At 68.4% G+C, this 54,897-nt stretch carries 53 protein-coding genes and 1 pseudogene; 27 read left to right on the top strand and 27 right to left on the bottom strand.

Features of this window, described 5'->3' with window-relative positions; translation table 11 throughout:
- Positions 1 to 165: 165 nt before the first annotated feature.
- The 3 genes from JUB11_RS25660 to JUB11_RS25670 all read right to left on the bottom strand — a co-directional run bounded on the left by JUB11_RS25660 (position 166) and on the right by JUB11_RS25670 (position 1,390).
- Entirely contained in the window at positions 166 to 555 is a 390-nt protein-coding gene (locus JUB11_RS25660; RefSeq protein WP_207461639.1) for a PIN domain nuclease, read from the bottom strand.
- Positions 552 to 758: a type II toxin-antitoxin system VapB family antitoxin gene (locus JUB11_RS25665; RefSeq protein WP_207461640.1), complete on the bottom strand. Its 207-nt coding sequence runs from the start codon at positions 756 to 758 to the stop codon at positions 552 to 554. Before JUB11_RS25665 ends, JUB11_RS25660 begins: the two co-directional genes overlap by 4 nt.
- A gap of 119 nt (positions 759 to 877) precedes the next feature.
- The gene (locus JUB11_RS25670) at positions 878 to 1,390 is read right to left on the bottom strand and encodes a pyridoxamine 5'-phosphate oxidase family protein (RefSeq protein ID WP_207461641.1); all 513 of its coding nucleotides are present in this window, start codon (positions 1,388 to 1,390) and stop codon (positions 878 to 880) included.
- A 212-nt stretch (positions 1,391 to 1,602) separates the two neighbouring features.
- Here JUB11_RS25670 and JUB11_RS25675 point away from each other — a divergent pair, with 212 nt between their 5' ends.
- Positions 1,603 to 2,811: an ABC transporter substrate-binding protein gene (locus tag JUB11_RS25675; protein ID WP_211112619.1), complete on the top strand. Its 1,209-nt coding sequence runs from the start codon at positions 1,603 to 1,605 to the stop codon at positions 2,809 to 2,811.
- A 189-nt stretch (positions 2,812 to 3,000) separates the two neighbouring features.
- Here JUB11_RS25675 and msrB read toward each other — a convergent pair whose 3' ends face one another.
- The 4 genes from msrB to JUB11_RS25695 form a co-directional block, all read right to left on the bottom strand.
- Entirely contained in the window at positions 3,001 to 3,510 is a 510-nt protein-coding gene (msrB, locus tag JUB11_RS25680) for a peptide-methionine (R)-S-oxide reductase MsrB (RefSeq protein WP_348771506.1), read from the bottom strand.
- A gap of 152 nt (positions 3,511 to 3,662) precedes the next feature.
- Entirely contained in the window at positions 3,663 to 4,268 is a 606-nt protein-coding gene (locus JUB11_RS25685; RefSeq protein WP_207461643.1) for a fasciclin domain-containing protein, read from the bottom strand.
- 120 nt (positions 4,269 to 4,388) lie between these two features.
- Positions 4,389 to 5,081, bottom strand: coding sequence for an anti-sigma factor (locus JUB11_RS25690; RefSeq protein WP_207461644.1), 693 nt, complete (start codon positions 5,079 to 5,081; stop codon positions 4,389 to 4,391).
- Complete coding sequence (locus JUB11_RS25695; RefSeq protein ID WP_207461645.1) at positions 5,078 to 5,605, bottom strand: sigma-70 family RNA polymerase sigma factor; 528 nt, start codon at positions 5,603 to 5,605, stop codon at positions 5,078 to 5,080. Before JUB11_RS25695 ends, JUB11_RS25690 begins: the two co-directional genes overlap by 4 nt.
- 343 nt (positions 5,606 to 5,948) lie before the next feature.
- Here JUB11_RS25695 and JUB11_RS25700 point away from each other — a divergent pair, with 343 nt between their 5' ends.
- Positions 5,949 to 6,557 carry a fasciclin domain-containing protein gene (locus JUB11_RS25700; RefSeq protein ID WP_247887323.1) on the top strand — a complete coding sequence of 203 codons (609 nt, stop codon included), beginning with the start codon at positions 5,949 to 5,951 and terminating at the stop codon, positions 6,555 to 6,557.
- A gap of 98 nt (positions 6,558 to 6,655) precedes the next feature.
- On the top strand, positions 6,656 to 7,342 hold the full coding sequence (locus tag JUB11_RS25705) for a response regulator transcription factor (protein ID WP_207461646.1): 687 nt from the start codon (positions 6,656 to 6,658) through the stop codon (positions 7,340 to 7,342).
- 191 nt (positions 7,343 to 7,533) lie between these two features.
- On the opposite strand, the gene JUB11_RS25710 is transcribed toward JUB11_RS25705, so the two are convergent.
- From JUB11_RS25710 to JUB11_RS25720, 3 genes are all read right to left on the bottom strand, one after another.
- On the bottom strand, positions 7,534 to 8,877 hold the full coding sequence (locus tag JUB11_RS25710; protein ID WP_207461647.1) for an HlyD family type I secretion periplasmic adaptor subunit: 1,344 nt from the start codon (positions 8,875 to 8,877) through the stop codon (positions 7,534 to 7,536).
- 9 nt (positions 8,878 to 8,886) lie between these two features.
- Positions 8,887 to 10,629, bottom strand: a complete 1,743-nt coding sequence (locus JUB11_RS25715; RefSeq protein ID WP_207461648.1) for a type I secretion system permease/ATPase — start codon at positions 10,627 to 10,629, stop codon at positions 8,887 to 8,889.
- Positions 10,630 to 10,798: 169 nt separating this feature from the next.
- Positions 10,799 to 12,235, bottom strand: a complete 1,437-nt coding sequence (locus tag JUB11_RS25720) for a hypothetical protein (RefSeq protein ID WP_207461649.1) — start codon at positions 12,233 to 12,235, stop codon at positions 10,799 to 10,801.
- A gap of 762 nt (positions 12,236 to 12,997) precedes the next feature.
- Here JUB11_RS25720 and JUB11_RS33300 point away from each other — a divergent pair.
- The gene (locus JUB11_RS33300) at positions 12,998 to 14,392 is read left to right on the top strand and encodes a calcium-binding protein (protein WP_207461650.1); all 1,395 of its coding nucleotides are present in this window, start codon (positions 12,998 to 13,000) and stop codon (positions 14,390 to 14,392) included.
- Positions 14,393 to 14,492: 100 nt separating this feature from the next.
- On the opposite strand, the gene JUB11_RS25730 is transcribed toward JUB11_RS33300, so the two are convergent.
- Positions 14,493 to 14,867 carry a hypothetical protein gene (locus tag JUB11_RS25730; protein WP_207461651.1) on the bottom strand — a complete coding sequence of 125 codons (375 nt, stop codon included), beginning with the start codon at positions 14,865 to 14,867 and terminating at the stop codon, positions 14,493 to 14,495.
- Between the two features lie 297 nt (positions 14,868 to 15,164).
- Between JUB11_RS25730 and JUB11_RS25735 the strand changes: the two genes are divergently transcribed.
- Positions 15,165 to 16,544 (top strand): DUF2254 domain-containing protein, encoded by a 1,380-nt coding sequence (locus tag JUB11_RS25735; RefSeq protein WP_207461652.1) that lies wholly within the window; start codon positions 15,165 to 15,167, stop codon positions 16,542 to 16,544.
- 14 nt (positions 16,545 to 16,558) lie between these two features.
- Here the strand turns inward: JUB11_RS25735 and JUB11_RS25740 are convergent, their stop codons facing one another.
- Positions 16,559 to 17,323 (bottom strand): SDR family oxidoreductase, encoded by a 765-nt coding sequence (locus tag JUB11_RS25740; protein ID WP_207461653.1) that lies wholly within the window; start codon positions 17,321 to 17,323, stop codon positions 16,559 to 16,561.
- A gap of 119 nt (positions 17,324 to 17,442) precedes the next feature.
- Here JUB11_RS25740 and JUB11_RS25745 point away from each other — a divergent pair, with 119 nt between their 5' ends.
- Together JUB11_RS25745 and JUB11_RS25750 are read left to right on the top strand one after the other, a co-directional pair.
- Positions 17,443 to 18,387 (top strand): LysR family transcriptional regulator, encoded by a 945-nt coding sequence (locus JUB11_RS25745; RefSeq protein WP_207461654.1) that lies wholly within the window; start codon positions 17,443 to 17,445, stop codon positions 18,385 to 18,387.
- Positions 18,384 to 18,734, top strand: a complete 351-nt coding sequence (locus tag JUB11_RS25750) for a hypothetical protein (protein ID WP_207461655.1) — start codon at positions 18,384 to 18,386, stop codon at positions 18,732 to 18,734. The genes JUB11_RS25745 and JUB11_RS25750 overlap by 4 nt, the downstream gene beginning before the upstream one ends.
- A gap of 29 nt (positions 18,735 to 18,763) precedes the next feature.
- Here the strand turns inward: JUB11_RS25750 and JUB11_RS25755 are convergent, their stop codons facing one another.
- Both JUB11_RS25755 and JUB11_RS25760 read right to left on the bottom strand, forming a co-directional pair.
- On the bottom strand, positions 18,764 to 19,561 hold the full coding sequence (locus JUB11_RS25755) for a galactosyltransferase-related protein (protein WP_207461656.1): 798 nt from the start codon (positions 19,559 to 19,561) through the stop codon (positions 18,764 to 18,766).
- 75 nt (positions 19,562 to 19,636) lie between these two features.
- A complete protein-coding gene (locus JUB11_RS25760; protein ID WP_247887324.1) occupies positions 19,637 to 19,900 on the bottom strand; it encodes a hypothetical protein in 264 nt (87 codons plus the stop codon).
- A gap of 282 nt (positions 19,901 to 20,182) precedes the next feature.
- On the opposite strand from JUB11_RS25760, the gene JUB11_RS25765 reads away from it, so the two are divergent.
- Positions 20,183 to 25,636: an ATP-binding sensor histidine kinase gene (locus JUB11_RS25765; RefSeq protein ID WP_207461657.1), complete on the top strand. Its 5,454-nt coding sequence runs from the start codon at positions 20,183 to 20,185 to the stop codon at positions 25,634 to 25,636.
- A 99-nt stretch (positions 25,637 to 25,735) separates the two neighbouring features.
- Here JUB11_RS25765 and JUB11_RS25770 read toward each other — a convergent pair whose 3' ends face one another.
- Positions 25,736 to 25,975, bottom strand: coding sequence for a hypothetical protein (locus JUB11_RS25770; RefSeq protein WP_207461658.1), 240 nt, complete (start codon positions 25,973 to 25,975; stop codon positions 25,736 to 25,738).
- A gap of 296 nt (positions 25,976 to 26,271) precedes the next feature.
- Here JUB11_RS25770 and JUB11_RS25775 point away from each other — a divergent pair, with 296 nt between their 5' ends.
- The 4 genes from JUB11_RS25775 to JUB11_RS25790 all read left to right on the top strand — a co-directional run bounded on the left by JUB11_RS25775 (position 26,272) and on the right by JUB11_RS25790 (position 30,655).
- On the top strand, positions 26,272 to 27,993 hold the full coding sequence (locus JUB11_RS25775) for a fatty acyl-AMP ligase (RefSeq protein WP_207461659.1): 1,722 nt from the start codon (positions 26,272 to 26,274) through the stop codon (positions 27,991 to 27,993).
- A gap of 11 nt (positions 27,994 to 28,004) precedes the next feature.
- Entirely contained in the window at positions 28,005 to 28,949 is a 945-nt protein-coding gene (locus JUB11_RS25780) for an NAD-dependent epimerase/dehydratase family protein (RefSeq protein WP_207461660.1), read from the top strand.
- A gap of 237 nt (positions 28,950 to 29,186) precedes the next feature.
- Entirely contained in the window at positions 29,187 to 29,444 is a 258-nt protein-coding gene (locus JUB11_RS25785) for an acyl carrier protein (protein ID WP_207461661.1), read from the top strand.
- Positions 29,441 to 30,655: a pyridoxal phosphate-dependent aminotransferase family protein gene (locus JUB11_RS25790; RefSeq protein ID WP_207461662.1), complete on the top strand. Its 1,215-nt coding sequence runs from the start codon at positions 29,441 to 29,443 to the stop codon at positions 30,653 to 30,655. Before JUB11_RS25785 ends, JUB11_RS25790 begins: the two co-directional genes overlap by 4 nt.
- Positions 30,656 to 30,731: 76 nt before the next feature.
- Here JUB11_RS25790 and JUB11_RS25795 read toward each other — a convergent pair whose 3' ends face one another.
- From JUB11_RS25795 to JUB11_RS25805, 3 genes are read right to left on the bottom strand one after another with little or no spacing between them, the layout of a single operon-like run.
- Positions 30,732 to 31,640 carry a hypothetical protein gene (locus JUB11_RS25795; RefSeq protein ID WP_207461663.1) on the bottom strand — a complete coding sequence of 303 codons (909 nt, stop codon included), beginning with the start codon at positions 31,638 to 31,640 and terminating at the stop codon, positions 30,732 to 30,734.
- 8 nt (positions 31,641 to 31,648) lie between these two features.
- Positions 31,649 to 32,608 (bottom strand): diacylglycerol kinase family protein, encoded by a 960-nt coding sequence (locus JUB11_RS25800; protein ID WP_207461664.1) that lies wholly within the window; start codon positions 32,606 to 32,608, stop codon positions 31,649 to 31,651.
- Positions 32,605 to 33,753 carry a CDP-alcohol phosphatidyltransferase family protein gene (locus JUB11_RS25805; RefSeq protein WP_207461665.1) on the bottom strand — a complete coding sequence of 383 codons (1,149 nt, stop codon included), beginning with the start codon at positions 33,751 to 33,753 and terminating at the stop codon, positions 32,605 to 32,607. Before JUB11_RS25805 ends, JUB11_RS25800 begins: the two co-directional genes overlap by 4 nt.
- Positions 33,754 to 33,794: 41 nt before the next feature.
- Between JUB11_RS25805 and JUB11_RS25810 the strand changes: the two genes are divergently transcribed.
- Positions 33,795 to 34,742, top strand: a complete 948-nt coding sequence (locus tag JUB11_RS25810) for a metallophosphoesterase (RefSeq protein WP_207461666.1) — start codon at positions 33,795 to 33,797, stop codon at positions 34,740 to 34,742.
- Positions 34,743 to 34,843: 101 nt separating this feature from the next.
- Positions 34,844 to 35,059 (top strand): hypothetical protein, encoded by a 216-nt coding sequence (locus JUB11_RS25815; RefSeq protein ID WP_207461667.1) that lies wholly within the window; start codon positions 34,844 to 34,846, stop codon positions 35,057 to 35,059.
- A 42-nt stretch (positions 35,060 to 35,101) separates the two neighbouring features.
- Here JUB11_RS25815 and JUB11_RS25820 read toward each other — a convergent pair whose 3' ends face one another.
- Positions 35,102 to 35,599, bottom strand: coding sequence for a DUF2141 domain-containing protein (locus JUB11_RS25820; protein WP_207461668.1), 498 nt, complete (start codon positions 35,597 to 35,599; stop codon positions 35,102 to 35,104).
- 174 nt (positions 35,600 to 35,773) lie between these two features.
- On the opposite strand from JUB11_RS25820, the gene JUB11_RS25825 reads away from it, so the two are divergent.
- From JUB11_RS25825 to JUB11_RS25860, 8 genes are all read left to right on the top strand, one after another.
- Positions 35,774 to 36,217 (top strand): HIT family protein, encoded by a 444-nt coding sequence (locus tag JUB11_RS25825; RefSeq protein WP_207461669.1) that lies wholly within the window; start codon positions 35,774 to 35,776, stop codon positions 36,215 to 36,217.
- 82 nt (positions 36,218 to 36,299) lie between these two features.
- Entirely contained in the window at positions 36,300 to 37,493 is a 1,194-nt protein-coding gene (locus tag JUB11_RS25830; protein WP_207461670.1) for an LptF/LptG family permease, read from the top strand.
- The gene (gene lptG, locus JUB11_RS25835) at positions 37,490 to 38,554 is read left to right on the top strand and encodes an LPS export ABC transporter permease LptG (protein WP_207461671.1); all 1,065 of its coding nucleotides are present in this window, start codon (positions 37,490 to 37,492) and stop codon (positions 38,552 to 38,554) included. The genes JUB11_RS25830 and lptG overlap by 4 nt, the downstream gene beginning before the upstream one ends.
- A 37-nt stretch (positions 38,555 to 38,591) precedes the next feature.
- Complete coding sequence (locus JUB11_RS25840) at positions 38,592 to 39,380, top strand: sterol desaturase family protein (RefSeq protein ID WP_247887325.1); 789 nt, start codon at positions 38,592 to 38,594, stop codon at positions 39,378 to 39,380.
- The gene (locus tag JUB11_RS25845) at positions 39,377 to 40,570 is read left to right on the top strand and encodes a dATP pyrophosphohydrolase (RefSeq protein WP_247887326.1); all 1,194 of its coding nucleotides are present in this window, start codon (positions 39,377 to 39,379) and stop codon (positions 40,568 to 40,570) included. Before JUB11_RS25840 ends, JUB11_RS25845 begins: the two co-directional genes overlap by 4 nt.
- Positions 40,567 to 41,355 (top strand): NTP transferase domain-containing protein, encoded by a 789-nt coding sequence (locus tag JUB11_RS25850; RefSeq protein ID WP_207461672.1) that lies wholly within the window; start codon positions 40,567 to 40,569, stop codon positions 41,353 to 41,355. The genes JUB11_RS25845 and JUB11_RS25850 overlap by 4 nt, the downstream gene beginning before the upstream one ends.
- A gap of 45 nt (positions 41,356 to 41,400) precedes the next feature.
- Entirely contained in the window at positions 41,401 to 41,904 is a 504-nt protein-coding gene (locus JUB11_RS25855) for a hypothetical protein (protein ID WP_207461673.1), read from the top strand.
- Positions 41,905 to 41,951: 47 nt separating this feature from the next.
- A complete protein-coding gene (locus JUB11_RS25860) occupies positions 41,952 to 42,116 on the top strand; it encodes a hypothetical protein (protein ID WP_207461674.1) in 165 nt (54 codons plus the stop codon).
- A 100-nt stretch (positions 42,117 to 42,216) separates the two neighbouring features.
- Here the strand turns inward: JUB11_RS25860 and JUB11_RS25865 are convergent, their stop codons facing one another.
- Positions 42,217 to 42,972, bottom strand: a complete 756-nt coding sequence (locus JUB11_RS25865) for an NTP transferase domain-containing protein (RefSeq protein WP_207461675.1) — start codon at positions 42,970 to 42,972, stop codon at positions 42,217 to 42,219.
- Between the two features lie 205 nt (positions 42,973 to 43,177).
- Here JUB11_RS25865 and JUB11_RS25870 point away from each other — a divergent pair, with 205 nt between their 5' ends.
- From JUB11_RS25870 to JUB11_RS25880, 3 genes are all read left to right on the top strand, one after another.
- Positions 43,178 to 44,200, top strand: coding sequence for a hypothetical protein (locus JUB11_RS25870; RefSeq protein ID WP_207461676.1), 1,023 nt, complete (start codon positions 43,178 to 43,180; stop codon positions 44,198 to 44,200).
- Positions 44,201 to 44,379: 179 nt separating this feature from the next.
- Positions 44,380 to 44,769, top strand: a complete 390-nt coding sequence (locus JUB11_RS25875; protein ID WP_207461677.1) for a response regulator — start codon at positions 44,380 to 44,382, stop codon at positions 44,767 to 44,769.
- A 113-nt stretch (positions 44,770 to 44,882) separates the two neighbouring features.
- A complete protein-coding gene (locus JUB11_RS25880) occupies positions 44,883 to 47,711 on the top strand; it encodes a PAS domain S-box protein (RefSeq protein ID WP_247887327.1) in 2,829 nt (942 codons plus the stop codon).
- On the opposite strand, the gene pncA is transcribed toward JUB11_RS25880, so the two are convergent.
- The 3 genes from pncA to JUB11_RS25895 form a co-directional block, all read right to left on the bottom strand.
- Complete coding sequence (pncA, locus tag JUB11_RS25885) at positions 47,704 to 48,339, bottom strand: bifunctional nicotinamidase/pyrazinamidase (protein WP_207461678.1); 636 nt, start codon at positions 48,337 to 48,339, stop codon at positions 47,704 to 47,706. The two genes, JUB11_RS25880 and pncA, sit on opposite strands and share 8 nt — an antisense overlap.
- Positions 48,340 to 48,387: 48 nt before the next feature.
- Positions 48,388 to 49,014, bottom strand: coding sequence for a MarC family protein (locus JUB11_RS25890; RefSeq protein WP_211112617.1), 627 nt, complete (start codon positions 49,012 to 49,014; stop codon positions 48,388 to 48,390).
- An 89-nt stretch (positions 49,015 to 49,103) separates the two neighbouring features.
- Positions 49,104 to 49,820, bottom strand: a complete 717-nt coding sequence (locus JUB11_RS25895) for a gamma-glutamylcyclotransferase (RefSeq protein ID WP_207461679.1) — start codon at positions 49,818 to 49,820, stop codon at positions 49,104 to 49,106.
- A 169-nt stretch (positions 49,821 to 49,989) separates the two neighbouring features.
- Here JUB11_RS25895 and JUB11_RS25900 point away from each other — a divergent pair, with 169 nt between their 5' ends.
- Positions 49,990 to 50,871, top strand: coding sequence for an alpha/beta hydrolase (locus tag JUB11_RS25900; protein ID WP_207461680.1), 882 nt, complete (start codon positions 49,990 to 49,992; stop codon positions 50,869 to 50,871).
- 3 nt (positions 50,872 to 50,874) lie between these two features.
- Here JUB11_RS25900 and arsB read toward each other — a convergent pair whose 3' ends face one another.
- The 4 genes from arsB to JUB11_RS25920 form a co-directional block, all read right to left on the bottom strand.
- Positions 50,875 to 51,951 (bottom strand): ACR3 family arsenite efflux transporter, encoded by a 1,077-nt coding sequence (gene arsB / locus JUB11_RS25905; RefSeq protein WP_207461681.1) that lies wholly within the window; start codon positions 51,949 to 51,951, stop codon positions 50,875 to 50,877.
- Between the two features lie 15 nt (positions 51,952 to 51,966).
- Positions 51,967 to 52,401, bottom strand: a complete 435-nt coding sequence (arsC, locus tag JUB11_RS25910; RefSeq protein ID WP_207461682.1) for an arsenate reductase (glutaredoxin) — start codon at positions 52,399 to 52,401, stop codon at positions 51,967 to 51,969.
- On the bottom strand, positions 52,398 to 52,781 hold the full coding sequence (locus tag JUB11_RS25915) for a metalloregulator ArsR/SmtB family transcription factor (protein ID WP_207461683.1): 384 nt from the start codon (positions 52,779 to 52,781) through the stop codon (positions 52,398 to 52,400). Before JUB11_RS25915 ends, arsC begins: the two co-directional genes overlap by 4 nt.
- Positions 52,782 to 53,145: 364 nt before the next feature.
- Entirely contained in the window at positions 53,146 to 53,775 is a 630-nt protein-coding gene (locus JUB11_RS25920) for a hypothetical protein (protein ID WP_207461684.1), read from the bottom strand.
- Positions 53,776 to 54,019: 244 nt separating this feature from the next.
- Here JUB11_RS25920 and JUB11_RS25925 point away from each other — a divergent pair.
- Positions 54,020 to 54,797: pseudogene (locus JUB11_RS25925) on the top strand (IS5 family transposase); the annotation flags it as partial.
- Positions 54,798 to 54,897 lie beyond the last annotated feature (100 nt).

Raw genomic sequence — 54,897 nt, forward strand, 5'->3', positions numbered from 1 at the left:
CCTCAATCCTTCGAACCGCCCGGTGCGGACCCGCATGCCGGGTGGTGTGGGAGGGGTGCGGTCCACCAGGATCGCCCCCTATCCCGATCAACGAGGTATGGGAGGATTTCCGAAGCCTTTCCGTGCCTCGGCTTTCCGGCAAGCGCCTGCCGAAAGAACATTTAGCTAAAGCACGCGCAGACCGAGATGCTGGCGCATAGGCTCGAAATCCCGGTCGTTGTGCAACAGCGCATATCCGCCTTCGACACAGAAGGTGCCGATGATCATGTCGATGGTTTTGCGGACCGTTATGCCCTTCGCGCGCAGGGCGCGATAGTTGGCGGCGACCTTCGGCGTGACCTCCGGCGACAGCATTGCTTCCACTGCATGAGCCCGCAATGCCTGCTCGACGCGCCCCGCTTCCGCGTCGTTGCGCACGCCTTGCAGGACCTCCAGCAGCACGATGTCGCCCACTAGGATCAAGCCGCGCCCTAGGAGCGCCTTTAATTTCCTGACCTGCGCCGTGTCCGCACCACGGAAGAAATCCACCCAGACGGTGGTGTCTACCACGATCACGCGGCGTCCCCACGGCCTTGACGACTTTCTTCTAGATCGCCCTCCCAATCGACGGTGCCATAGAGCGTCAAAGTGCGCTCCTCCTGTTTCAGGCGGATCAGGCGGCGAAGCGCTTCCTCGACGACGGCCTTCTTGGTGTTCAGTCCAGTTGTCGCCATCGCTTCAGCAATCAGAGCATCGTCGATCTCGATGTTGGTGCGCACGCCGCCCTCCGTGTGTATAGATAAACCAGTTTATACACATGGGGCGCTGGAGGGAAGGAGCGTCTTCATGCAAGGGGCTGGTGCTTCGGCACCGCCCCTTGCCTTGTTTAATCCCGGCGTCAGCTCAGCCGGACGGTGCCGACGTCGCCGGCCTTGGGCGGCTCGCCGGTCACCGCCGCCTTCACATAGCCGTAGGCGTGCACCAGCACGCTGCTCGGGCTGTCCCAATACTGGGCGATTTTGACCTCGACCTTCAGCAGCGCCAGCTCGGGGTCGTCCAGCCCGTCGGGGAACCAGGTGCGGAGCGGTTCGCTCCACAGCGCCTGCGCCTTCTGCTTGTCGCGCAGGATCTCCCCGGTGCCGGACAGCGAGACGTAGTTCTGCTTGGACGGGTGCGCGTAGGACAGGTTCACCTCGTGCCGCTTGTTCACCTCGGCCACCTTGGCCGAGTGCAGCTTGGTGAAGAACCAGAGCGTGCCTTCGAAATCCTGGCTGCGCAGCGTCGCCATCGGGCGCGAATGCAGCGTGCCGTCCTCATGGACGGTCGTCAGCATCGCGAACTCGCAGCTCTTCATCAGCTCCCAGACCTTGCGAAGCTCCTCGGACTGGTCATGCCCCTTGCTGGACGTCATGGCTCTCTTCCCGTTCGTTGACTCGAAACCCCGACAACAAGGCCGGGGTTGAGGCGTTCCGGCCGCGGCTCCGGCGGTGGCGCATGCCTGCCCGCACCGGCCTTTCGGGGAAGTCCACCCGGCCATTCCTCCAAGTTGCGGAACCCTCGGGCGCGGCCTTACGCTTGGGCGTGGCGAAAGCCGAACAAAAAAGAATTTGGGGAGGAAACATGATGAAGCGGGCAATGCTCGCGGGGGTGGCCTCGCTTGCCCTGATCTCCGGGACCGCCGGCGCGCAGGAGGTCTCCGACGGCGTCGTGAAGATCGGCATCCTGAACGACCAGTCCGGCGTCTACGCGGAGTTCGGCGGGCGCTCCTCCTACGAGGCCGCACGGATGGCCGTGGAGGATTTCGGCGGAACGGTTCTGGGCAAGCCGGTCGAGGTCATCACCGCCGACCACCAGAACAAGGCGGACATCGCCTCGGTCGTCGCGCGGCAATGGTACGACGTGGACAGGGTCGACACGATCATGGAGCTGACCACCTCTTCGGTGGCGCTCGCCGTGCAGGCCGTGTCGAAGGAAAAGAAGAAGATCGACATCGTCACGGGTGCGGCGACCGCCGAGCTGACCGGCGCGCAATGCTCCCCCTATGGCTTCCACTGGGCCTACGACACGCGGGCGCTGGCGGTCGGCACGGGCGGCGCCATGGTGAAGCAGGGCGGCGGCACCTGGTACTTCCTGACCGCCGACTACGCCTTCGGCCATTCGCTGGAGGCGGAAACCTCGCGCTACGTGAAGTCGCAGGGCGGCCAGGTGGTCGGCTCCGTCCGCCACCCGCTCAGCAACTCCGACTATTCCTCCTTCCTGCTGCAGGCGCAGGGATCGAAGGCGAAGGTCATCGGGCTCGCCAACGCCGGCCTCGACACCTCGAACGCCATCAAGCAGGCGTCGGAGTTCGGCATCGTCCAGGGCGGGCAGAAGCTGGCGGCCCTCCTCTTCACGCTGGCCGAGGTGCATGGGCTGGGGCTGGAGGCGGCGCAGGGGCTGGTGCTGACGGAAGGCTGGTACTGGGACCAGAACGACAAGACCCGCGCCTTCGCCGACCGCTTCATGAAGCGGACGAACAAGATGCCGAACATGATCCATGTCGGCACCTATTCGGCGGTCCTGCAATATCTGAAGGCGGTCAAGCAGGCCGGCACCGACGCCACCGAACCCGTCGCCAAGGCCCTGCACGAAATGCCGGTCCAGGACGTCTTCGCGGAGAACGGCAAGGTCCTGCCGAACGGCCGCATGGTCCACGACATGTACCTGTTCGAGGTGAAGGCGCCCTCGGAAAGCAAGCAGCCCTGGGACTACTACAAGCAGCTCGCGACCATCCCCGGCGACCAGGCCTACGCCAAGGCGGAGGAATCCGGCTGCCCGCTGGTCAAGAAATAGCGGTGAAGGCGTAGCGGCCGCGGGAAAGCCTGGCCGGAAAGGCGGGGAGGGGCGGCGGTGCCCCTCCTCCAGTATTCAGCTCAGCCATCAATCAGCTCGATGCCCTTGGACATTCATGACATGGCGCCGGATGGCATGGCCTGCCGGAGCGCTGCCCGCATCGAAATCCTGTGCCGGCATCTGTGTGTCTCAGGTCTCGGTAAAGAGCAGTGACAGCCCATTCATGCAATAGCGCTTTCCCGTCGGCGGCGGCCCGTCGCCGAATAGGTGACCGAAGTGACCTCCGCACCGCGCGCAATGGATCTCTGTCCGGGTCAGGAGCAGGAAAGCTCGGTCTTCCGACATTCCAACAGCATTGGGAAGAGCCTCCGTAAAACTTGGCCATCCCGTTCCGCTGTCGTACTTGGATTCGGACGAGAACGCCGCCTTTCGGCATCCGGCGCACCGATACAGGCCTTTGCGTTTCTCTCCGTTGAGGGGGCTTGACCCAGCGGCTTCGGTGCCGTGTCGACGCAGGATCGCATAGCGCTCTGGCGGGAGCAGGCGCCGCCATTCTTCCTCGGTCAAGGAAACTTCAAAAGCGGCGCTGTGTGCCGCTCGAAAGGGAGCGGACATCACCGCGACGGCAACGCCACCAAGCAACAGTGATCGCCGACTCACCATGATAAATCCCCCGGCCAAGAGTGAACCAGGGGACATGCTGTCCCCTGGCGCCCAACCCCTTATACGATTTTCATGAAGTCCTGACCTGTGGTCAGGACTTCCGCGCCACGACTTCCGCACCAGGGGGCGCGGGGCCGCAGTCGCGACCCTATACCGGGTTCGGAGGTCGGAATTTTCCGAACCCGGTATCACTTAGGCATGAGCACGCTGTCGAGGACATGAATGACGCCATTCGACTGGTGGACATCATAGGTGGTGATGTCGGCCGTGCCACCCTTGCCATCGCGAATGATGATGTTGTTGGGTCCGTTCATCAGCGCCGTGAGCGTGTCGCCGCTGGCCGTCTTCAGCGTGGCCTGTCCGTTTCCGGCCTTGACCTGCTGCTTCAGAGCAGCCGCATCAAGACGCCCTGGGACGACATGGTAGGTTAGGATCTTCGTCAGAACCGTCTTGTTCTCGGGCTTGACCAGGTCGTCGACGGTGCCGGCAGGCAGGGCGTTGAAGGCGGAATTGGTTGGGGCGAAGACGGTGAAGGGTCCTGTGCCTTGCAGCGTGTCCACCAGCCCGGCCGCCTTGACCGCCGCGACAAGCGTGGTGTGGTCGGCCGAGTTCACCGCATTGTTCACGATCGTCTTGCTCGGCAGCATCGGCTGGCCGCCGACCATGACGGAGTCCATCATCGTCGCCGATTGACTTTCCCTGTCCTTGGTCGCGGCCGAGGCGGTCGCCGCCAGCCCCAAGCCGAGACTCACGATGGCGACTGACGCGAAGGCGGAGCGAAAAGCGTTGCGCATGGTGTGTTCCTCCCGGAAAAGACTGCGCTCTGGTGCACAGCTGTCCGGGTTACGGAGACGCTCTCGGGAACAGATGCAGGAGGAAAAAATATTCCGGACGGTCCCGGTCGGACCTGTGCGTCAGAGCGCCTCGACCAGGGTCCCGGTGTAGACCACCGGCCCGGTCGGCAGTCCGGTTGGCGACCCCGTCTCCGGTTCGACGCTGATTGCCAAGGTGACGCCCGGGCGAAGCAGCTCCGCTGGGACACGGGCGAGCGGCACTTGCGTCAGCCCGCTGGCCGCGATCAGTCCCAGAGACGTCGGGTTTCCTGTTCCGGGAACAACCCACAGTTCGTAGGCCCTGTTGGGTGGCGGCGTCTGATCTCCGACCGGGGTTACCCGCACACGCTCACTTCCGGGAACGCGCACCGCGAAGGCCGGGCCGCCCGGGGCCTGGAGGACGGCCACCAAAGCCGGGCCGGATGGCGGAACCGAGCGCAGCGCCACGAAGGTGACGACCGCCGCGGCCATTGCCGTCGCCACCGCCACGGACCTCCACAGCGCCAGGCTGGTCCAGAGGCGCTGGGCCAGCGTCACACGGGCCGGCTCCGGCGTGATCCGCGCGGCGATGCCCTTCCAAACCCCGGAGGTGGGTTCGACGGGCTGGATCGGTTCGCTGAGCGCGAGCAAGCGCCCCTCCCAGTCGGCGACAAGGCGGCGCAACTCCCCATCGCTCGCGAGAGCGGCCTCGAACCGCACGCGCTCGGCCCCCTGCAGGGTGCCCAGCACATACTCCGCCGCCATGGCTTCCCAGCCCGCAAGGTCGTCGCTCATCGTTCAAGGCACCGCTTCAGGGATCCCAGGCCGCGCAGGACCCAGCTTTTGACGGTTCCGAGCGGCTGGCCGAGCCGCTCGCTGATCTCCGTGTGTGAGCACCCATCGACATAGGCCAGCAGAATGCTCGACCGGGGGCCGTCGTTCAGCTCCTGCAAACAGCGGGTGAGAGCGGCACGACTTTCACTGAAGCCAGGGGCGACGCCATCGATCAGGTGGGCTGCTTCCGCATCCATCACCTCCAGATCGGTTGCTCGGACGTGCCTTCCTTCGGCGCGGCGCAGGTCGAGGGCGCGATACCGCACAATGCCGATGATCCAGGTCCTGGGTGAGCCCAGGCTGGCATCATACCGTCCCGCGTGGTTCCAGACCTGCACAAAGGCGTCCTGCAGAGCCTCTTCGGCGAGAGAGCGGCTGCCGACCAAGCGCAGTGCAATGCCCAGCAACTGGGGCGCCAGATGCTCATAGAGCATCCTAAGCGCCGTCTGCTGGCCGGCCGCGCACAAGCGGATCAACTCGGCCAAGTCCTGGTCGGTCGAGCCGGTTGAGTGGACGGTCACGAGCCCCCGCAAGGCGTTTCGACGAAAGCAGACGGCCATAGTCCGCCGGGCTCTTGCGATTGGCAACCCTGATTTTGATCGCCGAAACGGGATGCGCCATACACCGCACGCTTGCCGCCGTACCATGGCTTGATCCTTTCCGGTCCGCGAACGTCCCGCTCCGCAACAGGACTACGGTCAAGCGGCTTCGAACGGATGCAGGCAAAAAAAGCGTCGAAGGGGTGCATCTGTTTGCCCATCGCACGGCGTAGGGGGGATACGCGGCGGCTGATGCCGTGGCTTAGCACCACACCAAAGGGGAAGCGCCATGACGAGTTTCACGAAGGTTCTGTTGCCGGTTGTTGCCGCGGCATTGCTGGCGGCCTGCGCTCAGCAGGACACGATGCCCGCAAGCTCGTCCGGGAGCATGACCTCCTCCACGGCGATGACCGACAGCGCGGTTCTGGTCGGCGGGCAGCCGATGCTGCCGACCAGGACCATCGTCGGCAACGCCGTGAACTCCGCCGATCACACCACCCTCGTCGCCGCGGTCAAGGCGGCCGGCCTGGCCGACACGTTGCAGGGCACCGGTCCCTTCACCGTCTTCGCCCCGACCAACGCGGCATTCGACGAGCTGCCCCGGGGCACGGTGGACACCCTGGTCAAGCCGGCGAACAAGGCAGCCCTGACGAAGATCCTGACCTACCATGTTGTCCCGGGACGCCTGGACGCTGCCGCTCTGAAGCAGCAGATCCGGGCGGGCAACGGACAGGCTGCGCTGACGACGGCCAGCGGCGGCACGCTCATGGCCAGGATGAATGGACCCACCAACATCATCATCCAGGATGCCAAGGGCGGCATGGCCGACATTGCGACCTATGATGTCTACCAGTCCAACGGTGTCATTCACGTCGTGGACCGCGTCCTCATGCCCTGACCCTTCGGATCGGCCGGAATGATCGAGCCACACTGCCTGGCTCCTCAGGCCGGCCGCTTCGAGAAGCGGAAACCAGCGCATCACCAAGGATGAGGCCCATGACCAACATGAATGTATTTTTGATCGAGCCGAACCAACTGTCCCGCGAGGGCTTGAGACAGATCCTTTCCGGCTGTGACATCACGATGGTCGGAGAGGCCGCGAATGCGGGCACGGCCGGCCCGGTGATCGGTGGAATGGACCTCCGGCCGGATCTGATCCTGATCGAGCCGCTCAGCATGGCTGAGGATGTCCGTGCTCTCCGCGCCCTGTCTCCACAAAGCCGCATCGTCGTCCTGGCCTCCGATCTCTGCATCCGGAGCCTGTCCAGCGCCTTGGCGGAGGGCGTCCACGGTTATCTCACCAAGAGCATTTCATCCGAAGCGCTGATACAATCACTGCAGCTGGTGATGATGGGGGAAACGGTCTTTCCGACCAACCTGGCGGATATCTTCATATCCGGACGGATGCTTCAGCCCCGGCCAGTTCATTCCCGCCCGCAGACGGCCTTGTCTCCACGTGAAATACAGATGTTGCGCTGCCTTATATCTGGACTGTCCAATAAGGCAGTCGCCAGCCAGCTCGGCATTACCGAGGCGACCGTAAAGGTTCATCTGAAAAACCTCCTGCGCAAAATCAAGGTGTTGAATCGTACGCAGGCCGCCATCTGGGCCATGAATCATGGCTTTGAAAAGAGGTCGGATGCTTCGAACGCGGAAATCGCAATGGTCTTTGCTGATGCGTGATACGATTTTCATGAAGTCCTGACCTGTGGTCAGGACTTCCGCGCCACGGGGCGCGGGGCCGCAGTCGCGGCCCTATACCGGGTTCGGAGGTCGGAATTTTCCGAACCCGGGATAAGCGATGAAACAGGTTTGCGTGTTTCCCGCACGTAAACCTGTCGCTCTGCCTCGAGAACCGGCTTGCACGCTCCTTGTCACTCTTCGCGGAAGGCGCGGTTCATGCTGTTGATCAGCGGGTCGAAGGTGTAGCGCAGCGCCGTGCGGGAACCGGTCTCGATCATCATTTCGGCCGGCATGCCCGGCAGAAGCTTGACCTCGTCCAGGCCCTCCAGTTGACCGCGGTCCACCTCCGCACGGATCAGGTAGTAGGGTAGGTCAACCTTGGGATCGTCGATGCGGTCGGCGGAAACCAGGATCACTCGGCCACCCAAGGTCGGCACCTTGCGGCGATTGTAGGCTGACAGCGTGATCTCCGCGGGCATGCCGACATGCACGGACTCGACATCGAGCGGATCCAGCCTTGCCTCCACGATCAGTTTGTCGTCGTCGGGCACGATGTCGAGGATCGGGGCGCCGGCCGGGATCACACCGCCCGGCGTGTGGAAATGCAGATCCACCACCTGCCCGGAGCGCGGCGCGCGGACATCGATGCGGGTCATCATGTCCTCGGTCGCGCGCAGCTTCTGCTCCACGTCGAAGATCTGAGCCTGGACCTCGCGCAGGCGTTGGACGACCTCGGACATCAGGCGGTTGTCCAAGTCGACCAGCTGAAGGTCGATTTCGCCGATGCGCTGCTCGGCGCGGGCGATGTTGGACAGGAGTTCGCCGCGTTCGCCTTCCAGCCCGGCGGAGGCGCGCTCCAGGGCAAGCAGGCGCGGCCGCTTCTCCAGCCCCTTGTCGACCAGCTCCTTCACCGATTTCGCTTCCTCGGCGATGAGGTTGATCTGCCGGAGCTGTGCTTTCTGCTGCACGTCCAGCCCCTTGGATTCCTCGATGATCTGCTGACGGCGCTGCTGGAGCACGTCCGCCTGCCCCTTCAAGGTGCGGGCGCGGCTTTCGAAGACGTTGGTCTGGCCCTTGATGATGGTGGCGACCGACGGGTCGGAGATGAGGCTCGTCAGCTCGGCCGGGAAGGTGACGACGGGCAGCGCGTCGCGTTCGGCCTCCAGCCGGGCTTCCTCGCCGCGCAACGCGAAATATTGCCCGCGCAGCTGTTCGACGTTGGCGCGGATGCGTGTCTTGTCGAGCCGGACGAGCACGTCGCCCGCCCGCACGCGGACGCCGTCGCTCACCAGGATCTCGCTGATGATGCCACCCTCCAGGTGCTGCACCGTCTGACGGTTGCTGTCGACGACGATGGAGCCGGGAGCGATGGCGGCGCTGGCGATCGGCGCGACGGCGGCCCAGCTGCCGAAACCGCCGAAGCCGATGGCGACGATGGCGAGCCCTGCCAGGACGCTGCCGCGCGCCGCCCCCATGGGGCTTGGCACGTCAACAGGTCTGGCGGAGGGGGCGAGGGCGATCTGGTTGGTTGCCATGGAGCACTCTTACACGACGGTGGGGTTGGCCGGAACGGCGGCCAGGCGGGGTTGCATCTGGGTGGCGACAGGCACGGGACGCGGCTGAAGACGGGCCAGCACCTCGGCCCGGGGGCCAAACAGCTCGATGCGGCCCTGCTTCACGAGGAGGATCTTGTCGACGGAGGTCAGCACGTTCATGCGATGGGCGATGACGATGATCGTGGCGCCCCGCTCCTTCGCGGCGGTGAGCGCCTCGGTGAGCGCCGCCTCGCCCTCGCTGTCGAGATTGGAGTTCGGCTCGTCGAGCACGATGAAGCGTGGGTTGCCGTACAGCGCGCGGGCGAGCGCCACGCGCTGCCGCTGGCCGCCCGACAGCAGCGCCCCCGCCTCCCCGATGTCGGTGTCGTAGCCCTTCGGCAGGCGCAGGATCAGATCATGCGCGTTGGCGGCCTGGGCGGCGGCGATCACGTCGGCGTCCTCGGCGGCGTCCTCGGCGTCGTCCAGCCGCGCAATGTTCTCCTTGATGGTGCCGGCGAAGAGTTCGACGTCCTGCGGCAGATAGCCGACATGGCGGCCGAAGTCGGCGCGGTCCCAGCTGAACACGTCCACCCCGTCGAGCCGCACCTTGCCTGCGGTGGCCGGCCAGACGCCGGTCAGCAGGCGGGCCAGAACGGATTTTCCGGCGCCGGACGGGCCGACGACGCCCAGGCTCTCGCCGGGCAGCAGCCGGAAGCTCACGCCGTTCAGGACCGGCTTGCTCGACCCCGGCGGCACGAAGGACAGGTTCTCCACCGAGAGCATGCCGGCGGGCGCCGGATACCGGGTCGTGCCGCGCATCAGCGGCTTGGCGCGCAGCAGCTCGTTCAGCTGCGCGTAGCTCTGGCGGGCGCCGGCCAGGGCGCGCCAGGAGCCGATGAGCTGCTCGACCGGCGCCAGAGCCCGGCCCATGATGATCGAGCCGGCGATCATGGCACCCGGCGTCACCTCCTGGTTCAGGGCAAGCCAGGCGCCGACCGCCATCAGGGCGATCTGGATGGCGCTGCGCAGGAACTTGGTGGCGCCGCCGATCAGGCCCGCGCGGTGGCTGGCCGTCGCCTGCAGGGCGATGACCTGCTCGCCCTCCTGGCGCCAGCGGTTCACGATCTGCGGCAGCATGCCCATGGCGTCGATGACCTCGGCGTTGCGCGCGCCGGATTCAGCACTCTGCAGCTGCCGTGTCGCCACCTTGTTGGCCATCTGTATGGGCGCGCGGGTCGCCCAGTCGTTGAGGAGGCCGACCATGAACAGCGGCACGGCGCCGACCAGCGCCGTCATGCCCATCAGCGGGTGCACCAGATACACGACGCCCATGTAGACCGGCACCCAGGGGGCGTCGAAGACCGTGAAGATCGTCGGGCCGGTCAGGAAGCCGCGCAAGGACTGCAGGTCGCGCAGGCCCTGGATGCCCGTGCGGCCGCGGCCGGTCGCGCTTCCCTCTATTGCCTGGCTCAGGATGGAAGGGCCGAGCGTGCGGTCGAGCCAATTGCCGATATGGACCAGGATGCGCGACCGCACGACCTCCAACGCCGCGTGGACCGCCAGCGCGCCAACCGCGACGATGGTCAGCATCACGAGCGTTTCCTCGCTCCGCCCGCCCAGCACCCGATCGAAGATCTGCAGGGAGTAGAGCGGCACCGTCAGCATCAGGACATTGATGAAGAAGCTGAACAGGCCGACACACAAGGATGGCCGGGTGCAGAGCCGAAGCGCCTGATGTGCGTCTTTCACCATTGCTGACCTGTCGATTGGAGTTGTGAATGACGTATGGAGACTTTCGAGAGGCGATCAAGAACAGCGGCCCCCACTTCGGAAGATGGCATCTGGCTGGCTCCGGCAGGAGCCGCGCAGCGAATGCTGCGCGACCCCGCTTTGGAATGGACCTGAACGGATGGGATCTTTCCTAGGCGATGAAGATGGATTCGCCGTGGTTGTGAAAATGGCTGCTGAATGCCAGGAGGTCCGCATTGGTTTCGATGTCGGTCAGCTCACCCGAGGCGACCGGAAGCAGGGCCTTGTAGCCCGCCGTGCCATCGGCCTCGTCGGGTGCCGGACTGCCGGCCTGCCCCTGTCCCTCGTCCAAGGTCTGGCCATGCAGGACGATTTCACGGATGTTGAGCGGCGTCAGCTCGTCGAAGAGCATCGCGGCGGCGGCGTTGGCTTCGCCTTCTGTGTCGAAGGTGAAGGTCTCCAGATAGTGCAGCTTGCCATCCTCACCGGCCGTGGGAAAGGCGATGCCGCCATGGGCCATTCCGCCGATGGGCAGCTCGGCCGCCGCGTCCGGATCGGTCGCCAGGTTCAGGAGAACGGGGCCGTAGGTCGCCAGCCCTTCCGCCAACTCGACGAAGCCGTCGCCGTCCACGTCCTGGCGGATCGTGGGGGTGGCGGTCATGCCCTTCTCCACGCCACGGATGCCGTGGATGTGCTGCGCGTGCATCTGGCCGGCCTCGAGGCCTTCCGCCTTGATGGACACCGTGATGCTGTTTCCGTCCTGCACCACAAGCGCGCTTCCGCTCACTCCGGAGTTGTTCAGGGCCGTGAATTTCGTGCCGTAAACCTCGGCGCTCTCGGACATGCCTTCGAGGATCTCCCCGAGGACGTTCTGGGAGGCGTGATCGGCCTCGCCGCTCGTGGAGGGCGCATCTTCCGAGCGAGCGTCTTCAAGCAGCGCTATTCCCGGCGTGAAATGCTCATCGGCGTTGAAGTGGCTGCCGAACCGCATCAGCTCCGCATTGGTTTCGATGTCGGTCAGCTCGCCCGAGGCGACCGGAAGCAGGGCCTTGTAGCCCGCCGTGCCATCGGCCTCGTCGGGCGCCGGCCCGCCGGCCTGCCCCTGTCCCTCGTCCAGGGTCTGGCCATGCAGGACGATTTCACGGATGTTGAGCGGCGTCAGCTCGTCGAAGAGCATCGCGGCGGCGGCATTGGCTTCACCCTCTGTGTCGAAGGTGAAGGTCTCCAGATAGTTCAGCTTGCCGTCCTCACCGGCCGTGGGAAAGGCGATGCCGCCATGGGCCATTCCGCCGATGGGCAGCTCGGCCGCCGCGTCCGGGTCGGTCGCCAGGTTCAGGAGAACGGGGCCATAGGTCGCCAGCCCTTCCGCCAACTCGACGAAGCCGTCGCCGTCCACGTCCTGGCGGATCGTGGGGGTGGCGGTCATGCCCTTCTCCACGCCACGGATGCCGTGGATGTGCTGCGCGTGCATCTGGCCGGCCTCGAGGCCTTCCGCCTTGATGGACACCGTGATGCTGTTTCCGTCCTGCACCACAAGCGCGCTTCCGCTCACTCCGGAGTTGTTCAGAGCGACGAATTCAGTGCCGTATAGCCGACCACCGTCAGACATGCCTTCGATCTTTGACGACAGGGCATCGCGATTGGCCTGGTCGTCAGCCTCGACCTGATCCTGCCCTGCTTCGACGTGGGCGTTCCCAGTGCGGAACTCATCGGACCCATGGAGGCCAGCGTTTTCGTGCATTTGCGACATTACTCATCCTCCCTAAAGACAGAGGAGCTAAGAGTAAGCCGGCGTCGAAGAATTCCATGGACTGGATCTAGAATCCGTCCGGAATCTCCGCCGGACCTGCCGTTATCAAGACAGCTCTCATGCTGTGTATGAAAATCTAATCCCTAATAAGGATGGATATATAAACATCCAGAAAAACATTAATGCCTTTCGCATACCGTCCTGTGCTTGCGATCTCGGGAGAAAGTTTTTGAGAACGCTTGTTTCGCGCAAACGCGCCAAGGCTGCGAGAAGCGGGATCGTCGCTCCCGGCCTTGCCTCGCCCTTGGGGTTTGAGCGACCGAACTCACAGATCTGCTGCTTGGGAATAGGTTCTGGAAAAGTCGCCCTGAAGGGTTCAAGCCATCTGACCCGTGGCGGCAAATGCCTATAGGTTGAAACCATATAAAATTGGCCCGGATCACTCTTATTTGACCACCAAAAAGACTCATTGGGAGCAAACGGGTCGAACAAGAAACATCGTCTCCGGGCGTGCATCCAGCGGATCGCTCCTCGTGTACTCGAAACGCCGGCCCCTTCAGCGCACACCATCGGAAGCTTTTGATGGGCTTGGGGCAATCACGTCAGAGCGAGGAATGGGAAATGACACGCAATCGTAAAGACGAGCACCATCATGGAAAAGACGAGCACAATCATGGGAAAGATGATTTTCACCGTGTCGACCTGTCCCAGGACCAAGCCATCGCGCGAGATTATGGTGATGGGGATGACACGGTTTCCATTCGCGCGGACCGCGCCGACCCACAGGTGCGGCTGACCTTCACCAGCAGCGAAGTCGGCAACGGCAACGCTCGCGACAGCAACACGATGCTCAATCAGGACGGTGGTCTTGCGGTCCGCGCCCAAGCTGAAGACAATTCAGGCGCGCTGGCCGGGCCGGTGAGCCGGTTCGACGACGAAGGCATCACCTTCGAAAGCAAAGGTAAATTCACCTTCGACGTGCGTGATCTGGTCAGCGGCGTCGAGCGGGGAGACCGGTTCGACACCGTCGAACTCGGCACCAGAAACAACGACACGATCGACGAGAGTGGTGCAAAGGAATCCTATTACATCAACGCCGGCATGGGTAACGACGTCGTGACCGGCGGACGCAATGATGACTTCCTGGTTGGAGGTGCCGGCAGCGATCACTTGAATGGCAAAAATGGAAACGACTCCTTCATCGGCGGCGGGGGTGACGACACCATCCTCGGCCAGAGGGGGAAGGACGTCGTGAACGTCAACGTCGCTACTGACGGTAGCGACACCGTCGATCTTGGCAAGGACGCCGACACCGTCAACGTGGTGGCTCCGGTGTCTGCCCAGCAAATCCGCCTGACCTTCACAAGCAGCGAAGTCGGCAATGACAGCGCCCATGATGGCGGCACGATGCCGAACCAGGACGGGGGGCTCGCGGTCCGGCTGCAGGCCGAGGACGGTGCAGGCAATCTCACAGGCCCGGTAAGCCGCTTCGATGATGAAGGGATCAGCTTTGCAAGCGCGACACCGGGCGTGACCTACGATGTGCGCGATCTGGTCAGCGGCGTGCAGCGAGGGGATCGGTTCGACGCCGTGGAACTGGGGACCAAAGACGACGATAAGTTCAATAAGAGCGGTGAAGAAAACGCTTATTACATCAACGCCGGCATGGGAGACGACATGCTGGTCGGCGGGCTCGGCAATGACTTCCTGGTTGGTGGCGCCGGCAACGACCATCTGAACGGTCGTGAGGGTAAGGATTCGCTCATCGGCGGCGGCGGGAGCGACGTTTTCGTGTTCAGCGGCGACCCCGGCAGCGACAGCATTCTCGATTTCGTCTCAGGTGCCGACAAGATCGATTTCAGTGCCTACGGCATCGACTTCGGCGATGTCCAAACCATTGCAGAAGGCGCGAACACGTTGATCAGGGTCGATTTGAACCACGACCGTGCGCATGACTTCCAGGTCACGCTTTTGAATTCCGCCTCACCAGCGCAAACCGATTATCTGTTCGGTTGAGACAAACCCGCCCGCCGTACGGCGGCGGGCGGGCCATCGATCCGACAGCGGCGGTGGGAAGGGACGTTGACGTTGGCGCACCGCGTCGGCGAGGTCCGGTTCAGAGAAATCCGCCCCGCTCCTCCCGGATCCCGTCGGCACCGGTCTCCGGGCTGGAGAGGAACAGCAGCTCGTGAGGGCTGGCGCCGCGATGGCGGATCTCCTGCCGGATCAGGGTCCGGGCGAGCTGCAGAACGGCCAGTTCTTCCGGTCCCTTGGCCGCCCGGATGGCGGCCAGCGTCTCCCCATAGGTCTCGCGAAGCTCACGCAGGTCGAGCGTGCGCAGCCGCGCCCGCGTCGCCGCCATGAGGCCGTGCCGGGAGGGTTCGGGCGTGGCCTGGAAGGTTTGCAGGCGCTGGCTCCCGGCGCACATGCGCCGCGCGAGGTCGTCGACCTTGCGGGCCTGTGCGACGAGGCTTGGGGCGCGGTCGGCCATGCGATCCTCCATACCGGTTTTCGTCTTGGTTGTGCCCCATCATGCGGGCCGCGAGAGCCGCCGTCTGTTCGACACCGAACGCTCGGCCAATGAAACCAGGTCCAGATAGCCCAATAAAAAGACATAACCCTTTGGAGCGAAATGGATCGGCGATTTGGCGAGGATCTGATGTTTCAAGGCTGTTGAATTCACTCGGGCCTCAAGCCCCTCTTCCCTTCGCGGTAGGAAGGAACCGCGCTTCGGCCAGCGGCGTTCTCACGCCATGACCTCCGTGAAACCGCGCCCGCCCGCACCGGAATGCTGAACCGGCTGATCACCGTCTGGGACTCCGTCCGCACGAGCCTGTGGTTCCTGCCGGCTCTGATGACCTTCGTCGGGGGCGCTCTCGGCTTCGCGATGCTCGGGGTGGATGCGGGGCACGGCGAGGAGGATGCCGTCCGGAGCTGGTGGATGAACAAGGGCGACGGCGAGGATGTCCGGAACCTCCTCTCCACGCTGCTGACCTCGGTCATCGCCATGGCCAGCATCGTCTTCTCCGTCACGGTCGTAGCATTGACGCTGGCCGCAAACCAATACGGCTCCCGGCTGGTGCGCGCCTTCCGCGCCGATCTGCGGAACCAAGCCACGCTCGGCACCTTCGTCATGACGATCGTCTATTGCCTGATCGTGCTGCGCGATGTCCGCGGGGCCGCCGACATCCACGAGGTGCCACATGCGGCGGTCACGGTCGGCACGGGCCTGTCGCTTCTGTGCGTGCTGGCGCTTCTGGCCTTCATCCAGGGCGTGTCGCGCTCCATCGTCGCGGACGAGCTTGTGAAACGGGTCGGCCACGACCTGGACGAGGCGGTCGAGGAGCTTCCAGAACTCAAGGACGCGCCCGCTCCGGAACATCAGGATCCCGGCCCATCCCGCGACGTCCACGCCGAGGCCGCCCAGCTCGCCTTGCCCTGGGACGGCTACGTCCAGGCCATCGACTATGATGGGCTGGTCGGCTGGGCCGAACGGCAGGGCGCCGTCATCAGAATGGATTTCCGCCCCGGCGACTTCGTCGCCCTGGGCGACCGGCGCATCGCGATCCATCCGCCCCAGGCCGCGGAGGCGGTGGCGAAGGATGGCCGGCTGTCCGGGGAGGTCGCCGGTTTCGTGGTGGTCGGCGAGGAGCGGACGCCGACGCAGGACATCGAGTTCGCCATCCGGCAACTGGTCGAGGTGGCGGTGCGGGCGTTGTCGCCGGGCATCAACGATCCCTTCACGGCGACCGCCGCCATCGACCGGCTCCGGACCGCGCTGTCACGGGCGATGGGCCGCTGCCTGCCGTCGGAACTGCTGCGCGGCAGGGACGGCACTGTCCGCGTCATCACCGAGGCATCGACCTACACCGGCATCATCGACAGCGCCTTCAACCAGATCCGCCAGGCCGGCTCCGGCATGCCCGCCGTGGTCATCCACATGCTGGAAGCGATCGCCCGCATCGCCGAGCACACGCGGCTGGACGAGCAGCGCGAGGCGCTCGCGCGCCACGCCCGCATGATCGCCGCCGCCGGGCTGCGCGCCAGCGAGGAACCCTTCGACCGGGCGGACATCGAGCGCAGCCTCGCCAGGGCTCTCCAGGCGACGGGTGCCGGATCGGGACGCGGCGGCCCCGGCCCGACCCTCCTCAAGGCCGCGCGAGGTTAGGAACCGGTTGGGCCTCAGACCTGCGCCATTCCGCCATCGGCGAACAGTTCGACACCGTTGACGAAGCTGCTGTCGGACGACGCCAGAAACACGGCCACCGTGGCGATCTCGTCCGGGTCGGCGACGCGGCCCAGCGGTACCTGGCTCGCCAGGTAATCGACGAGCCCCTGCTGCTGGGCGGCGTCCGGGCCGGCCAGATCGACCAGGCCCGGCGTGCGGACCGGGCCGGGGCTCAGCGTGTTGACGCGGATGCCGCGCCCCTTCAGGTCCAGGATCCAGTTGCGGGCGAAGCTGCGCACCGCCGCCTTGCTGGCCGCATAGACGCTGAAGGCCGGCGTGCCCATGACGGCGGCGGTGGAGCCGGCGAGGATCACCGAGGCGCCCTCGCTCAGCAGCGGCAGGGCCTTCTGCACCGTGAACAGGACGCCCTTCACGTTCCGGTCGAAGGTGTCCGAGTACTGTTCCTCCGTGATGTCGCCCAGCGGGACCATGCCGCCGCCGCCGGCGTTGGCGTAGAGCACGTCGATGCGCCCAGCCTCCGCCTGAACTTGCGCGTAGAGCCGGTCGAGATCGGCGAGGCTGGAAGAGTCGGCCCGCACGCCCGTCGCCTTGCCGCCGGCCGATGTGATGGCCGTGACGGCGGCGTCCAGCTCGGCCTGACGGCGGCCGGTGAGATAGACCTGGGCGCCTTCGGCGGCGAAGCGCTTGGCGGCGGCGAGGCCGATGCCGCTGGTGGCGCCGGTGACGATGGCGATCTTGCCTTCGAGCTTGCGTGACATTCGAAATCTCCGTGATCGGGTTTGTCTGCGTGGTCGGGTTGTTTGCTGTTCACGAAGCTATCGACGGCTACGTCATGCCGAAATAGAAATGGATGGAAACCATCGTTGCAGGATTGTCGATGTCGAAGCTCCCGGATTTCGAGGGTCTGGCGATGTTCGCCACGGTGGCGGAGGAACGCTCCTTCGCCGGGGCGGCGCGCGCCCTGGGCGTGTCGGTGGCGACCGTGTCGCGCGCCGTCGGCAGGCTGGAGGAGCGGCTGGGCGCCCGGCTCTTCAACCGCACCTCCCGCCGCCTCGCCCTGACCGGCTTCGGCCATACGCTGGCCGAGCGCGCGGCGCGGATCCTGGAGGAGGCCGAGGCGGCGGAAAGCGCCGCGCGGGAGCTGTCCAGCCGCCCGCGCGGGCTGATCCGCCTCGCCGTGCCGATGTCCTTTGGCCTGCGCCGGGTGGCGCCCATCCTGCCGGACTTCTTCCGGCTCTACCCGGAGGTCTCCATCGACCTGCATCTCAGCGACGCCCTGGTCGATCTGGTGGGCGACGGCTTCGACGCCGCCCTGCGGATCGCGGTGCTGCCCGACAGCTCGCTGGTGGCGCGGCGGCTCTGCCCGGTGGCGCCGCTGATCGTCGCCTCCCCCGCCTATCTGGCCGAGCATGGCCGGCCCCGGCACCCCCGCGACCTTGCCGCCCACCATTGCCTGGGCTACGCCTACCGGGCGCGCCGGGACGTCTGGCGCTTCACCGACGGCGCGGGCGAGGAGGAGGAGGTGACGCCCGCCGGACCGCTCCGCGTGACGAACGCCGACGCCCTGCTGCCGATGGTCCTCGCCGGGATGGCCATCGCCGAACTGCCGGACTTCATGGCCGCGGAGCATCTGGCCGAGGGCCGGCTCACCGCCGTCCTGACGGACTGGAGCCTGCCCAGGGGCGGCCTCTACTTCGTTACCCCGTCGGCCCGCGCCCGCCCGGCCAAGGTCGCGGCACTTGCCGACTTCCTCGCCGAACGGCTGTCCGAACCGGCATGGCAGCGCTCGGCGGGGGCGGTTATGCAGGGAGAGGAGCCATGACGCCCGCCGGCAAGACGGCCCCGCTCGTGACGCCGGACGGGCGCTACCTCGTCGTCCGGGGACGGCTCTGGCGGACCTCCAACCCGAACCTCGCCCCGGAGGAGCGCGCCCGCATGGTGAAAAGCCTCATGGAGGCGCGGCGCGCCGTCGCGCGGGCGAAGCGCACGCAGGACCCCGCCCTGATGAAGGAGGCCCGCGCCGCCGTGCAGGCGGCCAAGGTCGCGCTCGGCGAACGGGGGCCGGTGTGGTGGACGGATGGTGCCCCCGACCTGAACCGCCATATGGCCGCGAACACGCCCTATGCCGCCTGGTACGAGGGCGTGCCGAAGGCGGAGCCCGCCGGCTGAACGCCGCCGCCCGGCCCGGCTCCAAAGCGTCAGCCGGCGCCGGCCGCCAGCTGATCGGGGCGCGGGGCGTGGTTCAGGCGGACCACGACATGCTCCCAGCGGCCCCGGCCGGCGGGGGTGCCATCATCGCAGAGGCGGCGGTCCAGCACGTCGAAGGACAGGCTCGACAGCCCGTCGCCCGCCGGCAGCTTGCCGTTCGACCACAGCTCCCGGAAGACGCGGCGGTTGACCAGCGAGATCGCGGAGGGGGTCGCCTCCAGCGTGAAGCCGTCGTTGTCATGGTCCAGCGGCTCGAACCGGCCCATCCTGCGGCCGGTGGGCAGGTTGCGGGCGCGGATGCGCAGCGAGAAATCGAAATCCTCGTAGCCCCAGCCCCAATACTGGTTGGAATAGCCGTCGATCTGCCGGAACACCTGGTTCGGCATCAGCAGCACCCCGCCCATGGTCTGCTCCACGTCGGTCGTCACCGTGCGGTCGGAGCGGCCGGGCGCCACCGGGCGCTTCTCCACGCCATGGCCCAGGATGGGGGTCGGAACCTCGACCCGGGAATAATCCGCCTCGAGCGGCAGGTAATCGACGTCGTGCAGGCAGCTGTAGCCGCTCCACCCCTCGCCCAGCAGGAAGCCCACATTCTTCAGCGCCCCCCGGTTGAAGGGCAGGCCGGCTTCCTGCTCCACCACCGTCACGCGATAGTCGATGGGCCGGGGCAGGGCGGCGAAATAGGCGGTGACGCGCGGCAGGAACAGGCGCAGATGCGCCTCCCGGTCGCGGTAGGGCACCACGATGTGCAGGCGGTGGCTGGTCTGGTCGGTGTCGCCGCCGCTCATCGGCCGGTCCTTCACGTCAGGGCGCCGGCCCTGGTCCGGCAGGGGAGGAAAAGTACCGTGCGGGGTTGGAACCTGTCAAACAGCCGGGTTGGGCCGGTCAGTCAGGATGCGCGGGTCCTTGTCGTGACGCAGCCATTCCGCGACAAAGGCGATGCTGGCCTCGCCGCGTTCGCAGACGACGAAGCTCGCCAGGATCTGCGGCGCGTCGGTGTAGTCGGGATGGTCCAGCCCCATGTAATGGAAGCAGTCGCGCTTGGTCCAGACACGGTTGCGGTGCGCGTCCTCCAGCGTGAACAGCAGCACCGGCAGGTCGCGGCGCTCGCGGTACAGCTCGATCACCGGGTCGGCACGGTGGACGAAATGGGCGCCGCTGTCACAGTAGAACAGGATGTCGCCGTCCTTCAGCCGCGTGGTCAGCAGCCAGTGGATCAGGAACGGCTTCCAGGAACTTCGAGCGGGTTCCGGGACCCGTGGCGGACGGGAAAAGACCGCTTTGAAGCGGATTCCCGTTCCGGCGCATCGGTGCTATGAAGAAGGCCTCTCAAGTTCGCCGGACGGCAGGGCCTCCATGACCGCCAATACCAAGACCGTCCAGACGCCCCTCGGCGCGGGGCGGCGGCCATGACGGTGCTGGCCGCCGCCAAATACAGCATCGGCGAGAAGGTGCATCACGGGGCGCTGGTCAGCGTCTACCGTGGCACGCGCGCGGAGGACGGCGCGCCGGTGGTGCTCAAGCGGCTGGAGCGGCCCCGGTTGAATTCCACGGACGTGCCGCGCTTCCGCCGTGAATACGCGCTGGCCCGCAGCCTTGCCGGTCCGGGGATCGTCACCTCGCTCGACCTGGAGGAGGGGCGCGACGGCCTCACCCTGGTGATGCTGGACCGCGGCGGCGAGAGCCTCGACCGCATGCTGCGGGCCGGCAAGCCGGCGCTGGCCGAGGCGTTGCGCATCGCCTCGGCCGTCGCCTCGGCGCTGGGGGCGGTGCATGGCCGCGACATCATCCACAAGGACATCAACCCCGCCAACATCATCATGAACCCGCGCACCGGCGGGGTCGAGCTGATCGATTTCGGCATCGCGGCTGAGCTGGCGCGCGAGGCGACCTCGCCGGGCGGCCAGATCCTGGAGGGCACGCTGTCCTACATGGCGCCCGAGCAGACTGGCCGCATGAACCGCTGCGTGGACTGGCGGGCCGACCTCTACGCGCTGGGCGCCACCCTGTACGAGATGCTGACCGGCCGCGTGCCGTTCGAGGGCGCCGACACGCTGTCCGTCGTGCACGGCCACATCGCCCGCGCGCCGGTGCCTCCGCACCGCATCGACCCGTCCGTGCCGCCCGTCGTCTCGGCCATCGTCCTGAAGCTGCTCGCCAAGGATCCGGAGGCGCGCTACCAGAGCGCCCACGGCCTGAAGGCCGACCTGGACGCCTGCCTGGAGCGTCTGGAAGGGGACGGGGCCGCCGCCCTGCTGGGCCTCGACCCAGACACCTTCGTCCTGGGCCGCCAGGACCGCAGCGAACGCTTCCGCATTCCCGAGCGGCTCTACGGCCGCGAGACCGAGGTGTCGCGGCTTCTCGCCGCCTACGACCGGATCTGCTCCGGTCCGGCCGAGCTGCTGCTGGTCGCGGGCTCCGCCGGCATCGGCAAGTCGGCCCTGGTGCACGAGGTGCACAAGCCGATGGCGGCCCGGCGCGGCCAGTTCGTGGAAGGCAAGTTCGACCAGTACAAGCGCAGCATCTCCTACGCAGCACTGATCCAGGCCTTCGACCAGCTCGCCCGCCGTGTCCTGGCCGAGCAGGAAGCCGGCCTCGCGGAGCGGCGCGCCGCGCTGCGGGCGGCGGTCGGACCGAACGGCGCCGTCATCACCGAGCTGATCCCCGCCTTCGAACTGGTGATCGGCCCGCAGCCGCCGGTAGCCAAGCTCGGCCCGGCGGAGGCGGAGTTCCGCTTCCAGATCACCTTCCAGAACCTCGTGATGGCGCTGGCCACGGCGGACCGGCCGCTGGTCCTGTTCCTGGACGATCTGCAATGGGCCGACCGGCCCTCGCTCGATCTGCTCGGCAAGCTGGTCGGTGATCTCGGGCTGAAGCACCTGCTGGTGATCGGCGCCTACCGCGACGGCGAGGTGCCCGCCGGCCATCCCCTGCACAAGACGGTGGAGCTGGCGGTCGAGGCCGGCACGCGGGTCGAGACGCTGACCGTCGGGCCGCTGGAGGAGGAGGCCGTCCGCGGCCTCGTCGCGGAGACGCTGCGCCGTCCCCAGGCGGAGACGGCCCCGCTCGCCGATGCCTGCCGGGCAAAGACCGAAGGCAATCCCTTCTTCCTGGCGCAGTTCCTGCTGTCCCTGCACGACGACGGGCTGATCGCCTTCGACGCGCGCGAGGGGCGCTGGCGCTGGGACCAGGAGGCGGTCGCCGGCCACGCCAGCACGGCGAACGTGGTCGAGCTGATGGTCAGCAAGCTGCAGCGGCTGCCCGCCGAGACGCAGAGCGCGCTGAGCCGGGCCGCCTGCGTCGGCAACCGCTTCGACCTCGTGACGCTGGCGCTGGCCGCCGGGGAGCCGCCGGCGGCCCTGGCATCGGCGCTGTGGCCGGCGCTCCGGGAGGAGCTGGTCCTTCCGGTGGACGCGGCCTACCGTTACGTCGGGGAGAGCGCCGCACCCGGCGTGGAACGGAGCACGGACAGGCAAGCAGGCGCGGAATGGGGCGGTCCGTCCGATCCGCCGCTGACCGCCGGCTACCGCTTCCTGCACGACCGCGTGCAGCAGGCCGCCTATGTGCTGATCCCGGAAGCCGAGCGCGCGGCCGTCCACCTGTCCATCGGCCGGCTGATGCTGAAGGGGACCGACGCGCCCGAGCGTTCCGAGCGGCTGTTCGACCTGCTGGCGCAGATCAACCAGGGCCGCGCCCTGATCCAGGACGAGGCGGAGCGACTCGCGGTCGCGCGCCTGAACCTGGAGGCGGCCAAGCGGGCCGCCGCTTCCGCCGCCTTCGAGCCGGCGAAGGACCACGCCGAGGCGGCCATCGCGCTCGTCGGGGAGGAGGGCTGGGGGAGCGACTACGAGCTGACGCTGGAGCTGCACGAGATGGCGGTCCAGGCGGCCAGCATGGGTAGCGACCACGCCGAGGTGGACCGGCTGGCCGCCATCGTCCTCCAGCGGGTCCGCCAGCCGGTCCAGGCGGTGCGCTCCCAGATCTACCGGGTCAGCAGCATCATCGCGCAGGGCAACAATTCCGCCGCCACCGACGTGGCGCTGGAAGCCGCGGCCCTGCTGGGCTTCCAGGTGGTGCGCAAGGGCGGTCCGCTGAAGAACCTCGCGGCGGTCGCGCAGGGCTGGTGGGAGATGGTCCGCCTGCACCGCTGGCCCCGGCCCCCGGCCCGGGACGCGGCGACGCAGGCGCTCGTCTCCGAGCTTCTGACGATCATGCTCATGGCCGCCTACGCCACCCGGCGCGACCTGTGGCTGCCCAACGCGGTGCGCAACGTCCGCGCCTTCCTGTCGACCGGCCAGCCCGGCCATGTGCTGGCGGGCATCGTCGGCTGGATCGTCGTCGCCGGCGTCGTCGGCGCCCGCCGCTCCGCCGCCTGGTGGGCGCAGCGCGCGATGGGCATGGTGCGGGCCGGCACCAAGTACGAACGGCTGCACCGTTCCATCGCCTTCGCGACCTATTTCGGCCGGCATTGGACCGAACCGCTGAGCAAGATGCGGCCGGAAATGCTGGATTGCTACCATGGCGCGCTGCACGAGGGCGACAGCGAGGGCGCCGGCTACGCGCTGGTCACCTGGCTGCGTTTCGGATGGCACACCGGCGCCAACCTCTCCCGGCTGGAAACGGAGGCGCAGGAGGTCATGCGCGGGGTGACGCGCATCGGCTTCCTGTTCTACGGGCCGCTGATCAAGGGCTTCGCCCAGGCGGTCGAGAACCTGCGCCAGGGCAGCCCGGAGCCCTGGCGTCTCGACGGGCGCTTCCTGGACGAGGACGAGGCGGTGGCCGGCCTGGTGTCCGCCAACAACGGCATCGTGCTCGCCGGCTTCTATCTGCTGAAGCTTCAGCTCGCCCGCACCTTCGGGGCCGCCCGGGCGGGGCGCGACATCGCCGAACGCATGACGCGCCACATGACGCAGATCCGCGGCTCCTACATCCAGGGCGTCTACCTGTTTGAACGCGCGCTGGTCGAGACGATCGGCCCCTTCCCGACGAAGGAGGCGCGCCGCCGCGCCGCGCGGGCGATGAAGCCGACCCTGCGCTGGTTCCGCAAGACGGCGGCGCTCGGCTCCGCCAACTACCGGCACCGGCTGCTCCTGCTGGAGGCCGAGTACCTGCGCCTCACCGACCGGCCGGAACGGGCCGCACTCGGCTACGCCGCCGCCATCGCCGCCGCGGAGGCCGCCGGCTACATCCACGAGGAGGCCGTCGCCCACGAGCGGGCCGGCGATTTCTGCGCCTCGCTCGGCTACGGGGCGCAGGCGCTCTTCCACCGCAGCCAGGCGCGTGACATCTACCGCCGCTGGGAGGCCTGGGCCAAGGTCGGCGAGATGGAGCGCCGCTTCCCCGAATTGGCCGTGCTGCCGCAGGGCGAGGGGCGGCAGCCGACGCGCAAGTCCACCTCCACCAGCCGTTTCAACACCGTGTCGCTGGACACCGAGGCGGTGCTGAAGGCGGCGCAGGCGATCTCCGGCGAGATCCAGCGCGAGGCTCTGTTGGAGCGGCTGCTGCGCACCGTGCTCGAGGTCGCCGGGGCCCAGCGCGGCCTGCTTCTGCTGGCCGAGGCCCCGGCCGCCGGGACGGACGGGCGGCTGCGCATCGCGGCGGAAGGCAACGGGGCCGACGACGCCTACCACGCCCTGCCGGGGCTCGACCCGGCCGCGCCTGCGGAGGACGGCGGCCCGCGCCTCCCGCTGTCGGTCATCGCCTACGCCAGCCGCGTGCGGGAGCCGGTGGTGCTGGGCGAGGCGGCCGCGGACGCCCGCTTCGCCGGGGATCCCTACATGACGGCCCGCCGGCCGCTTTCCGTGCTTTGCCTGCCGCTGGTCCGCAAGGCGGAGCTGGTCGGGCTTCTCTATCTGGAAAACAACCTCGTCACCGACGCTTTCGTCGACCAGCGGCTGGAGGCACCGCGCCTGCTCGCCGCGCAGATCGCCATCTCGCTGGAGAACGCGCGGCTCTACGACGAGCTGGCCGATTTCAACCGCGGGCTGGAGGCGCAGATCGCCGACCGCACCCGCGCCCTGTCCGAACAGTCGGAGGTGCTGCGCCGCACGCTCGGCGAGGTCAGCGAGGCGCACGCGCGTCTCCAGCAAACCCAGCAGCAGCTCGTCCAGTCGGAGAAGATGGCCGCTCTCGGCTCGCTCGTCGCCGGCGTGGCGCACGAGATCAACACGCCCCTGGGCGTCGCCCTGACCGCGGCCTCGCACCTCTCGGACGAGACGCGTCGGATCGCCAGGCTGGTGGAGGAGGGCAAGCTCAAGCGCTCCGAATTCGCCGAATATTCGGAGATGACGCTCGACTCGACCGGCCTCCTGCTCGCCAACATTGGGCGCGCCGCCGACCTCGTCCATGGATTCAAGCAGGTCGCCGCCGACCAGACCAGCGACGAGCGCCGCGAATTCACGCTGGACGAGTGGCTCGAGGATCTCGTGCACAGCCTGCGTCCCATGTGGCACCGGCCCGGACACAGCCTGACCGTGGATTGCCCGCCGGGCCTGACGCTCGACAACCATCCGGGCGCGCTGGCCCAGATCCTGACCAACCTGATCTCGAACACGCTGGTGCACGGCTTCGAGCCGGAGCGGACCGGCCGCATCGCCATCGCCGTGACGGCGCTGGAGTCCGAGCCCGGGCCCGAAAGCGTGGAGATCGTCTACACCGACGACGGGGCCGGGATCGCGCCGGAGCATCTGCCGACCCTTTTCGACCCCTTCTTCACCACCCGCCGCTCCCAGGGCAGCACGGGCCTCGGCCTGCACATCGTCTACAACCTGGTCGCCCAGCGGCTGGGCGGCACCATCCGCGTGGACAGCCGTCCGGGCGAGGGCGTGCGCTTCACCCTGCGCCTGCCGAGGGCGGCGCCCTGATGGCTCCGGAAAGAAGTGGGGCCATGAAGGCTGGGGAACTCGTGTAGGCTCCGGCGGCACGCCTTCGGAAAAAGAGGGCGGACCGCCGCGTCCCTCTATTCAGTCCGTCCCTTCCGGCGCCGCCGCCGGCTCGGGTGCCGCCGCCGGCTCGGGTGCCGCCGCCTGTTCCGGTGCCGCCTCGGTTTTGGCGGCGGGCTTCTTGAAGCGGCGCGGGCCGTTCCGGTAGACCACGGATTCGCTGGGGCCGGGGTCGCAGCGGGTGATCCCGCCCCCACGCGCGAGGAATTCACGGGTCATTGCGTCGAGATCCTGCCGGTCGGCCTTCTTGTCCGTCGCCACGATTCCTCCTGGGCTGCTACACGCGACTCCTATCATATGGGGTTTGGCGGGGATTTAGGGAGAGCTTTCGGCGTGAATTTCGGCGGGGAGGAGTGCCTCCTTCCCGCAACAGCGCTGTTTCGCAATCCCCCCGACCTCGGCTATATCGGTGTCGCCGCGCGGCAAACCAGTGGATTGTCACAGTGACGCGCGGCCTGATCGAGGTTAAGACCATCCCTCCGGGATGGCTGTTCGCGCCGCCGTCCGGCCCCCGCAGGGGGACCGGACACGGCGCATTTGCGTAGGAGTTCTGGCTGATGCCGTCGCCCTTGTCGTCCGATTGCTCCCTTCCGCGCCGCCATGCGGATTTCAGGACACTGACGGAAGCGATCGACTACGCCGCCGGTGGCGGGCGCGGGCTGAACTTCTATTCCGGGCGCGGGCAGCTTCTCGAGGTGCTGAGCTACGCCGACCTTGCAACGCAGGCGCGGTCCCTGGCCCGGCGCATGCTGCGTTCGGGCATCGCGGCCGGCGACCGCATCGCGCTGATCGCGGAGACCGACGCGGACTTCGTGCGGGCCTTCTGCGCCTGCCAGTTCGCCGGAGCCATCCCGGTGCCCCTGCCGCTGCCCATGCCCTTCGGCGGGCGGGAAGGCTACATCGCGCATCTGCGGGGCATGATCACGGCCGCGCGCTCCTCCGGCCTGCTGGGACCCGACGCGCTGTCCTCCTGGATCGCCGAGGCGGCGGAGGGGCTGGGCCTGCGGGTCGTCGGCTCGCTCGCGGTCTTCGACGGCGTGGCCGAGGATGGGGTGGAACTGCCTGTCATCAGCGAGGACGAGGTGGCCTACCTGCAATTCTCGTCGGGCAGCACGCGCTTCCCCATGGGCGTGACGGTGACGCACCGCGCGCTGATGGCCAACACCCGCGCCATCGCGGTGAATGGGCTGGCGGTCCGCGACGGGGACCGCGGCGTGTCCTGGCTGCCCTTCTACCACGACATGGGGCTGGTCGGCTTCCTGCTGACGCCCCTGGCCTCGCAGGTGACCATAGACTTCCTGCCGACGCGCGAATTCGCCCGCCGGCCCCTGACTTGGCTGTCGGTCCTCGCCGCGAACGGCGGCACGCTCTCCTACAGCCCGAGTTTCGGCTACGAGCTGTGCGCGCGGCGCGCCGCGACGGCCTCGACCGACGGGCTCGACCTGTCGCGCTGGCGCGCGGCCGGCATCGGCGGCGACATGATCCGCCCTCACGTGCTGGCCGGCTTCGCCGAGACCTTCGCCCCGCGCGGCTTCGATGCACGGGCCTTCGTCGCCAGCTACGGCATGGCCGAGGCGACGCTCGCCGTCAGCTTCGCGCCGCTGGACCGGGGCATCGAGACGAGCCGCGTGGACATGGACGTTCTGGAGGAGGACGGAAACGTCGTCCCGCCCGGCGCCGCCACCGCCCGCAGCCGCGAGTTCGTGCTGTGCGGCGCGCCGCTGCCCGACCACGCGGTCGAGCTGCGCGACCCTGATGGCGCCGTCGTGCCGGAAGGGCGCGTGGGGCGAATCTTCGTCCGCGGCCCCAGCATGATGCGCGACTATTTCGACCAGCCGGAGGAGACCCAGCGCGTGCTCTCCGCCGATGGCTGGCTCGACACCGGCGATCTCGGCTATCTGGCCGGCGGGGCGCTCGTCATCACCGGCCGGGCCAAGGACCTGATCATCGTCAACGGCCGCAACATCTGGCCGCAGGACCTGGAATGGACGGCCGAGCAGCTTGATGCCCTGCGCAGCGGCGACGCCGCCGCCTTTTCCGTGGATGACGGCGGCGACGGCGAGGCGGTCGTCCTGCTGGTCCAGTGCCGTCTGTCGAACGCCGAGGCGCGGACCGCGCTGAAGGCCGCCGTGGCAGGCGCCGTGCGCGCCGAGCACGGTGTGGAGGCGGAGATCGTGCTGGTGCCGCCGCACAGCCTGCCCCAGACCTCCTCGGGCAAGCTGAGCCGCGCCCGCGCCCGGCGCCTTTATGTCGAAGGACGCTTCGCGGACGCGGCGTGAGGGAGCCCGGCATGGGCGGCCTCATCGCGGTCACCGGCGGCACCGGCTTTCTCGGGCGCGCCATGCTCGGCGCGCTGGCCCGCGAGGGCTGGCGCCTGCGCCTACTGGTCCGGCGCAACCCGGCGCTCGATCTTCCCGGCGGCAACGAGCCGGAGCTGGTCTTCGGCGGCCTCGACGATCCGGCCGCGCTCGGCCGGCTGGTGCGCGGGGCGGACGCCGTGGTGCACGCGGCCGGCCTGATCAAGGCGCCCTCGCTCGATGGCTTCATGGCCGTGAACCGCGACGGCAGCCGCCGCCTGGGCGAGGCCGTGGCCCGCTTCGCTCCCGACGCGCGGCTGGTCGTCGTCTCCTCCCTGGCGGCGCGGGAGCCCGGCCTGTCCGGCTACGCGGCCAGCAAGCGCGCGGGCGAGGAGGCGGCCGTCGAGGCCTTCGGCGGCGGCAATTGGGTCGTGCTGCGCCCGCCCGCCATCTACGGCCCCGGCGACCGCGAGACCCTCACCGTCTTCCGCGCCGCGCGGGCCCCCATCGTGCCGCTCTTCCACGGTCCCGAGTCGCGCGTCTGCCTCATTCACGCCGACGATGCCGCCGCCGCCGTGGCCGCCCTGTGCGCCGGCGGCCCCTCGGCGCGTGTCTACGAGCTGAGCGACGAGCGCCGCGAGGGCTACGGCTGGCGGGAGGTGATCGAGGCGGCCGCGCGTGCCGTGGGGTCCAGCCCGCGGCTCCTGCCCGTTCCCGGCGCGCTGGTCCACGCCGCCGCCTCCCTGTCCGGCGGTGCCGCGCGGCTGACCGGCCGGACGGCCATGCTGACGCCCGGCAAGGCAAGGGAAATGCTGCATCCGGACTGGTCGTCGGAGGCCGGCCGTCAACCGTCACCGGCCATATGGCAGCCGCGCGTCCGCCTGGACGAGGGGTTCCGCGACACGGTCGCCTGGTACCGGGCCGCCGGATGGCTCTAGATAAATTCCGGATTCCCTTGGGAAAACAAGGAACTAGCGCGCATCTACAATGTTGGTAATGCCAACAGTCCGCTCAGGAGAAGTGAAAAAGACACACTGCCGAAGCTTCTATGAGACACGGGCATCGAACGGTTGAGCCTTGAGACGAGTGACGTTACAGATATGTTAGATTGTCCTCGCGCCAAATGCGCGGGGTGAACCCCAGTGTATCCCGGAGCGGATGGCCAAGCGTTTGTCATGAACGAGCTCGACACGATCGCCGCAGAAATCATCAAGGCCATCAACGCCCTGCCGCAGGTGCAGCAGAGCGTGACCCAGGACACGAACATCGCGCGCGACCTTGGGCTCGATTCTCTGGCCGTCATGAATTTCGTCATGACTCTCGAAGACCAGTTCGATGTCTCGATTTCCATGGACAAGCTGGCTGATATCAAGACCGTCCGTGATCTTGCCGACGCGATCGCGGAGCTGAAGAGGCATCAAACCGGAACATGACCATTCTGGACAAATTCGCGCATCTGCGTGCGACCTACGGCTCGCTGCAGGCGATGGGCCAAGATCCCTTCTCCGTCCGCTTCGACAAGGTGGTTTCGCCCAACGAGGCCATGCTGAACGGCCGCCGGGTGATCCTGCTCGGGACGAACAACTATCTCGGCCTGACCTTCGACGAGAGCTGCATCGCCAGCGCCGTGGAAGCCGTGCGCGAGGCGGGTACCGGCACGACCGGGTCGCGCATCGCCAACGGCACCTACGGCAGCCACGCCGAGCTGGAGCGCCGCCTCGCGGACTTCTACGGCCGGCGCTCGGCGATGGTGTTCACCACCGGCTACCAGGCGAATCTCGGCATCCTGTCCACGGTCGCCGGGCCGGACGATCACATCCTGATCGACGCGGACAGCCACGCCAGCATCTATGACGGCTGCCGCCTGGGCAGCGCCAAGGTCACCCGATTCCGCCACAACGATCCGGACGACCTCGCCCGGCGCCTGCGCCGCATGAAGGACCTTCCGGGCAACAAGCTGATCGTCGTGGAGGGCATCTACAGCATGCTCGGCGACGCGGCCCCGCTGAAGGAATTCGTCGAGGTCAAGCGCGAGTGGGGCGGCTTCCTTCTCGTGGACGAGGCGCACTCCATGGGCGTGCTGGGCGCCAAGGGCCGCGGCCTCGCCGAGCAGGTGGGGGTCGAGGCCGACGTGGACTTCATCGTCGGCACCTTCAGCAAGAGCCTGGGCGCGGTCGGCGGCTACTGCGTGTCGGACCTGCCGGACTTCGACGTGCTGCGCGTCGCCTGCCGTCCCTACATGTTCACGGCCTCGCTGCCGCCGTCGGTCATCGCGTCGGTGACGCAGGCGCTTACCCGCGTCGAGCAGGACACCGGCCTGCGCCAGCGCCTGGCCTTCAACGCGCACCGGCTCTACCACGGCCTGCAGCGCGAGGGCTTCATCGTCGGCCCGCAGCCGAACCCGATCGTGTCGATCCGGCTGCCCTCCCTGGAGACGGCGATCACCTTCTGGAACGCGCTCCTGGAATCCGGCGTCTACCTGAACCTCGCCCTGCCGCCGGCCACCCCGGACAATTTCCCGCTGCTGCGCTCCAGCGTCAGCGCCGCCCACACGACGGAGCAGATCGACCAGGTCATCTCCGTCTTCGCCTCGATCGGCCGCAGCCTCGGCGTGATCGAGCCGGAGGTCGTCGCGGCGGAGTGATCCGGGGCGCGTTTCGGTAACGCGCCGGAGCCGTCTTATTCGCCCTCTTCCCTCGCGGGGAGAGGGCGAAGCCTTTTCAGCGGATCACGCCATCGCGGTAGAGGCGCCAGAGCAGCACCGGGGAGGCGAGGATCGGATGCCGCCGTTGCCAGGCGGTGACCCGCACCGGGCGGCCGGCATGCCGCTCCAGCTTCCAGAGGATGTAGTCGGCGCCATTCTCGAAGGTGAAGGCCGCCTTGGCGAGCCGCACGATATTGAGAAATTTGCCGGCGACGCGCCGCCGCGCCCAGCCGCGCCGCGCGCTGTCGCGTTCCCGTGGCCCCACGGCCTCGCCGGCGAGTGCCAGCTCCATCAGCCGGTCGTAGCGCGCCGCCGCCCACTCGTAGACGACGTTCGGCCGGTTGCCGCGCTCGGCCCGCAGCTCGGCGCCGTAGGTATGCTGGAACAGGATGGTCCAGCACACCCCTGGGCTCGTCCCCGCTGGGCTCAGCCGGGCCGCCCAGCGCGCCGCCGTGACCACCGCCCGCGACACGGCGGAGACGGCGAGCCGCCGGCTGTCCCCGTCGCGGGCGTACAGCAGGGCCGCCGGCTGGCAGAAGCGCGCCCAGATCGTGGTGTCCATGCCCCGGCCCCGCACAGCGCGGGCGAAGGCGGCCGTCCCCATGACCGCGACCTTGGCCCGCACCACGCCTCCCTCGAAGGGCGCCTCCAGGTAGGAGACGGTCGGCGGGACCAGCGCGTTCAGCAGCGCCGGCACCGCCCGCCCGTGATAGGCGCGCAAGGCGTCGGTCAGCACATAGACGTCCAGGATGCCCGTGGCGTCGCCCGTGCGCAGGCAGGAGCCGTAGAAGAGCACCGCCGCGACGGCATCGCCGTGGCGGGCGACGATGGCGTCGGACAGCACCCGCGCCTCCGCCATGGCCGGGCGGTCCAGCTCCCCGGCGATGACGGCTTCGACCTCCCGGATGCCGTCCGGTCCCATCATGCCGCCGTTCATGGCGTGACGAACCCGACCCGCCGGTCGGCCGACAGGGTGATGCCGGCCGGGCCGGGGTCGAACAGCTCGCCGTCCACCACGAAGGGCGAGGACAGCGCCAGCGCCAGCCGGTCCGCCCGGCCGCTGGTGTAGCTCGACTCGGTCATCCAGGGGCGCGGGCGGCCGCGCAGCACCGGCACGAGCGCCCGCATCAGCCGGCGCGGCGGCGCCAGCACGTCGAGCCAACGCAAGGAGCCCTTCCCCTCGCCCCAGAAGGGGCGGATGCCCAGCGCCAGCCGGTCGAAGGTGCTGGCGAGCGTCAGGAAGCGGCGGCCGGGGCGTTGGGGTGCGCCGTCCAGCGCCAGGCTCATCTCCTCCCCCGCCAGCATGTCCCGCCGGCCCTTGCCGACAAGGATGGAGGCGGCGGCGGCGGCGATGGTCAGCGCCACGGCGGGGCCGCTGTTGATGCCCGCCGCGTGGACATGGCTGTAGGCGAGCTTCGTGCCGGTGGAGAAGGCCCCCGCGCCGAACAGGAAGCCGCTCATCCGCCGCTCCGGCGCGTCCGTCCAGGCGATCTCCATCACCGGCGCCTCGACCCGGCCGAGGCTGCGTTGCCGTGCCGCGTCCAGCAGCCGCGCCAGCCCCTCGCCGCCGCGCCCGGCCGATCCCAGGACGCGAGCGGCGAGGTTCGTCTTGCCCGCCGGCAGCAGGGCGATGTCGGGCCAGGACTCCCCATAGGAGCGGGGCAGGGCGGTCAGCACCTCGCGGATGGTGCCGTCGCCGCCATGGACGCCGATCACGCCGACCTCGCGCCGGTGGAATTCGGCCAGGGTCTCCTGCAGCTCCGCCGGGGTGCCGGGCTGGGCGTAGAGCAGGCCGGGGAAGCCGGCGGCCACCGCGGCGAAACCGCTCCCCTTCCGCGCGGCCCGGCGGTTGGCGAGGCTGCGCGGGTTGCTGATGACGCCGACGCGGATCATCGCGCCAGCCAGGATACCAGGGGGCCGCGCCGCCGAGCGAGGAAGGCCTGCACGATCTGCAACGTGTGGACCCCCAACGAGATCACCGTCCACCAGGCGACCGCGATCATGCCGAGGTCCGGACGTCCGGCCAGGGCACCGAGCGTCAGCAGCAGCAGGTTCGGGTTGCGCCGCGCCGTGATCAGACGGAACCAGCTGTCGAAGGGGCGCCAGATGTGCATCTCCAGCTTGAACAGGCCGATGAACAGCCCCTCCTCCAGCCGTTGCGCCACATAGCCGCCGAAGACGATGGCGAGCATCAGCCAGGGCTGCTCCAGCGCCAGCCCGACGGTGCCCAGCCCGACGATCCAGGCCCAGTACCAGAAGGGCGGGTGGACGAGGTCGATGCCGTGGTCGAAGACGTTGCCGAGCTTCGTCGAGGTCAGGGTGACGCGGGCGAGCTTGCCGTCCACCGTGTCGAGGAAGGTCATGCCCCAGGCCATGAGGAGGCCGGGCAGGAACCATCCATGCCAGAAGGCCCACATGGCCCCCAGCACCAGGAGCAGGCTGACCCAGGTGACCGCGTTCGGCGTGATGCCCATGTCGGCGCACCAGCGCGTGACGCGCAGCGCCGGGGCGGGCCAGACATATTTGGTGACGAGGTCGGTGACACCCTTGTAGGAACCGGAGAACATCCGCTTCTCCACCGCCGGCAAGGTCTCCGCCGTGAGGTGCAGCAGGTAGGGCGCCTCCCGCTTGCGCAGGGCGTTGTTGTAGGCGGAGCTGAGTTCGCCGGGGCTGACGATCCGCAAGCCCTCCGGCAGCGGCGCGCCATCGGCGAGCGCGCGGGCCGTGGCCTCGGCCAGTTCGGCGCGGACGGCGGCGGCGACCGGGCGGCCCGAGTCGGTGGTCAGCACCGTGTCGGCGGCGCGGGCGAGGTCGGCGACCAGCACCGCGTCGAAGACATGGTCGTCGCGGATCAGCAGATGGCGGCGGCCGGGCTCGGCCGTCCCCGTCCAGGCGGCGGTCTCCTCCACGCCCGCGCGGCGCAGCGCCCGGCGCAGCCGTTCGGACGAGGTCATGCCCCACAGCCGCACGGGGCTGTCGCCGATGATGCGGGCGACCGGCCCACGGTCGGACTCGACAGCGGGGCGGCCGTCGGTCATTGGATTGTCAGCACTCACACCCACGGGACGTCTTCCTTCTCATGCGGCCGGCCTATCGCTTCGCGCATTTCTCCGATCCGCATCTGCCTCTTCCCGACGGCTGGCCGGCACCGTTGCGCCATCTCGCCGGAAAGCGACTTTTAGGTTTTGCGTCATGGCGGCGCAAGCGCCACCAGATCCACCGCCCCGAGGTTCTCGCCGCCCTGGTGGAGGACGTCGCCCGCCACGCCCCCGATCACCTCGCCGTGACGGGCGATCTGGTGAACATCGCGCTGCCCGAGGAGTTCGTCCTGGCCCGCGCCTGGCTGGAGGGGCTCGGCGCCCCCGACCACGTCACGGTGGTCCCCGGCAACCACGACGCCACCGTTGTGGTGCCCGAGTCGCGGGGCATCGGCCTCTGGCGGCCCTGGATGACCGGCGACGCTGCCGGGAACGGTGGAGGAGACGCGGAGGAGGGGACCGTCGCCTTCCCCTTCGTTCGGCGCCGCGGCCCTGTCGCCTTCGTCGGCGTCTCCACCGCCGTGCCCAGCCTGCCCCTGCTCGCCATCGGCACGGTTGGCCCGGCCCAGCTCGAACGGCTGGAAGCGACGCTGACGGAGCTCGGGCGCGAGGGCCTGTTCCGCGTCGTCCTCATGCACCATGCTCCGCTCATCGTCCGCGGCAACGCCCGCAAGGCGCTGACCGACCGCAAGCGCGTGCAGGCCCTGCTGGCCCGCACGGGTGCCGAGCTGGTTCTGCATGGCCACTACCACCAGGGCAACCTCTGCCACCTGCCAGGCCCCGGCGGCCGCGCCATCCCCGTCGTCGGGGTGGCCTCCGCCTCCGCCACGCCGATCCTCGGCCTGCCCCCCGCCCAATGGGCGCAGTTCACCGTGACCGAACAGCCCGGCGGCGGCTGGCGCCTCTCGGCCCTGATCCGCAGCTACGCCGACGGCGCGTTCCGCGACGAATCGCGGTTCGCGGTGGGGTATGACGAAGCGGGCTCGTGATCCTGCCCTGACGTGACCAGCGGCGGGCGTCGAGCGGACCCATTCCCGCCCCGCCCGTGTTTCCCCCGAAATGTCCCGGCGTCGAGAGAGGACCACCGCCCATGCGCAGCACCGACAAGATCATCCGGCTCGCGGAAACGGGTGTGAACCTGACGGTGGACGCGTCGGGGCGTTCGGCGGAGAGCCTGTTCCGGATCGCGCAGGCATCGCGCCAGGCCGGCGGCTACCTGACCGTGATCAACACGGAAAAGATCGACACCGAGGATCTGGTCAAGCTCGCCCGCTTCGGGCTGGGCGCCATCACCATCGCCGTGTGAGGGCGCCGCCTGGACGCCAGGTCCGGCCCCCGGTGCCGACCCTCAGCGGTAGCGCATCGCGATGTCCTGCTGCTGGTCGCCGGGTGCCGCGGTGAAGCGGACCGACTCGTAGCTCGGCAGGCCGAAGGTGGCGGGGGCGTCGTGGGAGAAGCCGAAGCCCTCGGCGGGAAGGCCGACGAGATTGCGGTTGAAGTCCTCGTCGCCGTTTTCGTCGTGATAGACGGCGATGCCGTAGCTCGCCTGCGGCGGCACGGCGAGGCAGACCTCCGTCCGTCCCTCCGCCGCGGGCACGCGGACGCGCGCGAGCTTGCGGCCGGAGGCCAGGAAGTCCGACGGGTTCTCGCCATAGACGGTGACCACCACCCGGCCTTTGCCGCTGCGCACGCCGGTCACCGCCACGTGCAGCCGCACTTGGTCGGAGGCGTCGCCGCAGGCCGCCGCCTTGCCGGACAGGGTGGCCTTTTCGGGTTCCGCGGCCCCGGCCGGGGCGAGGGCCAGGAGGGGGAGAAACAGGGCGAGGGTCGGGAGGCGCGGGATCATGCGTGGTCCAGTCGTGTCCATATCGCGTCGGCACCGGGTCGGCGTCTTGTGGCCGGCGGCCGTTTCCCCGTTCTAGGCCAGGGCGGCCGGCCGGGGTTGTTTGATTTGCGTGTCGCCGCCCGTCGGCATAAATAGGGGGCAACCATAGTTGGGAACGGGGCTCTGTCCAGTACCATGTCCAACGCGACGATGCAGAAATTCGGGTATCCGCGCACGCTGGTGGCGGAGACGTCGCATTGGGCCGTGCTGGTCCGGCCGCAGCAGCCGACGCTCGGCTCGCTGGTGCTGGCCTGCCGGGAGCCGGCGACGGCCTTCGGCCAGCTCGGCGCCGAGGCCTTCGCCGACCTCCGCACGGCCGTGGCCGGGTTGGAGCGGATGCTGACGGACTTCGTCGCCTATGAGAAAATCAACCATCTCATGCTGATGATGGTCGATCCGGACGTGCATTTTCACGTCATCCCGCGTTACCAGGGGGTGCGCCGCTTCGGCGGGCTGGACTTCCCGGACGAGGGCTGGCCCGCGGTCCCCGCCCTTGGCAAGGCCGTGACCCCGGACGAGGACACGCTCGGCCAACTCGTCGCGGAGCTGCGCGCGCGCTGGGTGGCCGCCACCGCCTGACGGCCCGACAAGCCTGGCCCGCCGGGCCTGCTCCACCAACGATCCCGCGGCGGTCCCGGCCGCCGCCCCGATGAGTCCCGCCTTGCGCCTGATCGACCGCTACATCCTGCTCCAGACGGCCAAGCCGCTCGGCATCTCGCTGGCGGTCGTGCTGGTGGCGATGCTGCTGGAGCGCATCCTGCGGCTGTTCGACCTCCTGGCCCAGACGAGCGCCGCCTTCGGCCCGATCCTGGCGATGGCGGCGAACCTCGTCCCGCATTACTTGGGCCTGGCCCTGCCGGCGGCCTTCTTCATCAGCTGCTTCCTGGTCGCCGCCCGTTTCAGCGAGGACAACGAGCTGGACGCGCTGCGCGACTGCGGCCTGTCGATCCGGCGCTTTTCCCGGCCCTTCCTGGGGCTCGGTGCCGTTCTGGTGCTGTTCAGCATCCTGCTGTACGGCTACATGCAGCCCTATTCCCGCTACGCCTACCGCGCGATCTTCTACGCCGTGACCAACGCCTCCTGGGACGCCACCGTCACCGAGGGCACCTTCATCAACGCCGGCAACGGCTACACCGTCTTCGCCGAGAAGGTGGACATGGGCGGGCAGACCCTGCGCAAGGTCTTCGTCCATGAGACTCAGCCGGACGGCGAGGTCTCCACGACCGCCGAGGAGGGCGCCCTGGCCTTGAGCGAGGACGGGTTCAACCTCGTCCTGCTGCTGCGCAAGGCGGTGCAGATCCGCACCGGCGCCGACGGGCAGCATTCCGTGTTGGCCTTCGACGCGCTGACGCTCAGCCGCCCCTTCTCGCGGGAGATCCCGCTGTTCCGTTCGCGCGGCGACGACGAGCGCGAGCTGACCATGGGCGAGCTTCGGGCGGAATGGGAGAAGCCCGCGCCGGGCGTGCCCGCCACCCAGCTCCGGTCGGAGTTCAACGCGCGCATCGTGCGGTCGCTGTCTCTGGTCTTCCTGCCGATGCTGGCGGTGCCGATGGGGGTGGGGGCGAAGCGGTCGCGGCGCTGGCAGGGCATCGTGCTCGCCGCCGTGATCCTGGTGGTCTACAACCACACGCTCCAGTTCGGCGAGAGCCTCGCCGACCTCGGCCGGGCCGACCCGATCCTGGCGCTCTGGGGACCCTTCCTGGTCTTCTCCACCCTGTGCGCGGCGATCTACCTCTACGCGGAGCGGCATCCCGGCGCCGACCCGTTCGGCGCCGTGTTCGACTGGCTGGACGGGCTGGTCGCCCGGCTGGGCCGTCTGATGCCCCGTGGCCTGCTGCGGAAGGCGCGCACATGACGCTCACCCGCTATTTCACCCGCGCCTTCGCCGGGCGCTTCCTGGCGGTGATCTTCGCCTTCGCCTCGCTGCTCCAGCTGCTCGACCTGCTCGACAAGGCCAGCCAGCTGCTGAAGCGCGGGCAGGGCATGGGGGGACTGGCCACCTATTTCGCGCTGCAGTTCCCGCTCTTCATCAGCCAGCTCGTGCCGATGGCGGTGCTGATCGGCGCGCTGCTGGCCTTCATGGGGCTGGCCCAGCACAACGAGATCGTGGCGCTGCGCGCCGCCGGCGCCTCGCCGCTGCGCCTGTTCCGCATCCTCGTGCCGACCGCCATCCTGGTGGCCGTCGCCCATTTCCTGCTGATCGACCAGGTGGCGCCGCGGGCCGAGCGGGCGCTCCAGGACTGGTGGATCTCCATCACCCCGCCGGAGGAGCGCAAGACACCGGAGCGCTACTGGATGCACACGGAGTCCAGCGTCCTGTCCTTCCGCCGGGTGGAGGAGGACGGGCGGCTGCTGCGCGGCGTGGTCGTCGTCCAGCTCGACGAGCGCGGCGTCGCGCGGGACCGCATCGCCGCGCGCGAGGCCGCCTGGGAGGAGGGGGGATGGGTGCTGCGCGGCGTGGACACGCTGACCCTGCGCGGCACGACCCAGCTCACCGCCTCCTCCGAGGCGCTGGCCTGGCCGAACGGGCCGACGCCGGAGAATGTCCTGCTGGTCAGCACCCCGACCGAGTTCCTGTCCCTGGACCGGCTCAGCGCCATCATAGCCGGAACCTGGTCCGGCACGCGCAACCGGGCCTTCTACCAGATGCAGTTCCAGAAGGCCTTCGCGGTCCCCGCGACCTCCATCCTGATGCTGCTGCTGGCCCAACCGGCGCTTCACGGCATCCGGCGCAGCAGCGCTTTCGGGGCGGGCGTCGCGCTTGGCCTCGTGCTGGGCTTGATTTTCCTCGTGTTTCAGGGACTCATGGCATCGCTCGCCGAGGCGGGCGTCCTGCCGCCCTTCCTGGCGGCCTGGGTGCCGCTGGCGATATTTTTCTGCATCGGCATCGCGCTGATCCTGCATCTTGAAGAGTGAGGCGCGACCGCGCCGGCAAGAGGTTCGAGGAAAGACCATGAGGCTATCCGGCTGGAAGGGACGGAGCTACGACCTGGGGCGGATGTCCCTGCGGGAGCTGTTCGTCGCCTACGCGACCTATCCCGCGATCCAGGTCTACGCCGTGATCACCGTCGTCGGGGCGATCCTGGCCGCCGCCTGGACGGAACGGCCGTGGCACACCGCGCTGACGGTGCTGGTCGTGGTGGCGCTCTACCCCTTCGTGGAGTACGGGCTGCACCGCTACATCCTGCACGCCCGCATCCTCTACAAGTCGCCGCTGACGGCATCGCTGTGGAAGCGCGTGCATTTCGACCACCACCAGGACCCGCACAAGCTGGACGTGCTGTTCGGCTCGCTGACCAACACGCTGCCGATGCTGGTCGGCGTCTCGGTGCCGGTCGGGCTGGCGGTGGACGGGGCGGCCGGCGGGGCGGCGGCGCTCGCCACCGCGACGCTGCTGATGTCCGTCTACGAGTTCTGCCACTGCATCCAGCATCTGAACTACCAGCCGAAGAGCCGCCTGCTGCGCCGGATGAAGCAGCGCCACCTCGCCCACCATTTCCACGACGAGAACGGCAATTACGGCATCACCGGCTTCGTGATCGACCGGGCACTCGGCACCTATTACGACAGCCCGCAGGAGCGCCCGCGCAGCCCGACCGTCTTCAACCTGGGCTACGACGTCGCGGAATCGCAACGCTATCCCTGGGTAGCGGAGCTGACCGGCTCGCCCCCGCGCGACCGGCCGCCGAGCGCCAAGGAAACGCGGGAGCCGCGCGGCGGGGACGAGGCCGTCGCGAATTGACGGTCGAATTGACGGCCCCCTCCGACCGGCCGAGGCCTCCCGGAGCGGGGGACGGCGGGCTGGAGATCCGGCCCGTCGAGACCCGCGCCGGCCTCGACCGCTTCATCCGCCTGCCCTTCGCGCTGCACCGCGGCGACCCCCACTGGGTGCCGCCCCTGATGATGGAGCGGCGCGGCGCCCTGTCGCCAGACAAGAACCCCTTCTTCCGCCACGCCGAGACGCGCTTCTGGATCGCCAGCCGCGCCGGGCGCGACGTGGGCCGCATCAGCGCGCAGGTGGACCGCCTCGCCCTGGCGCCGCCCGGCCTGGAGACGGGCGGGCCGATCGGCCATTTCGGCCTGCTGGCGGCCGTGGACGACCCGGCCGTGGTCGCGGCGCTGACGGCCACCGCCGAGGACTGGCTGCGCGGGCGCGGCATGGCGCGCGTCCTCGGCCCCTTCAACCTCTCCATCAACGAGGAGACGGGGCTGCTGGTGGACGGCTTCGACACGCCGCCCATGCTGATGATGGGGCATGACCGGCCCTGGCTCGGCCCACATCTGGAGGCCGCCGGCTACGCCAACGCCAAGGACGTGCTGGCCTACATCAGCGAGGGTGACCTGCCGCAGGCCCTGCGCAAGCGGCTCGACCGGCCCCTGCCGCCGGACGTCACCGTCCGCCCCCTGCGCATGGCCGAATACCGGCGGGAGATCGACCGGCTGGTCGCCATCTTCAACGACGCCTGGAGCGGGAACTGGGGCTTCGTCCCCATGACCGAGGCCGAGGTGGACCACATGGCCACGCAGATGAAGCCGCTGATCCACGAGCGGCTGGTCTGGTTCGCCGAGGTCAAGGGGGAGCCCGCCGCCTTCATCGTCTGCCTGCCCAACCTGAACGAGGCCATACGCGACCTGAACGGCAGCCTCTTCCCGCTGGGCTGGGCGAAGCTGCTCTGGCGGCTGAAGGTTAAGCGGCTGGAGACCGGGCGCGTGCCCCTGATGGGCGTGCGCCGGCAACACGCCAGCAGCTTCCTCGGCAGCACCCTCACCTTCGTCCTTATGCACCGGCTGCGGCAGGAGGCGGTGAGGCTCGGCATGAAGCGGATGGAGATGTCCTGGGTGCTGGAGGACAACAAGCCCATGCGCCACATCGCCGAGGTGCTCGGCGGGCGCGTCTACAAGACCTACCGGATCTACGGGAAGAGCCTGTGAGCGAGACCATCACCGCCATCGTCCTGGCCGGCAGCCGCGGGCCGGCCGACCCCGTGGCCGCCGACGCCGGCGTGTCCCACAAGGCCATGGCCACGGTCGGCGGCGTGCCGATGCTGGTGCGGGTGGTCCGCACGCTGCTCGCCGTGCCGCGCGTCGGCCGCCAGATCGTCGTGATCGAACGGCCGGAGCTGGTGCTGGACCATCCCGAGCTGGCGCCGCTGGTGGCCGCTGGCCGCCTGTCGGTGGTGCCCGCCGCCCCCTCGCCGAGCCGCAGCGTGCTGGCGGCCCTCGACTCCGTACCCGATTCCTTCCCCTGCCTCGTGACCACCGCCGACCACCCGCTGCTGACCCCGGCGATGGTCGAGCATTTCTGGACCCATCTGCCGGAGGGTGCCGCCGCCGCGGCCGGCCTCGCCCGGTCGGAGACCATCCAGGCCGCCTACCCGGAGACCCGGCGCACCTACCTGCGCTTCCGGGGTGCCGCCTACAGCGGCTGCAACCTCTTCGCCTTCCGGAGCGAGGCCGCGCGCGGCGCGGTGACCTTCTGGCGCCGCGTCGAACAGGATCGCAAGAAGCCCTGGCGGATGATCCGCCTGCTCGGGATCCCCGTCCTGCTGTCCTTCCTGCTCGGCCGCCTCACCATCGCCAGCGCGCTGGACCGGCTCGGCCGGCTGACCGGCGCCCCGCTGGGCATCGTGGACATGCCCTTCGCCGAAGCCGCCATCGACGTGGACAAGCCCTCCGACCGCGCGCTGGCCGAGGCGATCCTGGCGGGGCGGGGGTAGCGGGGCCACTAGCGTGATGTGCGCTGGAGATGTACTCATGTGTGCATGTTCGCTTCGCTTCTTGGCTCCGGCCACTTCCCCTCGCTGGCTATGGAAGAGGACAAGGATGGCATCGGCTGGATGATCTCCGTGCCGATTGCCGCCTGCCTGCTGACCCAGCGAGAGGTCTATGTGGACTCACGATTGGTTCCAGCGGATTACGCTGGGCAATCCTGCTGGGAGTTTTCGTTCGAAATCGCCGTGGTTTCATTGGATGAAAGCTATGAGTCCTTCACGACGCAGGACCATTCCATAGCCAAGAATTACATTCCGGACGAGGTCCGTCCCATGGTGATGGTAATCGTGAACCGGGCGTGTTCATTGTTGTTGAATGAACAAGCGCCGGAGCGAGTCTATTTTGTAACGAAAGGGCGCAACGTTCCTGAGAAGGGCCTGCAAAAATACTGGATTTTGATGAGTACTCTTGAGGCTTGTGGCTATGAGGAAATCGAGCATGGAACCGATCCGGCGGGGCGCACGTTCTGGGTCATGGACCGAATGGGATCTTGACTCGCCACTGGGTTCGCTGAAATTCTGAACTCAGAAGGGGTTCATCAATGCTCGCTCGAAAAAAGCAGACCAAGTCGGCGGATATGAATGGCTACCTCAGCCCGAACGTCTATGAGGGAAAGCGCCCGATGAGCGCTGCCGAAGCCGCACGGCGTCGCGAGGGCATGGAGAAGCGCCTCCAGGACCTCAACGAGCAGCAGGACACGAAGTAAACTCTGGCGCCTGTTCACGAGAAAGCCCCGCTTTGGCGGAGCTTTGCGTTTCCGGAGGGTGGGAGTGCCGCCCGAGCCGAAGGGCGGCCCTCTCCGCGTTTCAGCGCTTCCCGTCGAACCGTCCGGACGCCACCCAGCCCTCGGCGAGCTGCCCGGCGCGGTCCACGTCGGCGAGGAAGTCCACCTCGCCCCACTCGCTGCCCTCGATGGAGACGACGCCGACGCGGTCGGTGCGGGACAGCCGGTCGATGGCCGACAGGTACCAGCGGCGCACGCCGTCCGGCTCGCGCAGCACGGTGTCGAGCATGCGCAGGAAACGGGCGCCCCCGTCCTCGCGGAACAGCAGCATGCCGATGGACTCGCCGTCCACCGTGTCGAGCGGCAGGGCCTTGCCGATCTCCACCAGCCGCTCGCCGTCCAGACGCACCTTCATGTCGTCGGCGTCGTAGCGCTCCTTGCGGTCGATGGTGACGGTCACCGGGCCGGTGGCGCCGGCCAGCAGCTTCGCCAGCACCGCCGGCTCGAACAGCGTGTCGCCGTTCAGCAGGACGAAGTCGCCGGTCATCTCGTGCCGGACGACGAAGCAGCTCCCGACATTGTCGGCGACGGCGTAGAAGGGGTTGTACAGGGTCTTCGCCCGGATGCCGGGGATCTCCATGTCGGCCAGCGCGTAGTCCACCGCCTCCGCGGCGAAGCCGACGACGATGGTGGCCTCCGTCACTCCGTTCGCGGCGAGCGCGCGGAGCTGCCATTCCAGCAGCGTGCGGCCGGCGAGCGGCAGGAGACATTTGGGCTGCGATTCCGTCAGCGGCAGAAGCCGCTTGCCCTGGCCCGCGCTGAGAATGATTGCCTTCACTGAAAGCCCCATAGAGTGATCCGCCTGTGGTCCGGAGCGGACGCACGGCCCCCTTTTACCCGTCCCGGCGGCGCGGTTCCAGGCATTCGCGGCCCCGCCGCCCGGTGCCGGAGACTCTGTCCCAGGGATGGAACAGGCCCAACGGCCCGCCGCCGCTAGGATGGCCGGCCCAAAGCCCGCCCGAATTGTGAAGGAACCTCGTGCCATGATCCCCGCCATCCCCTTCCTTCTCGCAGCCGGCCTCACTCTCCCGGCGTCGGGGGCCGAGGCCGCCGCCTGCCCGATGCCGTCCGAGCGCGAGGTGGCGGCGGAGGCCCTGTCGCGGCCGGGCGCCGCCGCCGGGGCGGAGGACGCCATTCTCGCCATCCTGCTGCGCGAACGGCTGAACTGCGATGCGCGCATGGCCTGCACCCTCGCTGCCGAGGCCGCCGCCGGGGATGCCGGCAGCCTGACGGCGCTGGACTGCCGGGCCGAAGGCACCGGCGCGGCGGTCCGCTACCGCGTGGCGGCGGGGACGGCGCCGGGAGCGGTGGAGCGGCTGTGCAGCGACCTCTCCGCCGGCCGCCTCGGCGAGGACCGGCTGGCCTTGCCGTCCGACCTCATCCCCGCCCTGGGCGAACGTTGCGGCCCGGAACTGGACGCCTTGCGCGCGGCCAGCCGGCTGGAGGACGCCGGCGTCGTCGCCTCCGACCTGCCGCGCATCCGCGCCCTGGCCGAGGCGCCGGCCGCCTCGCCGGAGGAGCAGGAGAACGCCCGGCTGGCGAAGGAGGCCATGCGCCTCCTGACGGCGCCGGCGGAGGGCGCCGGCCAGTCGCTCTTCATGCTGAAGGCGCTGAAGTCCTTCATGGAGTCCGGCCGCGCCTACGACGAATGTGGCGTGCGCGACGCCCAGGGGATGATCGACGCCAAGGTGAACCCGCTGCTGGACGCCCTCCAGCAGCAGGTGGAAATCCAGGTCGCGCAGAACCCGGGCTTGGCCGACGCCCTGCGGGCGGCGGAGGCGGACCCCAGCACCGAATCTCCCGGCCTGGCGGAGGGCTTGGCCGCGATGTGGGAGGCGTCCTCGCTCTACAACCGCCTGTTGAACCCGCTCCGCTCCCTCGCCGACCGGCTGGTCGCCGGGGTCTATCGCGGTTCGGCGGCGGAGCAGGGCGTGCAGTGGAGCAACGAACAGGTCGCCGACGCCTGCGCCTTCATCCAGCAGCGCCTCGGCGCCGGGGCTGAGTAGGAGTCCTCCGCCGATCGCGGATCATGCCGTGGATCGCCTCAACCGGGAGAGCGGAAGCCCGGGTCCTGGAGAATTACCGGTAGCGGGCTCGGTGCCGTGGTGACGCACATCAATGAGCAGGCGTCACAAGGGTTGTAATCTGCCTCCCAGCAGGCAGACCAAACCTCCCGGAAAAATTCATGCACACGCCCGCCCATGTTCTGTTGGCCGAGGACGAAGCCCTTGTGGCGGCCCTGGTGTCCGATCTTCTCGAGGAGCAGGGGCATCGCGTGACGCTTGCCCGCAACGGGCAGGAAGCCATGGACATCGACGGCCTGGACCCGGCGGACATGCTGATCACGGATCTGCGGATGCCGGTCCTCGATGGACACACGCTCATTCAGCTGATCCGGCTGAACAGGCCGAACCTACCGGTCATCGTCACGACCGGGTACAACGAGTGGATTCCCGCCGAGGAGGAGAACCAGCTCGTCGTCTTTCACAAGCCCTACAGCTACGCTCTCATGCTCCAGGCCGTCGCCTTCCTTCTCGCGGCGCGGGCAAGGGCGGCACCGGAGGCCGGCGCCTAAAGGACTCGTCACGGATCTGCCTCTCGGCCATGCCGCCCGCGCCGAATCGCTCCCTGCGGCGTTAATGTCCCACCATGGACAGGACCGCGGGGGCGGGGGAGCGGGTGGACAGGATGCATGATCGGCTTGAATGGCTGCGGAACGGCGGCGGCATGGCCGGGCGCATCCGCGCCCATGACTGGTCCCGCACATCCCTCGGCCCCGTCGGGTCCTGGCCACAGAGCCTGCGGACGGCGGTCGGGATCATGCTCAGCACCCGCCACCCGGTCTTCATCTTCTGGGGTCCGGCGCACGCCTGCCTCTACAACGACGCCTACGCCGCCTCGCTCGGGCCGGAGAAGCACCCGGCCATCCTGGGCATGCCGGGCCGGGACGCCTTTCCGGAGGCCTGGCCGCTCATCGGCCCGCAGATCGACCAGGTGATGGGCGGGGGCGAGCCGACCTGGCACGAGGACCACCTGATCCCCATCACCCGCTACGGCCGGCGGGAGGACGTCTACTGGACCTACAGCTACGGCCCGATCGACGAGCCTGGAGCGCCCAACGGCGTCGGCGGCGTGCTGGTCCTCTGCACGGAGACGACCCGGTCGGTCGTCGCCCGCCGGGTGAGCGAGGAGCGGTTCCGGGTACTGGCGGAGGCCAGCTCGCAGGTCTTCTTCCGCATGAGCCCGGACTGGTCCGAACTGCGCCAGCTCAGCGGCGGCGGCTTCCTCGCCGACACGCGGGAGCCGAGCGGGAACTGGGGCTGGATGGACGCCTACATCCATCCGGAAGACCGGGAACGAGGCCGCGCGGCCATCGACGAGGCCATCCGGACCCGCAGCCCGCTGGAACTGGAGCACCGGGTCCGGCGGGCGGACGGCACCCTGGGCTGGACGCTCTCGCGTGCCGTGCCGATTCTCGACGCCGAGGGCCGGATCACGGAATGGTTCGGGGCGGCCAGCGACGTGACGGCGCGCCGCAACGCCAAGGAGGCGCTGCGCCGCAGCGAGGCGCGGCTCGCCGCCATTTTCACCCGCGCGGCGGTCGGCCTATCGGAGGTGGCGCCGGACGGGCGCTTCCTGCGGGTGAACGACGAACTCTGCCGCCTTCTCGGCCGCCCCCGCGAGGAGCTGCTGGGCCTGAAGGTCACCGACGTCACCCATCCCGACGACGTGCCGGCAAGCCTCGCCTCCATGGAGCGGGCCTTGCGGACGGTGGAGACCGTATCGCTCGACAAGCGCTACCGGCGGCCGGACGGAAGCCTGCTCTGGGCGAACAGCAGCCTCACCTTTATCGAGGGGGACGGCATCGAGGGGACTGGCATTGAAGGGACCGGCATCGCAGGGAGCGGCGAAGGGCAGGGCGGAATGGAAAGCCGTTTCCTGGCGGTCACGGTCGACCTGACGGCCCGGCGCGAGGCCGAGGCCGCCCTGCGCGAGAGCGAGGCGCGCTTCCGCCTGATGGCGGAGGTCGTTCCCCCCATCATCTGGATCACCGACGCCGAGGGGCGGGTGGAGTTCCTGAGCCGCAAGTGGGAGGATTACACCGGCGGGGCGGAGCGGCCGGCGACGGTCGACGCCTTCGCCGAGCGGATCCATCCCGACGACGTGGCACCGACGATGGAACGCTTCGACGAGGCGCGGCGCACGGGCGGTACCTTCATCACCGAACACCGCCTTCGCGCCGGGGACGGCGGCTACCGCTGGTTCCTGGTGCGGGGCGAGCCCTACGGCGACCCCGGCGGCGGCCAGCCCCTGCGCTGGTTCGGCGCCTCGGTCGACATCGACGGGCTGAAGGAGGCGGAGGCGTCGCTGCGGGCGTCGAACGAGGAGGCCGAGCGGGCGCGGGCCGAGGCCGAGGCGGCGAACGCCGCCAAGACACGCTTCCTGGGGGCGGTCAGCCACGACCTGCGCCAGCCCGTCCAGGCGGCCAAGCTCTTCATCGGCATCATGAAGCAGCAGCCCCTGGATCCGGCCGTGCGCGACCTCCTGAACCCGCTGGCGGACAGCATCGCCAACCTGTCCGGCATGCTCGAAGGGCTGCTCCAGGGGGCGCGGCTGGAGGCCGGCCTCATGCAGGCGAAGATCCGCGAGTTCGAACTGGACGACCTGCTCCACCGGCTGCACGGCGAGTTCGAGGTGGTGGCGCGCAAGTCGCGGCTGCGGCTCTGGGTGCCGCCGGCCCGCTGGACCGTCTCCTCCGACCCGCTCCTGGTCGAGCTGATCCTGCGCAACCTGCTGTCCAACGCCATCAAGTTCACGGAGGAGGGCGGCGTCACGGTCGAGACGCGCGAGCAGGACGGGATGGTGGAGGTGTCGGTGATCGACACCGGGCGGGGCATCCCGGCGGACCAGATCGGCCGCGTCTTCGAGGAATACCACCAGGTGGGGGAGGCGGCCGTCGGCCGGGACCGCGGTTTCGGCATCGGGCTGTCCACCGTGCGGCGGGTCGCCGACGTGCTGGGCGCAGCACTGGAGATACGGTCGGAACCCGGCCGGGGCTCGACCTTCACGGTCCGGCTGCCGCTCGCCCGGCAGGCGGCGGCGGAGACGCCGGAGGCGGGGGCGCCGGGCGCCTTCGCCGGCCGTTCCGCCATCGTCATCGACGACGAGCCGCTGATCCTCAAGGGCATGGAGCTGACGCTGCGCGCCATGGGGTTCGAGGTCCACGCCGCCAGCACGGTGGGCGAGGCGGCGTCCCTGCTGGACGGGCTGAACCGGAATCCCGACGCGGTGGTGGCGGATTACGGGCTGGCGCGGGGGGAGGTCGGCACCGACGCCATCGCGCTCGCCCGGCGGCGCAACCCCGCCGTCGCCGCCGTGCTGGTGACGGGGGAGACGGCGCCGGAGCGGCTGGCCGAGGCGAGGCGCAGCGGCTACAGCCTGCTGCACAAGCCGGTCGACCCGGACAGGCTGCGCGACCTTCTGGCGGCCCTGATGCCGGCGGGACGGCTCAGCTGACCGCGCCGGCCGCCGTGAAGGCCACGCCCAGCCCGGCCATGCGCTCCTTCGCGGCGGCGAGCGAGCCGTTCAGGTCGATAGCGCGGCAGGCATCCTCGATCAGCACCGCCTCGAAGCCGCAGCGCACCGCGTCCTCGGCGGAATAGGCGACGCAGAAGTCCAGCGCCAGCCCGGCCAGGAAGACGCGGCGGAAGCCGCGCTCGCGCAGATAGCCGGCGAGCCCCGTCGGCGTCCGCCGGTCGTTCTCGTAGAAGGCCGAATAGGAGTCGATCATCGGGTTGAAGCCCTTGCGGACGATCAGCTCGGCCCGCCTCAACTCCAGCGCGGGGTGGAACTCGGCGCCCGCGCTGCCCTGCACGCAATGGTCCGGCCACAGCACCTGGGTGCCGTAGGGCATCTCCGTGCTGTCGAAGGGCGCCTTGCCGGGATGGGAGGAGGCGAAGGACCCATGCCCGGCCGGGTGCCAGTCCTGGGTCAGGACGGTGGTCGGGAAGATCCGGGACAGCCGGTTCGCCAGCGGCACGACCGCGTCGCCGTCCGGCACGGCCAGAGCACCACCGGGGCAGAAGTCGTTCTGGATGTCCACCAGGATCAGCGCGTCGCCGGGCCGAATCGCGATCTCTTCCATCCTGCCTCGCTCCTTCTCTTTCAAGCCGCCTCTTTCAAGCCGCGCCGGTCACTGAGGCGGGTAGACCGCCGTGATGCCGGAAATGATGGTCTGGGCGGCCAGTGCCGCCAGCACGATGCCGAGCACGCGGGTGACCGTGTGGATCACCGTGCGGCCGAGGATCCGGTTCATCACGTCGGCCACCAGCAGCGACACGGCGATCAGCACCAGCGTCAGCGCGGCGGCCCCCAGCACCAGCGCCTGCCCGCCGGCGCTGCCGCCGTAGCGGTCCATCAGCAGCAGGGTCGAGGTGATGGCGCCCGGCCCGGCGATCAGCGGGATCGCCAGCGGGAAGACGGCGAGGTCGTGCGCCTCCTCGTCCGTGCGGGCGGCGGTGGCCGTGCGCTCCTTGCGTTCCCCGCGCGCCTGGAACAGCATCTCGAAGGCGATCCAGAACAGCAGCGCCCCGCCGGAGATGCGGAAGGCCGGCATGCCGATGGACAGCGCCTCCAGCACCATCTTCCCGAAATAGGCGAAGAAGACGATGATCGCGAAGCTGATGGCCGGGCCGCGCAGCGCGATCATGCGCTTGCGCCGGCTGTCGAAATCGCGCGTCAGCCCGAGGAAGACCGGCACCAGCCCGACCGGGTCGGTGACGACGAGGAAGATCACGAGGGCGCTGACGAAATCGTCCAAGATCGAAGTCTCCGCTTACGAACCGCGTTCCGGCCGCGTCATGCGGCGCATGCCGGAAGGCTATAATGCGGGACGGGCGTCCGCTGCAGTCAGACCTTCGGCGTGGTGGGGTCGCCGGCGTGCGCGCCGGGTGGTTCGGCCTTGAGGGCGCGGACGCGGGCGGCGAGGTTTTCCAGGTGGCTGTCCTCCAGCCCCAGCTCGCGCAGATGGTCGGCGGTGCTCAGCAGGTAGCTGGCGCAGCTGCCGATGGTGCCCGCGGCCCGGGCGATCAGCCCGGCGGCCTCCTCCTCGCCGACCGGGCCGGCGTAGCGGGGGTGGCCGCGGTCGGCCACGAAGGTCAAGGCGCGGAACCGGCCGTCGTCGCTTTCCAGCGTCACCCAGCGCGCGGCGTAGGACCCCGTCGTCATCTCCCGCACCCAGACCAGCGGCAGTTCGGTCATCACCTCCGAGGCCGGGATGCGGAAGGCGACGCCCCGGCAGGACCCGCCTTCGTCCAGCGCCAGCATCAGCCCCGGATTGTCCAGCGAGCCGCGCCCCATCCGCAGCCACAGGCAGAAGCGCCGGTGCCAGCCGTCGAGCCGGGCGATGCGCTTGTCGGAATAGCGGATCGCCGGGTTCCAGATCAGGGACCCGTAGCCGAACAGCCAGACGTCGCTGCGCCCGTCCCATTCCGACAGGCCCTGCCGCAGGGATTCCGCAAGCTCCGCGTCGCTCAGCGCGCGGTGGTCGGGGAGGCCGCAGGCGGATTCCCGCCGGATGAAGTCGAGGATCTCCCCGCTCGCCAAGCTGTCCCGTGTGATCTGCATCTTCGCCCTGACGCTTCCCGTTCCTCTTCCACCAGTCTCCGGCATCGCGCGGGCCACGGCAAGGCCCCCCGCCGCAACGCGGCGATCCACGTCACGACGCGCCAGGCGGGAACTTTCCGCTCCCCTCCCGCATATCCATGGAGGATCGGGATTGCCGGGGAGATGGCCGATGACGGAGCCGAAGGACGACCTTGGCAACAGGAGGAGGGCCGGAGGCGTTCCGGCGGAGGTCCGGCTGCACGCGGTGGAGGCCGGTCCGCCGGACGGGCCGCTGGTGATCCTGCTGCACGGCTTCCCCGAATTCAGCCACGGCTGGCGCCGGCAGGTCGGACCGCTGGCCGAGGCCGGTTTCCGCGTGCTGGCGCCGGACCAGCGCGGCTACAACCTCAGCGACAAGCCGGGGCGGGTGGAGGATTATCGCATCGACCGGCTGGCCGGCGACGTGCTGCGGCTGGCCGATGGGGCGGGGCGGCAGCGCTTCTCCGTCGTCGGGCACGACTGGGGCGGCATCGTCGCCTGGTGGCTGGCGATCCACCATCCCGACCGGCTGGAGCGCGCCGCGATCCTGAACGCCCCGCATCCCGCGACCCTGGCGCGCCACATGGCCGCCCACCCGACCCAGCTCCTGCGGAGCTGGTACGTGGCCTTCTTCCAGATCCCCGGCCTGCCGGAACGGCTGGCCACCGCCGCCCGCTTCCGTCTGCTGGAACGCTCGATGCGCTCCTCCAGCCGGCCGGGCACCTTCACGGAGGACGACCTCGCCCGCTACCGCGCGGCCTGGGCGCAACCGGGCGCGCTGACCGCCATGATCGACTGGTACCGCGCCCTGCGGCTGAACCCCAGGCCCTCCACGGACCGTGTCCGCGTGCCCACCCTGGTGATCTGGGGCGACCGCGACGCCTTCCTCGACCGCCGCCTCGCCGAGGCGGCGGCAGCGCTGTGCGACGACGCGCGGGTGGAGCATCTGGACGCAGCCACCCATTGGGTCCAGCACGAGGAGCCGGAGCGGGTCAACTGCCTGCTGATCGGCTTCCTGCGGGGCGGAGGGTGATCCTCAGCCCCGTGCGCCCGCCTCGTACCAGCCGCGCGTGGCCTTGACGATGCGCACGACCGACAGCATCACCGGCACCTCGACCAGCACGCCGACCACCGTGGCGAGTGCGGCGCCCGAATCCAGCCCGAACAGGCTGATGGCGGCGGCGACCGACAGCTCGAAGAAGTTCGACGCGCCGATCAGCGCCGCCGGGGCGGCGACGCACCAGGCCACGCCGAAGCGGCGGCTCAGCCAATAGGCGATGCCGGCGTTGAGATAGACCTGGATCAGGATCGGCACGGCGAGCAGGGCGATCACCACCGGCTGGGCCAGGATGCGCTCCCCCTGGAAGCCGAACAGCAGCACCAGCGTCGTCAGCAGCGCCCCCAGCGACAGGGGCTGCAGCCGCGCGAGCGTGCGGTCCAGCGCGCCGGCGCCCCGCGCCGCCAGAGCCCGGCGCCAGAGCTGCGCCGCGATCACCGGCACGACGATGTAGAGCAGCACCGACAGCAGCAGCGTGTCCCAGGGCACGGTGACCGACGCCACCCCCAGCAGCAGCCCGACCAGCGGCGCGAAGGCGAAGACCATGATCAGGTCGTTCAGCGCCACCTGGCTCAGCGTGTAGTGCGGCTCCCCCTCGCACAGGTTCGACCAGACGAAGACCATCGCCGTGCAGGGGGCCGCCGCCAGCAGGATCAGCCCGGCGATGTAGGAGCCGATCTGGTCGGCCGGCAGCAGCGGCGCGAAGAGATGGCCGATGAAGACCGTGCCGAGCAGCGCCATGGAAAAGGGCTTCACCGCCCAGTTCACGAACAGCGTCACCCCGACGCCCCGCCAGTGCCGGCGCACCTGTCCCAGCGCGCCGAAATCGATCCGCAGCAGCATGGGCACGATCATCAGCCAGATCAGCAGCGCGACGATCAGGTTCACTTGCGCCAGCTCCGCCCCGGCGATGGCGCCGAACAGGCCGGGCCAGAGCCAGCCCAGCCCGACCCCGGCAACGATGCAGAGCAGCACCCAGACCGTCAGGTGGCGTTCGAAGAAGCCCATGGCGGGCGGCGCCGCGTCCCGCGCGGCGGTCTCGGCGGTTGTGGTCATGGAGTCATCCCCGGTTCAGGTCAGGCGTCGGCCCGTCTCATCCACCACGCGCTCCCCGTCCTCCTTGGCGAAGGCGCCGCGCTGGCCGGCGGGGATCAGCTCGAGCACCGCCTCCGACGGGCGGCAGAGCCGCACGCCGAGCGGCGACACGACGATGGGCCGGTTGATCAGGATCGGGTGCGCCATCATGGCGTCGAGAAGCTGGCCGTCCGTCAGCGCCGGGTCGTCCAGCCCCAGCTCCGCATAGGGCGTCCCCTTCTCCCGCAGCACGGCGCGCACCGGCACGCCCATGCGGGCGATCAGCGAGGTCAGCAGCGCGCGGCTCGGCGGAGTCTTCAGATACTCCACCACATGCGGCTCGATCCCGGCGTTGCGGATCAGCCCCAGCGCGTTGCGCGAGGTGCCGCAATCGGGGTTGTGATAGATGATCAGGTCGGGCGTGTCGGTCATGGCATGTCCTTTTCCCTTTGGGGCTTTTCCGTGCGGGCGTCGTCCGCCGGGCAGCAGGGCGCGAGTTCCGCGAGCAACGGCCCGCACAGCTCCGCCCGCCCGCCGCAGCAATCCTTCAGCAGGAACAGCGTCAGCGCGCGCAGCCGCCCCAGGTCGGCCCGGTAGATGATCGACCGGCTGCGCCGCTCCGACCGGGCGAGCCCGGCCCGAGTCAGCACCGCCAGATGCGCCGACATGGTGTTCTGCGGCACGCCCAACTCCCGCGCCACATCCCCGGCCGCCATCCCGTCCGGCTCATGCCGCACGAGCAGCCGGAAACACTCCAGCCGCGTGGGCTGCGCGAGTGCCGCGAGGGCGTCGATGGCTTGAAGTGATTCCATGTATCGAGAATGATAGATATATGCGGCGGGCGCAAGCGGTTTGGGTGGGCGATGGCTTGGAACTTCAGGGAAGCGGAATGCCGGTTACCGCTTCAACTTTTCAAGACGGGGCAGTCAGGAAAGCCTAATTGCCCTGCGTTACGTCATAAAAGCTGTGGGAGCCTCCTAGTTTCCGGTTTCGAGAGGACCCTGATTGTGCCAGTATTTTCGTCGCAAGCGTAGCACTCAATTGTAAAGAACTCATTTAAGCCAGCTTCAATGCGGTGCGGAAGCGTTCCCTTCTGCTCTTTGATTGTTATTTGTTCACTGGGCGCTCTATGGAAGAATGGTGTTTTCCTTTTTCAGTTCGCTATTAAATGAATTTTTACTCAATATATAACCTCTTTAGGTTTATTCCTTTCAGGTCCTTAGAGTGCTTAAGCCGCCAGTACGCTTTTAGCTTCCGTAAGAAACGTCCTGTACTTCTAGGTTTTTTGGGGAAAGCACGCTTGCCCAGCTTTATTTCACGAAGATGCCTAATCGCACGATAGTAGCGTATTGGCGCATGGTCATCGAATGTAACATAAATGGTGTTTCCTATTTTTTCCCAAATAACAGCCACGCTTTTTGATGGAGCGAACTTGGCGTGTCTGATTCCATTTCCGTTGTGCATTAGCATCTGCCCTCTACTTGGAATAATATCAAATCTATTTTCATTAATATACTGCACTATGTCTGGGTTTGCGTGTAGCAAATCGCCCTTTTGGATATCTCCGCCATCTTTCTTTTGTATCTCCTCAATAATAGCCTGCAAAACGGAGAAGTGGGAAGGGTTTTGTCTTTTGAGGTTTTTAAGCCATTTATTTGCGTAAGCTCGGTTGCAAAACGTTATATTCACCTCAGGCATGCTGGTGGAGCCTGCTCCCTCCAAGTAGCCGTCAGAGAAAACTTCTATGACTTCATCATCGTCAAGAGGTTCCAGTTCCGTATGCGTGTTAATCTGCGTGCGACTCATGGCATTATCTTCACTTTTCTGAACCCCCGGTATCTTCGGCTTAGACGCGCTATAATTTTCCGCGGGAGACCCCGAATTGTTTTGCGATCTCGCTACCCGTCATCTGGGGTCTCGCGAGCATCGCTCGTGTGGCAATAATCTTCTTCGGTGTCAACTCTCTTAACAGGACGCGGAAAAGGGCTGTGCACGGCTGGGCGGTCGTGATTCTCTGCGGTCGAGGAGAATGCGGCCGGCGAGGGGGACGATGCGGGGATCGAACGAACGCAGCGAGAGTCTGTTCAGCTCAGTGAGCTGTGAGGCCCGTGTTCCAGCGAGCCACCCTCTACGACCGATCTGGGCCATGGTGGATGAAGCGCTGGAGGTGATGTCGCCAGCGTTGGAGGGGCTGTACTCCAAGTTCGGGCGGCCGTCGATCCCGCCGGAGAAGCTGCTGCGGGCGCTGCTGCTGCAGGCGTTCTACTCGATCCGCTCGGAACGCCAGTTGATGGAACAGCTCGACTACAACCTGCTGTTCCGCTGGTTCGTCGGGCTGTCGATGGACGCGCCGGTGTAGGACGTGACGATCTTCACCAAGAACTGCGACCGCTTGCTCGACGGTGACGTGGCGGCGAAGTTCCTGGCCGCCGTCCTGGCTCAGCCGCGGGTCAAGGCGCTGTTGTCGGACGAGCACTTCTCGGTGGACGGCACACTGATCGGTGAGCCATCGGGGCGCCATCGGTTCGAGCCCGATGGCGAACGGGGCGTCGGTGAAGAGCTTCCGGCCTAAGGACGGCAGTGGCGAGCCGCCGGGACCGGGACGCAACGGCGAACGCGACTTTCATGGTGAGAAGCGCTCCAACGAGACCCATGCCTCGACCAGCGATCCCGAGGCGCGGCTGTACCGCAAGGGCAACGGCCAGCCGGCGAAGCTGGCCTTCATGGGCCATGCCCTGATGGAGAACCGCCATGCCCTGGTGGTCGATGTCCGGCTGACGGCGGCCACCGGATTGGCCGAGCGCGAGGCGGCGGTGTCCATGGTTGAGGCCATCCCCGGGGGACTATCCGGAATTTCGTGCTCGGCGGGGGTATGCTGAGAACGGAAGGAGCCCCCGATGGCACGACGCAAAGAACCAATTATCCCCG

This window comes from Azospirillum sp. SYSU D00513 (assembly GCF_017356015.1).
Lineage (GTDB): Bacteria > Pseudomonadota > Alphaproteobacteria > Azospirillales > Azospirillaceae > Azospirillum.

Bases quoted from the DNA above. Each gene is read 5' to 3' on its own strand.
- JUB11_RS25670 (WP_207461641.1), bottom strand. From the start codon at position 1,390: ATGACGTCCAGCAAGGGGCATGACCAGTCCGAGGAGCTTCGCAAGGTC.
- JUB11_RS25675 (WP_211112619.1), top strand. From the start codon at position 1,603: ATGAAGCGGGCAATGCTCGCGGGGGTGGCCTCGCTTGCCCTGATCTCC.
- msrB (WP_348771506.1), bottom strand. From the start codon at position 3,510: ATGTCCCCTGGTTCACTCTTGGCCGGGGGATTTATCATGGTGAGTCGG.
- JUB11_RS25685 (WP_207461643.1), bottom strand. From the start codon at position 4,268: ATGCGCAACGCTTTTCGCTCCGCCTTCGCGTCAGTCGCCATCGTGAGT.
- JUB11_RS25690 (WP_207461644.1), bottom strand. From the start codon at position 5,081: ATGAGCGACGACCTTGCGGGCTGGGAAGCCATGGCGGCGGAGTATGTG.
- JUB11_RS25700 (WP_247887323.1), top strand. From the start codon at position 5,949: ATGACGAGTTTCACGAAGGTTCTGTTGCCGGTTGTTGCCGCGGCATTG.
- JUB11_RS25705 (WP_207461646.1), top strand. From the start codon at position 6,656: ATGACCAACATGAATGTATTTTTGATCGAGCCGAACCAACTGTCCCGC.
- JUB11_RS25710 (WP_207461647.1), bottom strand. From the start codon at position 8,877: ATGGCAACCAACCAGATCGCCCTCGCCCCCTCCGCCAGACCTGTTGAC.
- JUB11_RS25715 (WP_207461648.1), bottom strand. From the start codon at position 10,629: ATGGTGAAAGACGCACATCAGGCGCTTCGGCTCTGCACCCGGCCATCC.
- JUB11_RS25720 (WP_207461649.1), bottom strand. From the start codon at position 12,235: ATGTCTGACGGTGGTCGGCTATACGGCACTGAATTCGTCGCTCTGAAC.
- JUB11_RS33300 (WP_207461650.1), top strand. From the start codon at position 12,998: ATGACACGCAATCGTAAAGACGAGCACCATCATGGAAAAGACGAGCAC.
- JUB11_RS25730 (WP_207461651.1), bottom strand. From the start codon at position 14,867: ATGGCCGACCGCGCCCCAAGCCTCGTCGCACAGGCCCGCAAGGTCGAC.
- JUB11_RS25735 (WP_207461652.1), top strand. From the start codon at position 15,165: ATGCTGAACCGGCTGATCACCGTCTGGGACTCCGTCCGCACGAGCCTG.
- JUB11_RS25740 (WP_207461653.1), bottom strand. From the start codon at position 17,323: ATGTCACGCAAGCTCGAAGGCAAGATCGCCATCGTCACCGGCGCCACC.
- JUB11_RS25745 (WP_207461654.1), top strand. From the start codon at position 17,443: ATGTCGAAGCTCCCGGATTTCGAGGGTCTGGCGATGTTCGCCACGGTG.
- JUB11_RS25750 (WP_207461655.1), top strand. From the start codon at position 18,384: ATGACGCCCGCCGGCAAGACGGCCCCGCTCGTGACGCCGGACGGGCGC.
- JUB11_RS25755 (WP_207461656.1), bottom strand. From the start codon at position 19,561: ATGAGCGGCGGCGACACCGACCAGACCAGCCACCGCCTGCACATCGTG.
- JUB11_RS25765 (WP_207461657.1), top strand. From the start codon at position 20,183: ATGACGGTGCTGGCCGCCGCCAAATACAGCATCGGCGAGAAGGTGCAT.
- JUB11_RS25775 (WP_207461659.1), top strand. From the start codon at position 26,272: ATGCCGTCGCCCTTGTCGTCCGATTGCTCCCTTCCGCGCCGCCATGCG.
- JUB11_RS25780 (WP_207461660.1), top strand. From the start codon at position 28,005: ATGGGCGGCCTCATCGCGGTCACCGGCGGCACCGGCTTTCTCGGGCGC.
- JUB11_RS25785 (WP_207461661.1), top strand. From the start codon at position 29,187: ATGAACGAGCTCGACACGATCGCCGCAGAAATCATCAAGGCCATCAAC.
- JUB11_RS25790 (WP_207461662.1), top strand. From the start codon at position 29,441: ATGACCATTCTGGACAAATTCGCGCATCTGCGTGCGACCTACGGCTCG.
- JUB11_RS25795 (WP_207461663.1), bottom strand. From the start codon at position 31,640: ATGATGGGACCGGACGGCATCCGGGAGGTCGAAGCCGTCATCGCCGGG.
- JUB11_RS25800 (WP_207461664.1), bottom strand. From the start codon at position 32,608: ATGATCCGCGTCGGCGTCATCAGCAACCCGCGCAGCCTCGCCAACCGC.
- JUB11_RS25805 (WP_207461665.1), bottom strand. From the start codon at position 33,753: ATGACCGACGGCCGCCCCGCTGTCGAGTCCGACCGTGGGCCGGTCGCC.
- JUB11_RS25810 (WP_207461666.1), top strand. From the start codon at position 33,795: ATGCGGCCGGCCTATCGCTTCGCGCATTTCTCCGATCCGCATCTGCCT.
- JUB11_RS25815 (WP_207461667.1), top strand. From the start codon at position 34,844: ATGCGCAGCACCGACAAGATCATCCGGCTCGCGGAAACGGGTGTGAAC.
- JUB11_RS25820 (WP_207461668.1), bottom strand. From the start codon at position 35,599: ATGATCCCGCGCCTCCCGACCCTCGCCCTGTTTCTCCCCCTCCTGGCC.
- JUB11_RS25825 (WP_207461669.1), top strand. From the start codon at position 35,774: ATGTCCAACGCGACGATGCAGAAATTCGGGTATCCGCGCACGCTGGTG.
- lptG (WP_207461671.1), top strand. From the start codon at position 37,490: ATGACGCTCACCCGCTATTTCACCCGCGCCTTCGCCGGGCGCTTCCTG.
- JUB11_RS25840 (WP_247887325.1), top strand. From the start codon at position 38,592: ATGAGGCTATCCGGCTGGAAGGGACGGAGCTACGACCTGGGGCGGATG.
- JUB11_RS25855 (WP_207461673.1), top strand. From the start codon at position 41,401: ATGTTCGCTTCGCTTCTTGGCTCCGGCCACTTCCCCTCGCTGGCTATG.
- JUB11_RS25860 (WP_207461674.1), top strand. From the start codon at position 41,952: ATGCTCGCTCGAAAAAAGCAGACCAAGTCGGCGGATATGAATGGCTAC.
- JUB11_RS25870 (WP_207461676.1), top strand. From the start codon at position 43,178: ATGATCCCCGCCATCCCCTTCCTTCTCGCAGCCGGCCTCACTCTCCCG.
- JUB11_RS25875 (WP_207461677.1), top strand. From the start codon at position 44,380: ATGCACACGCCCGCCCATGTTCTGTTGGCCGAGGACGAAGCCCTTGTG.
- JUB11_RS25880 (WP_247887327.1), top strand. From the start codon at position 44,883: ATGCATGATCGGCTTGAATGGCTGCGGAACGGCGGCGGCATGGCCGGG.
- pncA (WP_207461678.1), bottom strand. From the start codon at position 48,339: ATGGAAGAGATCGCGATTCGGCCCGGCGACGCGCTGATCCTGGTGGAC.
- JUB11_RS25895 (WP_207461679.1), bottom strand. From the start codon at position 49,820: ATGCAGATCACACGGGACAGCTTGGCGAGCGGGGAGATCCTCGACTTC.
- JUB11_RS25900 (WP_207461680.1), top strand. From the start codon at position 49,990: ATGACGGAGCCGAAGGACGACCTTGGCAACAGGAGGAGGGCCGGAGGC.
- arsB (WP_207461681.1), bottom strand. From the start codon at position 51,951: ATGACCACAACCGCCGAGACCGCCGCGCGGGACGCGGCGCCGCCCGCC.
- arsC (WP_207461682.1), bottom strand. From the start codon at position 52,401: ATGACCGACACGCCCGACCTGATCATCTATCACAACCCCGATTGCGGC.
- JUB11_RS25915 (WP_207461683.1), bottom strand. From the start codon at position 52,781: ATGGAATCACTTCAAGCCATCGACGCCCTCGCGGCACTCGCGCAGCCC.
- JUB11_RS25920 (WP_207461684.1), bottom strand. From the start codon at position 53,775: ATGAGTCGCACGCAGATTAACACGCATACGGAACTGGAACCTCTTGAC.